Genomic DNA, 57,671 nt, shown 5'->3' on the forward strand with positions numbered 1-57,671 from the left:
CATACGCGGCGCGAATCTGGTCGAGCAACGCGTGATAAAGCGCTTCGGCGTCAATGGAACTCATGATTGTCGGAAAGTCCGTCAAGATATTGCTGGAGGATGATGCTGGCGGCTTCGGCGTCGAGCATATCGGCACGGCCTTTCCCGGCGCGGATTCCCGCCTTCGCCTCGACCGACGAATAGCGCTCGTCGATCCACGTCACCGGCAAATTGAAGCGGCCGTTCAGCTGATTGCCGAAGCGCTTCGCGAGTTGCGTCATTTCGTGCGGCGTGCCATCCGGATGCATCGGCAAGCCTACGACGAGCGCGTCGGGCTTCCACTCGGCAATCAGCTTGCCGACCTCGGCAAAACGATATTCGCGGCTGCGATTCTGCACGATGACGAGCGGCCTGGCGCTCTTCGTGAGCGAATTGCCGACCGCCACGCCGATGCGTTTTTCACCGTAGTCGAACGCAAGCAGCGTCGCCTCACGTCCGGCCGTCAGACTCATGCGTCGCCTCTCATGCGTGTCCGGCCTCGCCCGACAGCACGGACAGCGAAATGCCGAGCAGCGCGAGCGCGGCTTCGAGGCGCTCTTCAGCCGGCACGTCGAAAACGATTTTCGGGTCGGCTTCGACCGTCAGCCAGCCGTTCTTCGAAATTTCTTCTTCGAGCTGGCCCGCACCCCAACCGGCGTGACCGAGCGTGAGCAGGAAACGCTCGGGACCCGTACCGCTCGCGACTGCCTCTAGCACGTCTTTCGAGGTGGTCATCTCAAGACCGCCCGGCACCGACATGGACGACGTGTACGTATTGCCGTCTTTCGGATCGTGCAGCACGAAGCCGCGTTCGGTTTGCACCGGGCCGCCGAAGTACACGGGAACGTGAAGGAGAGGTTCGATCTCGAGCTTGAGGTCGATGCGACTGAAGAGCGCTTCCAGGTCGATATCGGTCGGCCGGTTGATCACGAGGCCGAGCGCACCGCGCTCACTGTGATCGCAAAGGTAGACCACCGTTCCTGAAAACGTCGGATCAGCCATGTTCGGCATGGCGATCAGGAACTGGTTGGTCAGATTGATGCGATCGGTACTCTTGGACATAGTTCGGATTTTAGCAAAGACGATGCAGGATGGCGGGCTTTGAGCGTGGAACGGCGACGTGAGTCATGAAGCTTGCCGCGAGCCATCGACGGCGATTCATGTTGCACTCTATCACGCACGCGGGCCTTGCCAAGATGCAGGTTAGCGGTGTCGTGCGGCATGACTGCGGCGTGCCGCCGGGTTGCATCGATGCTGCCTGAATGACCGGGCGATTGGCGGCGAATTGTGCCGCCTGATTGGCTACATGCCTTGTTGTGAGCTGACTGCGCGTTTCGTGCGGGCTGTGGCTGCATTTTTGCGTGCTCGCGCCGGCTATTGGGGCCGCCGGAACGGCTTTGCTCCTCCGGCTCTCTCTACGCTCTTTACGCTCTTTACGCGCCGCCCTGCTCGATCGCACGCGTCAGCGTCGCCAGTGCGGCACCGCCGGCCGGGGGCGCCACGCCCGCCGCTACTTTATGCAGCGTCGCGCGCAACGCCTCCGCAGCACCTTCGAGCGCACTCGCCGCCGGGGCGTCGACGATCACATGGGCGCGCACCGCAGGCGTCGAAACACCTGCATGAGCGCGACGGCGCCAGGCGAGCCCCAAGGCATCGGCCAGCAGCGCGACATGGCCGAGGCCGAGCGCGCAAGCCGCGGAGCCGAGCCGGTACGCGGCGTCGCCCGCTTGCAGCGCTTCGCTCGGGTCGGCCTTCTCGGGCTGGTCGGCCGCACGCGCATGGTCGGCCAGCGCGGAAATGGCCGCGTCGGCCGTCTGCAGAAAATCTTCATACGCGTGCGCGTTGACGCTCAACACGCCGAGTTCGCGCGTCAGTGAAGTGCGGGCGCTGAACAACTGTGCCTGCACCGCGCCCGCTTCCCATAGCATTTCCGATGCCTGGGTGCCCGCAACGTGCCAATCGACGGTCAAGCCATAGTCGTGAAGCACCTCGACCTGATCGGCGTCTTCGGCGGCGGCGCCGAATAGTGCGTAGTCGCGCCACAGCAGTGCCAGCGTGGCCCGGACCAGTGAGCGCTGCGCGCGCTCGATGCCGCGAGCGTGATCGGCCAGCGCCAGATTGCAACGTGCGTAAAAACGCCGCGCGTCAGTCTCTCCGGCTGCGCGTCCGCCGACCCGCAATGCGCGCGCGCAAGCCTTCGCGAGACGCCAGAAATCGTAGGGATCGGGGCCGGCGAGTTCGGTAAATACAGCGTCGAGTTCGTCGAGTGCGGCGTTGGTGGCCGCGCGCGCCGCTGCGCTGCCTGTATCGGGTTGTGAGCGCAGCACCGGCAGCAGCGCACGCTCATAGCGCGCACGCAGATGTGCCAGTTGCTCCGCCGATTGCACGTGAAACGACACCGGCGGCACCGGGCGCGCGGTTAGCGCGAGATCTTCGAAAGCAACGGGCGAGCCCGGCGTGTGCTCGCCCAGATCGGCGCACAGCGCCTGGTAATGATTAAAGAGCGTGGGCGAGCAGGCCAGTTCGCGCAGATTGTGACGCTCGAGTGCCGCACGGAAATCGCGCAGTGCGGCGCCGAACACTGGCCGCACACTCTCGGCCTCCGCCGGATCGCCTGCGGCTAGCGGCGAGACGCGCACGAGCGCGTCGGCAAAACGGGTCGCACTCAGCCAGCCGGCGCTGCGCAGCGCGTGCGAAGCGCGAACCAGCGCCGTCGTGCACCCGGTGTGCTGTTCGAACGCCAATAGCGCCTCGGCCAGCGCAAGCTCCGCGGGACGAACAGCGCCGCCGCGCGGATTCGGCAATGCGTCAAAGGAAACGGGTGCTGCGGATCGAAGAGTCATGAGTTGGCGACAGAGAGTCGGCGGCCCGCCGTTTCGCGCGGCACGCGCACTGAGCACCTAACGCGCGAACCGGCGACTAAACGGTGACAAATGCGCGATGACAAACACGCAATGACGAACACGCAATGACAAACTATTCAACGACAACCTGGAGTTGCGACACGGCTCGATCGACGACCTTTGCAAGCGACCCCACATCTCGGCCGGACACCGTCAGCCGCCCCCGGACATCAGATCTGAACCATCTCGAAGTCTTCCTTGCGCGCTCCGCACTCGGGACACGTCCAGTTAATGGGGACGTCCTCCCAGCGGGTTCCCGGCGCAATGCCTTCGTCCGGCAAACCGGCTTCTTCGTCGTAAATCCAGCCGCAAATCAGGCACATCCAGCTTTGGTATTCCATTCTTGTGTCGCGTCGTAAAGTCCGTGGAAACGGGAGCCATGATGGTACCGTGTTGCCGCCCCAATGCCTAGCAATCGCGAGCGCGCAATCCGACGACGCGACGGCCTTCGGCAATGCTGCGTGGGTCAGGCGACGCTCAGTGCGGCGTCGCGCCACACGGTGGCCGCCGGTCTGCAGCATGAAGCCGGGGAAGATGCGAAAAAACGCCCTCGCGCCGGTTTAGGCCGCATAATTGAGCCGATTGCGCACTCACCGCGCCCCAAATTCAGCTCTCTTTGTAGATCTTCATGCCCAGCGATACGCCTCCGATCGTCCTCACCTTCGGCCTCTCCGATCCCACCGGCGGCTCCGGCCTGCAAGCCGACCTGATGACCCTTGCCAGCATGGGTTGTCATGGCGTCTCCGTGCTCACGGGCTATACCGTGCGCGACTCGGCGAGCTGCGACGAAGTCAACGGGCTCGATCCAGAAGTCGTGGCGACCCAGGCGCGCATGCTGCTCGAAGACATGCCGATCGCGGCCTTCAAGGTCGGCGCCTGCACGCGTGCCGAAGTAGTGAGCGCGATTGCCGAAGTGGTGGCCGATTACGACGACATTCCGCTGATTCTCGCCCCCGACTTCACGCTCGACGACGAACACGTGCTCGCAGCCGACGAACTGCGCGAAGCAATTGCCGATCTGCTGGCACCGCAAACCACCTTGCTGGTCGCCGACTCCGCCACGCTGCTCGCCCTCGCGCAGCCTGACGGCGACGCCGAGGCGCCGAGCCTCGACGCGGCGATCTCGCATCTGCTGTCGCAGGGCTGCGAATACATTCTGTCGACGGAAACCGGCACGCACCGGCTCGTCAATACGCTTTTCAGCGAAGACGGCCAGTTGCGTCAGGACATGTGGGACCGCGGCAGCCATCGGATCATGGGTTTGACGGATACGCTCGGTTCCGCAATCGCGGCGCTCCTCGCCAATGGCCAGGACCCGGCGGAAGCTGTGCGCGAAGCGCAGGAGTATCTGTACCAGGCGATGCGCAGCGCATTCCGGCCGGGCATGGGCGCGTATATGCCGGACCGGTTCTTCTGGGCACGCAGCAGCGACGACGAAACACCGCCTACAACCGGCAAGGACGCGGCGCCCGGCGAAGCGCGGCACTGACACCCCGGCGCCTCACCGCGTATTTCACGTTTTGCGCGTTGCCGGCAAGGCGTGCGAATCCCATAGACGCAAACGAGCGAATGACACGTCTCGGAAGGCCCGCCGCAATGGCGGCCACCTAACCATCCGGGTCAGGTAGGCGTGTCTTCCGGGTGTGTAATCAAACGTTACAACGACGCGAAAGGACGCGCGTTACACTTACAAACCGTAAATTGTCATATCGTTATATGCTCGCGCCTACGTTTTTCATTCACCCTCCCAAAAGCGGAGGGTCGACGGTGATCTCTTTCTTCGATCTGAACAAAGGCAAAGATCAATTCGTCAACTTCGAATGGGACAGAGAAGGCTGGGACAGGTGTCGCGCCAGATTGTTGGAAACGCATATCGGCGGCGGTCATCAATCGTACGGCATTCATAGAAGTCTCAAAGCTCCGCTCGCCTATTGCACCATTCTGCGCGATCCGCTCGCGCGGCAAATATCGCATTACCGTTACGCGTTGAACGGCAAAAACGGCGAGGTGGCACGCGGCGCGAGCGTGTCCGCGACCGAGGCACTCGTGCTGCGCGGCACGCTTTCGCTCGACGAGTGGGTGAGCGAGTCTCTGGGCGGCAAGAACATCTTCGCGCAGATGCTGAGCGGCCATTCGGCGCCCCAGGCGCTTAGCCTCGAAGTTGCGCAAGCCAATCTTCGGCATCATTTCAGCGCGGTCGGCGTTTGTGAAAACATGAGCGAATTTCTACTGCGTCTTTGCGGAAAGACCGGGTTGAAATTACCGTTCTACTTTGAGACGAACATCACAAGCGGCTCATCGAAAGACATCGGTCAGTTAAGCGAAACGGCAAGACAGAAATTCGTCGAAGACAATCGTCTCGATTACCGGATTTTCGAGCACGCCAAGCGCCAGATTGAAAGCGATGCGCAGGAGTCGGGCAGCGTTTTCACAAAGGCCCTCGAACTGGTCAAGGTCATTCAGGCAGAAATAAACCAGCTCGAGAATCCGTACATCCACCGTTCGGTGGTGTTCGGGTTCGACGAGGCGTTTCTCGCGAAAGTGCTTGGCGTAATCGGCCGATTCGACCTCGCGCCGATCGACGAGTATCTGCAGTCCGCCGAAAACGAAACCCAATCGCTCGCCGACATGTACGACGGATTTGTCGACTCGGTCCGCGACGGCGTCGTGTCGGGGTGGGCCGTCAACCTCAGTCATCCGGAAGAAAAGGTACTACTCGACGTGCGCATCGGCAGGGAAGTGATCGCGAGCGGCTTGAGCGGCGAGCATCGCCCGGACGTGGCAAACGCGGGCTATCCGAGCGCCCACGCCGGCTTTTCGATAGCGTTGCCGCCGGGCGCGCCGGACGGATTCCATGTCGCTGTCGCCAATTCCGCCGAGCGCCTGCATAACGCGGGCGTCTGGCGGCAAGGTTGGCACTGCGTTTAAGTCCTCGAGGAAACATCACAATGCAACAACAGGCCCGCGGTCCAGTGCAACGCTTCCACGGCGCGATCACGCTCAAGGACAGAATGCGGATGCTCCGTCAGAAGCCGGTCACGATCTGGCTCACGGGACTGTCGGCAGCGGGAAAATCGACCATTGCGTTCGAACTCGAGCGGCAACTCGTGTCGCTGGGTCAGGCCTGCTATGTACTCGATGGCGACAACGTTCGCCACGGCTTGGGCCGCGACCTTGGCTTTAACCAGCAGGACCGTCATGAAAATATCCGCAGAGTCGCGCATGTCGCTCAGCTGATGAACGACGCCGGCCTCATCGTCATCACGGCGCTCATCTCGCCGATGCGGGCGGACCGCGCCATGGCGCGCCACATCATTGGCGCCGGCAATTTCATCGAGACGTATCTGTCGGCATCGGTCGACACATGTGCGCGGCGCGACCCCAAAGGTCTTTACGCGAAAGCGCTGGCCGGAAAGATCCCTTCGTTCACCGGCATTTCGGCGCCCTATGAAGCGCCGCTCGATCCGGAACTGGAGATCGACACCGCAAGCTTGACGCTGAGCGAAAGCGTAGCGGGTATCTTCGCGCACTTGCGCGAGAACTGTCTGGCACTGCCGGCATAGGCATAGGCAACAAACACGAAATTCGAGCGCTTCTTTCCGCTGCCACAAACGAGAACCGAACGAGAACCGAACGAGAACCGAACGAGAACCGAACGAGAACCGAACGAGAACCGAACGAGAACCGAACGAGAAACAAAACGAAAAAACCTGCATTTCTGCAGGTTTTTTCTTTGCGAAGCACGCCTCGCGGCGCGCTTCTTCATGGGCTCCCGGCTGAACCTCTGGACGAGGTCCGACTGGGGCAGACATGAATTACATGTCCATACCCATGCCGCCCATGCCGCCCGGCATACCGCCGCCCATCGGTGCATCTTCCTTCGGCAGTTCGCAAACAGCTGCGTCGGTCGTGAGCAGGAGACCTGCTACCGATGCTGCGTTTTGCAGTGCCGTGCGCGTGACCTTCGTCGGGTCCACGACACCTGCGTCAACCAGGTCGACGTATTCGCCGGTTGCTGCGTTGTAGCCGTAGTTGCCCTGGCCTGCAGCAACTGCCGCCACGACGACGCTGGCTTCTTCGCCACCGTTCGTGACGATCTGGCGCAGCGGCTCTTCCATTGCGCGCAGAACGATCTTGATACCTGCGTCCTGATCGGCGTTAGCGCCCTTCAGGCCGGCGATCGCCGTACGTGCGCGGATCAGCGCAACGCCCCCGCCAGCAACGATGCCTTCTTCCACAGCTGCGCGCGTTGCGTGCAGTGCGTCTTCGACACGTGCCTTCTTTTCCTTCATTTCGACTTCGGTCGCAGCACCGACCTTGATCACTGCAACGCCGCCTGCCAGCTTGGCAACGCGTTCTTGCAGCTTTTCACGGTCGTAGTCCGACGTAGCTTCTTCGATTTGCGTGCGGACCTGCTTCACACGCGCTTCGATGTTTGCAGCTTCGCCAGCGCCGTCGATGATCGTCGTGTTTTCCTTGCCCACTTCGATGCGCTTCGCCTGGCCCAGTTCTGCCAGCGTTGCCTTTTCGAGCGTCAGGCCGGTTTCTTCAGCGATGACCTGGCCGCCGGTCAGGATCGCGATATCTTCCAGCATGGCCTTACGGCGATCGCCAAAGCCCGGAGCCTTCACGGCAACCGTCTTCAGGATGCCGCGGATGTTGTTCACCACCAGCGTTGCCAGTGCTTCGCCTTCGACGTCTTCTGCGATGATCAGCAGCGGACGGCCAGCCTTGGCGACTTGTTCCAGTACCGGCAGCAGATCGCGGATGTTCGAAACCTTCTTGTCGTGCAGCAGCACGAACGGGTTTTCGAGCACGGCAACCTGCTTGTCCGGGTTGTTGATGAAGTACGGCGACAGGTAGCCGCGGTCGAATTGCATACCTTCGACGACGTCCAGCTCGTCTTGCAGCGACTTGCCGTCTTCGACGGTGATGACGCCTTCCTTGCCGACCTTGTCCATGGCTTCAGCGATACGATCGCCGATCGACGAGTCGCTGTTTGCCGAAATCGCGCCGACTTGTGCGATTTCCTTGTTGGTCGTGCACGGCTTGCTGATCTTGCGCAGTTCTTCGATAGCGGCCGTCACTGCCTTGTCGATACCGCGCTTCAGGTCCATCGGGTTCATGCCCGATGCAACGTACTTCATGCCTTCGCGGACGATCGACTGAGCCAGGACCGTTGCGGTCGTGGTGCCGTCACCTGCGTTGTCGCTGGTCTTGGAAGCCACTTCCTTGACCATTTGCGCGCCCATGTTCTGGAGCTTGTCTTTCAGTTCGATCTCTTTTGCGACCGACACACCGTCCTTGGTGACCGTCGGGCCGCCGAAGCTGCGTTCCAGGACAACGTTGCGGCCCTTCGGACCGAGCGTGACCTTCACAGCGTTCGCGAGGATGTTCACGCCTTCAACCATCTTGGCACGGGCGGAATCACCGAATACGACGTCTTTAGCTGCCATCTTCTAACTCCTTGAATTCTTTGGATATAACCGGGGAAGTAGCGACCAGCGCTTACTTCTGCACCACGGCCATGATGTCTTCTTCGCGCATCACGAGCAGTTCGTTGCCGTCGACCTTGACGGTCTGGCCTGCATACTTGCCGAACAGCACGCGGTCACCCACTTTCACGTCGAGCGCGATTTGTGCGCCCTTGTCGTCACGCTTGCCCGGGCCAATCGCCAGGATTTCGCCCTGATCCGGCTTCTCTGCTGCGGCTTCGGGGATCACGATGCCCGACGCGGTCTTGGTTTCTTGATCCAGACGCTTGACGATCACGCGATCATGCAAAGGACGAAGGTTCATACATACTCCTCTCTTGATTGAGACTGAAGAACGCTTGGAAAACCCGGCTGACCGAGCCAACCGGCGAAGTTGTTAGCACTCTCGTGCAGCGAGTGCTAATTATATGGACGCGTGGTGACAAATTCAAGAAGGGATGCGACGGGTGTTGTCGAGATTCACTCAACTTTGAACTTTGTTCGCTTAAGTTTGAACTTCGCGAGGCCGGCCAGGCGCATCGAGTGTTGCGGCGAGCGGCGGGGGGCGCCGGAAGCGCCCTTTGGCGTGAAGAGGGAACTGTGGACTGAACGGCGGGGCCTGCAGCCGGCTCAATCCGGCCACAAACTGCCGGTCACATGCGCCGCCGGAAGGCCGCTCAGGCGTCGGCTCTGCTTCACAACCGGCCATCTGATTGTCGCAAGGCGAGCGCTCGTTCAGCGGCCAGAAGGGACATCAATCTGGCCGGCCAAAGACGCCCTGTTCCACCGAGCGGAGGCATATCCCCTGTTGATCCCTGTCAGCTTGCCGGATTTCGTGCCATGACGACCCATGCCGCGCCGTTGATCATCACCGACCCCTCGCCGGGGAGGCTCGCGAAGGCGGCACGAACTGCGCCGGAGGCACGGGCGCGGATGTCGTCGGGCTGACCAGCGAGCGCACGCGACAGCGGGCCGACCTCAAGCGTCATCCTCACTGCGTCGTCGATCGCCGCGTCCCGCGTTTCGCCCTCGCCGAATGGGACGGCCGCGTCGAAGGGCGAGATAACGATTTCGGTGAAACCGGCCGCCGTCAGGATGCGCGCCACGTGCTCCCGGTCGCCGAACGAAAACGGGCCGGGCGCTTCGGGATTGGGGAGCGCGCTCGGTGGGACGATGTCCTTGAGCACGCCCACCGGCAGTCGCATCCAATCGTTCTCGGCCGCACCGCGCCAGCAGACGAAAGCGACCCGGCCGCCCGGCCGGAGCGCGCGTCGCATATGGGCGAACGCCGCTGTCGGATCGGGGAAAAACATCACGCCGAAACGCGAGAACAGAATGTCGAACGCGCCTTCGGGCAGCTCTGCGCTGCTGGCGTCGGCCACCTGAAACAGGGCCGGCGTATCGTGGCGCGCAAGCGCGCGCGCTCGATTGATCAGCGGTTCGGATATGTCCACGCCCAGCACTTGGCCCCCCGCGCCGACGCGAGCGGCCAGAGCCAGACTTGACGCACCCGCGCCGCAGCCGATGTCCAGCACGCGCTCACCCGTCGCGGGCGCGGCGGCTTCGATCGCGGCCTGGCCGAACACCGCCACCAGAGCGTCGAGCCGGGCCTGGTTGGCGACCCAGCGCTCCCCGCTTTGACCATTCCAGTCACCCACCTGATCAGCACTTTGCTTTGCCATGTCATCTCCTTGACTCGACGATCCGCCTTTCGCCGCGTCGATTTACGCCAACCTTTTCGAAGGCGGCGACGCAACAAGAGCAGGGATCTGTGCTCTCAAACCACCATCGACTGCTGGGCGAAGATACCCGCCATCGCGCCCTGCGATGAAGCCTGGGTGACCGAGGGCAAGAAGGGCGTGGCGAGGTCGCCAGCGGCGTAGATGCCGGGCATGCTGGTTTGGCGGCGCTCGTCGACTTTGAGGACGATGCCGGTGGGCGTATCGACCGTGGCGAGGCCCAGTGATTCATGCAGGCGTGCGGACGGCTTGTTGCGCGGATGGGCGAACAGGACGTCGACCGCGACATTGCGGCGGGTATCGAGATTGACGGTGTTGATATGGCCCTTGTGATGGGCGATCTCGACGATCCGGCCATCGACGACAGGTATGTTGCGACGCGCCAGATCGACTTGGATGTCGGGCGCAATGTCATGACCATCGGCGAAGACAGTCAGCTTGTCCGTCCAATCGCGGAACAGCCTGACAGACTGGTGCGACTGCGGGCTGGACCAGACGAGGCCCCAATGCTGGCCGGCGACTTCAAAGCCGTCGCAATAGGGGCAGGGCACGATGGACGTGCCCCAGCTTTCGGCAAAGCCCGGAACATCAGGCATCTGGTCGGCGACGCCATAGCTCAGGATCAGGCGGTGCGCCCTCAGGCTTTCGTTATCGTCAGTGACGACGCAGAAATCGTCGATGGCGCCAGACACGCTCTCGGCCCGGGCATTGACCAGCCTGATCGTTGGATAGCGCGTCAACTGCTGCCGCGCCTCGACCAGGATGTCCAGCGGTGACTTGTGATCGTGGCCGAGCAAGCCATGCGAGTGGCCTGCAAAGCGGTTGCGCGGCCGGCCGGTATCGAGAACCGTGACCTTGCGGCGGGCACGGCCGAGCTGCAGGGCGGCGGCGAGGCCGGCAAAGCTGCCGCCGATGATGATGACGTCATCCATGGTGATGGGCTCCGTGTTGTGATTGGCGGGGTGGGCTGGGCGTGGTGTGCAATATCGTCCAGCGATACGCGCTTGAGACGGTCAGCGAGTAGGGCTTCGGCATTGGGGAGAAAGTTGCTGATGGCTGTATTGATCGGCCCCACAATCCCGCATTCGATATCGCCAGGCGCTCCGGGGAAACCTGATTCGGGCAACTGGTTGAAAACCTGTCCTTGGCTTGCATATTTAAAATACTGCGTGGTATCGTAGTGCAAGAATTTGAATACTGTCAAGTACTGGAATTGTCGTGACCGAAAACAGCCAGAGCCGGCGCGGCCGGCCCGCCAACGAGGCGCTTCGCCAAACGATCGTCGACGCCGCCTGCGAACTCTTTGTGGAATTGGGTTTTCAAGCGACGACCATGGACAAGGTCGCGCAGCGGGCGAAGATATCCAAGCTCAGCATCTATCGGCACTTCGAGAACAAGGAGGCGCTGTTCAGCGCGGCCATGGTGGCCCACTGCCATCAATTTGCACCCCAGGCCCTTTCTGAAAGCGTCGTCGGTTCAGCCGAAGATCAGCTCATGGCGGTGGGATCATCCCTGCTTCGCACGCTGTTGAGCCCGGACGTCCGCAGTGTCGAAGCCATGGTTTTGGCCGACAAGACGAATCAAAAGTCGTTAAGCAAGCTCCATTACGAAGCCGGGCCGGCCCATGTCATCGCCCAAATCGAGGCCGTGTTGCGTCAGTTGCACGCGAAAGCGATTCTGAACGTACCCGATGCTCTCCGATCCGCCCGCTTGTTTGCCGCGCTTTTCAAAGGATCCGATCTTCTGCTTGTCGCACGCTTCGATGAGGCGAGAGCAGAGGATGACAACGAAATCGAATCCTATTGCCGGTCGGCCGTCGCCATGTTCATCGCCGCGCACGGTGGCATCTAAAGGTGCGCTATCGCGGCTTGATGAAGAAGCCGCAGAGTTGCACACGCTGTTCGCTCCAAGCAATCTGTGGATGACGCGCGAACGACTGATGCGCGAGGCCGCTGCACGAGCGCAAAAGCCGCCCGCGCGGGCAGGCAATCGGCGCCTTCCTTATGCCGAACGTCCGTGGTGTGCCGCTATCTCAGCGTACTTCCACCAACGCCTCTTCAACATTGCCGGCCTGTTGAAGACTGCACGGTCGGCGATAACTACCTGGCCCAAATCCGCCAGTTGTTGGCCCAGCGAAACCAAGTGCTGTTGATGCATCAAATTTAATGCTCCGAGTTACCGCGAGTTTCAGGAAGATAACTATATGAATAGCGATGCTGATTTTGATACGGATGTCCACGACATCAATCCTGTCGCCCTCGAACGCGCACTCCGCAGCGCGTCGCTCGACCTCCAGCAGATCATTGCTACGGTCGCGGGTCGTTATCTCGACAGTGGCCGTCACCGTTACTCAAGTGGTGCGCAATTGCCGACTTGGCGCACGCTGCTGACAATCGATGAACAGGTCTTTGACAATCGAGGCTTCCGGTCGAGGCACAACGAGACCGTACGCTCGACATTCGTCCGGTTTGAGGACAGTCGTTTGTCGGGGATGGATCTCGATGAAACCGTCGACTGGCAACGCGACGACGACGACTTACCTGCTGTGTACCTGCTCGTGCGCGCACTGGTACAGGCCGACGCTACCGATGTGGCCCTTCACGATTAATGCGCTGATACCGGCCGCTGGCCGTCATAGTTTTGGACGCGCTTAAGAAAGTTCAAAGTTAAGCGAATCAAACTCCAGATAGTTCAAACTTAAGTGAACCGCGGGTTCAGAGTTGGCTGAGCAGCACGCTCCGAAAGCCTTATATACGCGACATGATCAGTTCAAAGTTAAGTGAATCTCGACAATCGGCGCACCGAAATTGGCTGCGCGATCGTCCTGGCAGGGAAAACCCTAGCGAGCGGTAAGGCGGAAGTGTTGGTTGGCTTTCATGCTTTCAGAAGGTGCCGGACTGTTCGCCGCTACCGCTACATATCGAGCACGATATCCGACGTAGGCTTGCTGCAGCACATCAATCGAAGACCCCTGTCGATCTCACGCGGGCGAATCCCTCCGTTGTGCTTCATCTCAACGGTTCCCTCGAGCAGCGTGGTTTTGCAGGTCCCGCATATGCCCTGGCTGCAGGATGAAGGCAACGGCACGCCCGCCTTGCGCGCGGCAGCTAGCACGGTCTGCGATGCGTCCACCGTGAATGTCTTGCCGGAACGTGCCAGACGCACAGTGAAACAGGGTTGAGCGCTAGCCGTTTCCTCTGGCGCTGCTTCCACAACTTCGACGGTCTCTGCGAAATTGAAGCTTTCCTGGTGATACCGCGAGGGGTTGTGATTTCCGTCGAGGAGTGTTTTTCTGACAGCTTCCATGTAACCCGCCGGACCGCAAGTAAAGACCTCCCGTTCCTGATAGTCGGGCACACACTCCTTCAACAGATCGAGGCTGAGTCGTCCCAAGGGACCTTGCCAGTCGCCTTTTTCGCTCTGCGCTTCGCAGATGTGGATCACGCGGAGCGTCCTCGACACCTGTTCGAGCGCGGCAAGCTCTTTGGCAAAGATAATGTCCTCGGGCGTCCTGGCACTATGAACAAAGACGATATCGCGATCCTGTCCGAGATCGAACGCGGCACGCGTCATCGACATCAGCGGCGTGACGCCGGAGCCAGCCGACAGATACAGCGCTTTTTCCGATGGCCCGGCCGAAGGCGTGAAGATGCCAGACGGCCCGTAAGCCGACAGCGTGCTGCCTTCGGTCATGTTGTCATGCAGCCAGTTCGACATGACGCCACCCGGCGCCCGTTTGACAGTTATCGAGAGCGTGTAAGGACGGGTTGGCGGCGACGATATGGTGTAGCAGCGACTGACCGGCTTTCCTTCGATCTCCGCGGTGACCGTCACGAACTGCCCCGGTTCAAAAGTGAACGGTTTTCCCTGTTCGGCTGCGAATACGAATGTGCGGACGTCGTGCGTCTCGGCGAGCACGCGGCAGCAAACGAGCGTTCGTTGCTCGTGGCTTGGCCACTGCGCATCCGCACGTTCCCATGTCGAGGCACGAGTGAAGCGGTCTGCCAGTTCCGATCCCTGTTCAAGGACGCAAGTATCGACGGCGATGTCCATATCGTTCTCAGACCCCGCTCTGTTTCAGGCGTGCGTCGTACCAGCGCGAGAACTCGTCCAGCGGCGCTTCAGTGAACTGCGAGAACGGCCCAGGCCGGTAAGCCGGATCCTGCGTTCCGCTATGAGCGTTCGCAACAAGTTCGGCATCCTGATTAGTCGTGGCATTCCAGACTTCGGTCAACTTTTGCAGGTCGTAATCGACACCCTCAACCGCGTCTTCGTGAACGAGCCATACGGTGCGAACCAGCGTCTTATCAGGCGCAAGGGGCACGACGTAGGCGATCACAGCATGATCGCTCATCACATGCGTCCACGAGTGGTGACCCCACATGTGCACGTCGCCGAGGTCCCGACGGGAAACGTTGCCCAGCAACTTCGTGCAGGCCACTTGCGTGTCCATTGTTTGCGACTCGTTCGCTCCGGCAATCACCAGCCGCTGCGTACGGAAGTTCGTATGAACGCTTTCATCCACCGACTCGAACCGCTCGCAGATCCAACCGTCTTTTTCCCAGGCTTCCTGAGTGGCCGCGTTGCGCTTCACGTAGTCGTTGTAAGCATTCAGCGCGTCCTCGCCCTGCCCGTCAGGACAGAAACCGAAATCTTCCGCCTGGAAGGAATTGACGAGTTCGGGATGCGTGCCCGCGCAGTGATAGCACTCGCGGTTGTTTTCCATCACGAGCTTCCAATTGCCGTTTTCGACGATCTCCAGTTCATGCGCGACCTTTGTGCGCGTGAGATCGTATGGAGCGAAGCGCGGCGCCATGACCGTTTCCAGCTTCGAGAAATCCTCCGGCGGTTCATCGGCGAGGCAAACGAAGACGTGCGCTCCAACGGTCTTCAGATGAACCGGAATAAGGCTGTGACAACCCGGATCGAAATCTTTACCCATGTGCGAACTGTGGCGCAGGCTTCCGTCGAGATCGTACGTCCATTGGTGATACGGACACACGAGCATGCCGACGGTTGCCTTGCCCGCTTTCTTCATGATGCGCGAGCCACGATGGCGGCACACGTTCCGATAGGCGCGAATGTTCTCGTCGTCGTCGCGAACGATAATGATCGATGCCTTGCCAATGTCGACCGTATGAACGTCGCCCGGCTCGGGCACATCGGCCGTCACGCCGACAAGAATCCAGAGCTTGTGAAAGAAGACCTCGACATCGGTCTCGAACACGTCCTGGCGGCCGAACAACTCCCCTGGCATGCCGTGTCCCGGTTGCCGGCTGTCGAGCAGTTCGCGATGAGTTTTGATCTTGATTGCGGATGACATGGTCGGTCTCTTCGTGGGTATGCGCCGCAGCGTTTCGTGCAGCATGGCATTGAGTATTGGATCGCCAATATGCACCGTCAATGCGCTTTATTTGTCTCCTCGCATTCCTTTAAGTCATGCGAAAATCAAGCTCGGCGACGTGCTCGGTGAAGCCCGGGAACACCTGTAAACCCTGGCTTCGCTGCACGGGAGTACCTGTCACTTGGGGCCTGTCTAAACCTTGCAGATGCCCACCTTCTAACGACTACAGCATCGAGCAGAGACATAGGATGAAAAGTTCCAGAGGAACGAAGGGCTACCGCAGAATTGTTCCGTCGCTTACGGCTTTGGTGGAGTTCGAGGCGGTGGCTCGGCTGGGCAGTTTCACGCTTGCCGCGGCTGAACTTGGCGTTACCCAATCGGCTGTCAGTCGTCAGATCAGGTTCCTGGAAGAAACGCTGGACGTGCGTCTGTTCCATCGTGGGCATCGTTCCATTGAGCTGACCGCCGAGGGCGAGGCCTTGTATCTTGTCGTTGCGGAATCCATGCAGAAGATCGCCGGCGTATTCGATCGCCTCGCAACAGGCGAGCAGCGCGAACTGGTGCTGGCATCAACCGCAGCTTTTTCGCAGTTCCGGCTTCTTCCACGACTGGCCAATCTAAAAAAGCTGAAGCCGCCACTTCAACTGCGCCTGACAACGCAGATGTTCACTGCGGACTTGCGCCATGTCGAAGTCGACGTTGCCGTACGTTATGGAGACGGGCAATGGTCGGACGGGACCTCGACACTGCTCTTCGACGTCGAGATCTTTCCGGTTTGCTCCCCCGCATTCCTTAACGAGAACGATGCGCCGGAGTCACTCGAGCAGCTTGCCAGCATGGCGCTCGTCGAGTCTGACTCGACAACAGAGGGCTGGATGGACTGGACAGAGTGGTTCCGTGCGGTCGGCCACCGTCCTTCGCGCCTCAACAAGGTTCTTCGCTGCAGCCTTTACACCGACGCCGTGCAAGCGGCCAGGTATGGACAAGGTATTGCACTTGGATGGAGCCGACTAGTAGAAGACCTGTTGGCATCGGGGGAGCTTGTTCGACTCGACGTTGCCACCTTCAAGCCAGCCGATTCTTACTTTGTGGTTGTGCCACACGGCCGGACCATCTCGCCCGTGATCACGCAGCTGATCGACTGGCTCCGCGGAGACCTGGCCGTTCGCTAACGGAGCGCTGAATTCCCAAGGCGTGCACGCGGCACTCCTTGGATAACTTAAAGTCATGCGAGAAGGAAAATAAAGGCCGTTGACCGACTTTTTCGTCGTTCCGATACTGCCTTGGACAAGCATGCCGGCGCCGGTCCAACCGGTTCATTCAAAACCAGAGCCGCAACGCAGCTGATCGCCCCGCCCTCGCACATTCAATGAGTTTCCGGCTCGCTGCGCCATGACTCGATCGCCCCACGGATCACAACAGGAGAACAATTTATGCCGGGGATTTCCTCGCTTCACGCCGCGATGCCCGAGTCCGCTGTTCCAGGCTGCCTGCCACCAGGGCTGCTTGATCGGGTCCGTCACTATCGGTTGGAGCGCGTGCGTCGCCAGCTCAGAAAGAGTCGCGTACCGGCAATCGTCATGTACGACCCTGTGAATATCCGGTACGCGACAGACACGTCCAACATGCAAATCTGGACGGGCCGCAATCCCACGCGTTACATTCTCGTGTTTGCTGATGGACCAGTGATCGGATTCGAATTTCACAACTGCGAGCATGTCTGGAACGACGTGCCGGTCGATGCGGAAATCCGCAGCGCGGTGTGCTGGAACTATTTCAATGCTGGACCCGAAGCCGCAGAGAAGGCAAAGCAGTGGGCGCGCGAAATTGCAGATCTGCTGCGTCAACACGCTCCATCGGAACGGCGGATCGCAGTCGATCGACTTGATCCAGTAGGTTTGCATGCGCTCGGCGAGGAAGGTATCAGCGTTGTGGATGGTCAGGCTCGGACCATCAAGTCCGACGACGAACTCGTGGTGATGAAAGCGGCGATCGACGTTTGCGAACAAGGCATCCAGCGAATGCACGAAGCTTTGCGGCCAGGCATGAGTGAACAGGAACTGTGGGCGCATCTGCACTTCGAAAACATCAAACTCGGCGGCGAGTGGATCGAGACTCGGCTGCTGGCGTCGGGCAGCCGTACGAATCCGTGGATGCAGGAGTGCGGCCCGAGGTTAATGCAGAAAGGCGAACTGATTGCGTTCGACACAGATCTGGTTGGCCCCTTTGGATACTGTGCGGACATCTCGCGAACCTGGACGGTCGGCCACGTCCGACCGACCGATGATCAGCGGCGGCTTTACGCGGCAGCCTACGAGCAGTTGCATACCAACATGGCACTCATCAAGCCCGGCATGACGTTCAATAAATTCGCCGAACGAAGCTGGGCAATGCCGGACACGTTCTTCAAAAACCGGTACAGCTGCCTCGCACACGGCATCGGCATGGTCGACGAGTATCCGTCCATCTCGTACTTCCAGGACCGGGGCTATGACGGCATGTTCGAAGCCGGAATGACTCTCTGTATCGAAAGTTATATCGGCGATGAAAGCGGGAAGGAAGGAGTGAAGCTCGAGCAGCAGGTGCTACTCACCGACCATGGCTGCACGCCGCTATCGACGTTCCAGTTTGAGACCGACTGGCTTTGACCGTTGGAATGTGCAGGCACACGGCAATGGCCGCCTGCGCCTATTTGATGTACGCCCGCACGCGATCCATCACGTTCGCAGGTACGTCTACCTCATGAACCTTGATATGGCTGCCAGGACGCGCACGCCGGACTCCGCAAGCCGCCCCTTTGCAAAGCCGTCCAGATCATCTTCAAAGCGCGCTGGACCGTACTCACGCGCCACAGGCGCACGTGGTCTACGTATGGTCACAGCGGGGTGACGCGCAGCAGCCCCAAAAACACCCGGGCATTTCCCTCCGCTTACTCTGTTTTAGACGCCTCCCGGCGCCATGAGCCCATCAGCACGTTGACTGCCTTTACCATTAGCTGTCCTTATTTTTGACTTCGCATGATTTTGGGCTGGAGCGCCTACCCTCTCGCCTGCTGCAATGCCTGGCCGCTGGGCTGTGCCGTCCGTCGCCGGTTCGCTGAACAGTTGATCAGTTCGAGTTGGCTCCGCTTCGTTGAGACAGCATGTTAATCTGAACAGACGTTCAACTCATTCGGCGTTTTCCCTACCATCACGAAGCCTGAAACGCCTTACAAATAATTTTTTATCGCAACGGCGCCAAGGGATTTCCCTCGTTCCGCGCATGAATTGCTTTTTTTAGGAGTTGCGCTCTCATTGAATGAGTGAACAGGTGTTCAGCACCCTTCGTCTGCGTTGTCGAGCCGCGTAAACGTTTGTTCAATCTCACCGCTCCGAGTAACATGGTCCGCAGAACAGATCGGTTGGCTCTTTCAAGCCACGCTCCGGAACGCTCGTGGACAGAAATTCAGGATCTTTAAATGCAAATCGCGTCTGAGGTCGCAGCAGCCAACTCCCGGAAGGAAGCCGGAGGGCAATATGAGGGAATGCGAGCGAGACTGCTCGACGCCACGCTGGCGGTGGTCGGGGATGTCGGGCTGGAAAACCTCACGATTCGCAAGGTCAGCGACTATGCGGGCGTGTCGGTCGGCCTCGTGCACCACCACTTCGAAAATAAAAGCAATCTCGTGTACAAGACGTTCATGTATCTCATCCGACGCATGCGCGAACAGTTGACGAGCGGCCGCCGGGGCATCGCCGATCCTGTCGAGCGCATGAAATTCACGGCCGACATGTGCTTTAACCATGAAGTCATGAGTCCGGGCGCCGCGAACGTGTGGCCGCATATGTGGAGTTCGTCCGCGCACGAAGCGGAAGTGCAGAGGTTGTGCGCTGCATTTTCGCGCCGGCTGCGGTCCAACTTCCTGTTCGATCTGAAGCAGGCCGGGTGTGATCCGGCTATGGCCCGGATACACGCAATCCAGGCCATGGCGCTTGTGCACGGTTTATGGATCGAGCACAAAGTCGCTGCCAGCATCTCGATGGATGAAGTCATTGGAATTTTTCATGGCATGATCGACAACGCAACTCATTGGGTCTGGAAGTCGAACATGAGGCGATCGGCTTCGGCGCATTAGTGAGCGCCGTTTTGTCGAGCGTGGCACCCTCCCCGCTCTGCGCGCAGTTCTGCGTTGATAATGAGGCGTTCGCCACCGTCGTCGCTCTCATTGCGCGTGCGCTTGATGCCGGATCTCCAAGGGAAGCCAAACCGACCGCTTGTCGCGCGACCAACGCTGCGCACGTTAGAGAAACCGATGAAAAAAGGAAAGACGAAACTTACGCGCCATGATGCTGAGCGCCTTTTCGAGGGGCTGCCTGCCGGGAAGGTGAGCGCATCAAGCCGGCCCGAGAACCCATTCGAAGCAGGGGTGTTCGACGTGGTCAAGCGCGTCGACGACGAAACCAGACTCTGGAAAGACAACCTCATTTCCCTTCCGATGGCGATCGAGCTGCCTGCTGGCTACGAGTCGGTATCTCGCATGCGCGAGTCGATGGCCAGGGCATGGCGCCTGAAGTGGGTGAGAGAAGAGAAAAGAGAGATTGTCACGGAGTTTCCTGAAGGATGGACAGCCGTTCGGCCGGAAAGCGGACCCATAGAGTTGCGAGATCCCTCCGGCGTGGTCCGCGCCTTATACGGCTGGGCCGAGGATGCTGAACTCAGGATCCTGCCGCGCTATCTGATTGAGTCACAGGCGAACAGCTCGAGCGGACTGGGCAGCTTGCTTGTCCGTGATCGCGCGAACGGTCAGATTCTGGAGAGATCGTCCACCTGGTCCGCCCAAACGGGTACCAACCATCCAGATTGGAGCAAGCTGTCGGCATGGCTCAATTCGCACTATCCGCAACATCGCGACCCGCTTCGGTACTGGGAGGATTGCGAGGACAACATCGGAAAGTGAGTTGTTTTTTGGGGCTGTTGCCGCGTCTAAGGCAGCGGGTTTAACGGACGTGAAAATTGGCTAAGGAAAGCACTATGCATGAAGGCTATAAACCGATGTGCAGTTTGCGAGCCCTTACGCCAGCCTGCATTTGCGTCGAAGCCCACGCTCTCGCGTTTCCGGCGAACGACGAACGGCGCGCTCGACTTCGATGAACAAAGCGCCGGCATCCGATGTTCGGGGAGGAGATCGAAATCTCCGGCGTTTTGGGGAACCGTTCACTGATCCCGGCCAATCCTCATTCCGCGTCGCATAAAGAAGTGTGTCCCACTCACTTGGTTCTCGCTCTATTGACTTGCCTTTAACTGCTTGATCACGTCCCAAGCATTTGCGCAAAAGGTCGGGTTTTTTATGCACTCAGCGGGGAAGTCCCCGCCGTCTTTTGGCGCCGTTCATCGCGTGCCTCGCGTAGTTTCACTGACGAAATCAGCGTGAGACGACAGCATTCTTTTTTATCAGTAGAATGCTGCAATCGCAAAGGCGAATTTCGCTAAGATGGTGGTGCCATTAGCCCGCGTGCTGCCGCGAGGTCACGCAGATGAGTCGAGTGCATAACTTGTCTTGCCGATCCAGCTCGATAGGAAGTGGGACGCCGCCAGCAAAGAACGGGTTGCCGCGGCGACAACGGAAATACCGATAGCGACACTTCGTCAGCAGGACCCAGGAAGCCAGCGACGCTAAACTGGCCGACCTGCTGCCCTGGGTGTCGCACAGATTTCAAACCAACCTGCCGTGGTACTTACCTAGCCGCAATACTGTGTATTCCAAAACGCAAATCGATCCGGTAGTGAGCTTCCGCAACTCGCAGGGCGAGCAGGTGCGAGGCACGATCATCAATCTCCAGCGAAATTCCCTGGTGATGGAGGTCTATAACCCCTACTCGATTGTCCAGGTCAGTGAGGTGCTGAGCGACCTGTCGGTCAAGATGGGCGTGGAACACGCCTATTCGGGCAAGGCGGTCGTAATCAGTATGGTCAATACCGGTCTGACAGCCATTGTCTCGGTGACGCTGATCGCCGAGTGGCTGGAACTGAGTGGCGGCGGGCTCGAAGCGCGCGCGGTGGGGGAAGAAGCCCGCCGCTTCGTGCAGGACTGGGCCGGGCGTTTCCAGATCCGCCGTGACTACCAGATCGCGGTCAACCAGATCCGGGCTTTTCTCTCAGACATGTCGCGCTGGGTCGAGCAGGCAGATTTGGCCGACACCATGCCGAAGGAAGGCAAAAGCCTGCGCGAGGACTTCTTCCTTGAGCTGGCATCGCCTCTGATGGAAAAGACCAAGCTCTACTTCGACGAGTTCGAAGGCGAAGCGCGGTTGGTCGATGAAGAACTGGCGCCGGCACACCGTGCCTTTGCGCAGGCCGCGCTACATCCACTGCTGCTGCGCTCGCCGTTCGTGTTCCGCACCTTCACGAAGCCGCTGGGCTATGCCGGCGACTATCAGATGGTCAACCAGATGCTCGACGATCCTCGCCAGGGCCCGAGCACGTATTTCCAGATCGTCAACGCGGCCTTCCTGCAGACGGCCGTCGCACGCGCGCACCGCAATCGCGTCGATCTGCTGGTGGACTACCTGACCCGGCTCGCCAATGAAGCGCGCGCCGCCAAGCGGCCGTTCCGGGTGCTGAACGTGGGTTGCGGCCCCGCTCAGGAGATCCAGCGTTTCATTCACGAATACGACGAACCGGAGTGGCTGACATTCGAACTGCTCGACTTCAGCCAGGAGACACTGGACTGGACGCGCGAGCGCCTCGCGTCCATCGCGCAGCAAATGGCGAAGCGCATGACCATTAGCTATACGCATGATTCGGTCCACCACCTGCTCAAGCGCCGGATAGATGCGCACGCATCGGACGTGCGCGAGTTCGACGCGGTCTATTGCGCTGGCCTGTTCGACTATCTGTCAGATAAGGTCTGTGCCCGGCTGAACCAGCATTTCGCCAGCCGTACCAGACCGGGCGGCCGCCTGCTGGTAACCAATGTCCACGCCGACAACCCGGAGCGCTTCAGCATGGAGCACGTGCTGGAGTGGTACCTGATCTATCGCAACGAGGCACAGATGGCCGAAATCATGCCGGAGAACTGCGGCGAGCCCCGTCTGTACACGGACTCGACCGGGGTTAATGTGTTTGCCGAGGTGATGATCGGCCAGCAACAAGTCGCCTGAGATGACAACATCCCTGGCTGGACTACAGTCGAACTATCGTGAAGAGTTGCGCGACTACCGGTTGCTGTGCAGCAAGGCCGGCGGCCTGACCGTGATCGTGCTGGTGCTGATGGGCGTGGCACTGGACTATGTCGTGTATCCCGCCGAGCAGGCGCGCTTTGCCATCGTTCGGCTGCTGACGAGCGCAATTATCGGCCTGGCATTGCTCTCGTTTTACACGGAAACCGGCAAACGCCACGTGCAGGTCATCACCTTCGTCTGGCTGCTGTTGCCGCAGGCAATGATCTCCTGGATGATTTATGCCACGCAGGGCGAGCAGTCGCTGTTCTATGCCGGGCTGATGCTGACAATTTTTGCGGTCGGCATCCTGTTCCCGGCCGGCTATTGGCAGACGCTGGCATTCGGCCTGGCCACGGTGGGGTTCTACTACATCGCCTGCGTGGTCCATCCGGGCGGCATACAGAACTCAAGCAAGTTTCTGTTCCAGCTGATCCTGATCTTCTTCTGCGCGTTGGCCAGCTCCATTTACACGTACTTCAACGAGAAGGGCCGTTTCCAGCTGTTCCGGTTAAAGGATGAGGTGGCGCACAAAAACGACCAGCTCGCCCGTACCAATGAAAGCCTGGCGCAGATCAAGGGCCAGTTGCTGCAGCAGGAGAAGATGGCGGCAATCGGTACGTTGTCCGCGGGGCTGCTTCACGAGGTCAACAACCCGGTGAACTTTTGCCTGATGGCCATCGAAATAGCCATGGAGGAACCGCAGGCCAAAGACAGCCCGTCGCTGATGGAGTGCCTGATGGATGTCAAGCAAGGCATGCAACGCATCCAGCATATCGTGTCGGACCTGAAGACCTTCGCCTACCGCAAGCCCGGCGCGGCGGCAGACGACGTGCCGTTCCTGTTCGAGAAGGCCCTCGACTCGTCGATACGGCTGAGCGCACATGAGCTGCGCGGCGTGAGCGTCACGCGCGAGCTGCCCGGCGACACCCTTGTGCTGGGCGACGAAGCCGCCATCATCGGCGTGCTCATCAACCTGTTCTCGAATGCCGCTCTGGCCATGCACAAGGCCGGCACCGTATCGCCGCGGGTCCATGTCACGGCGCAATGGCACGACGACCGGTTGCACGTGAATGTGCGCGACAACGGCCCGGGGATCGCCGCGGAGAATCTGGCGCGAGTGTTCGAACCGTTCTTCACTACCCGCGAAGTCGGCCAGGGCTTGGGCCTTGGCCTCTCGATCAGCTATGCGGTGGTGGAGCGGCACGGCGGCACACTGTTCGCGGAAAGCCAGTTGGGCGAGTGGACCGCGTTCAACTTCGATCTGCCGCGTGCGGAGTGACGTCGAGATGAGAGATACGCAGCAAGCGCGGCAGACGATCCTCTATGTCGACGATGAGGAGTTGGCCCGCAAATACTTTGCGCGCGCGGCCGGCAGTGACTATGAGGTGCTGCTCGCCAGCGGCGCGGACGAGGCCATGTCGATTCTGCGCCGCGACGCACGGGTGGCGGTCCTCGTGACCGACTTCCGCATGCCGGGCCGGCACGGCGACGACCTGCTGCGGCAGGTTGCTCAGGAGTATCCGCATCTCGTGCGAATCCTGGTGACAGCCTACACGGATAACAACGCGCTGCTGGGAGCGGCCAATTTTGGCGAGGTGTTCCGAATCCTGGAGAAACCGCTAGGCGTGGGCACGGTCCGCGAGGTGCTGGCATCAGCGACGACAGCCGCGGTATCGCGCCCGAGGTGATGCACCGCTTGCTGGTGGAGCCAGCTATCGCGAACGCCGGCGTAAGCGGCTTCGGCATGATTTTCTGCTACCGCGTCATGCAGTCCTTCGGGGGTATCCGGATCGCATCCCCGTGCGGCGCCGGCACGACGGTGACGCTGGAATTTCCAAATTTGAAGGGTCGAATGCACAGGAGTTACCAATGAGCAACACGATTGCCAACCAGACACCGCCCCCGGCGATTCTGTTCGTTGATGACGAAGCCACCGCGGTCAAATACTTCGAGCGCGCCATCGGCGCGATCGCGCCGGTGGTGACGGGCGCCTCCGTGGAGGACGGCAAGGCAATGCTGGATGCCCACGCTTCCAGCCTGGCCGTGCTGGTGTCCGACCAGCGCATGCCGGGCGAACATGGCAACGAACTTCTGCGCTATGCGCGAGATCGCTATCCCCATATCGTCCGGATTCTGACGACGGCCTATTCGGAGCTGGACCAGACCGTCGAGGCCGTCAATCAAGGCCAGATCCATCGCTACATCAAGAAGCCGTGGGACATCACCGCGCTACGCATGGAGATGAAGCAGGCGCTGGAGCTGTCGGGACTGCGCAAGGAACGCGACCAACTCGTGCGCGAGAAGCTTGGCGTGCTGCAGACGCAGACGGTGGCCACCCGCATCGGGACGGTTCACACGCTCTGCGCCAGCCTGGTCGGCCCGGGCCGTTTTCAGCCGGTGGAAACCTATCTTGCCGGCACCGAACTGGCGGGTACGCGCAATGCGGAGCCGGACTGGCAGCGGATGGACTACGCCGACGTGGTGCTTGCCGAGAGTGAATGCAGCGGCAGCTTCGGCCACGCGGTCAGCACGCGCTTGATGGAGCTGCGTGCGCACAATGCAGGGCGCAGCGTTGCCGACGCGGTGCAGGTCTTCAGTGAAGCCCTCGGCGCCATGGTACGCGGCGGTGGCGATGCGCTGATCTGGACTTCGCCGACCACGCTGAGCGAGTTCCTCACCCGCCCGGTGGGTCAGGCCGTATCGGCCGAGCACGCTGCCTGGCTGGCCTGCCTACTGTGGCTGGAAGAAGCCGGCGGCGCCCTGCAGTTTGTGCGTGAAGGCGACACCATCGTCTGCCGACCCGGTACACGGGCTGCCAGTTTTGCGGCCGACCGCCTGGCAGTGTGGATCGAGCGTTTCCTGGAGCCGGTGTTCGACCAGGCGAATGGAACAATCCGCGCTTGAAAGGACGCAACAGGCGGTGATCGGGTCGTAAGGCCACAGGGCGAATGACCGCTGCACGTGGAGAAAAACGTCGGGCTAGGCGAGTGTTGAGCGGCCGGGAGGGGGTCGACTCATCCTAAACTGTCCGCTAACACGGCCATTGCGGCAGCGTCGCGTTGCTGGTGCGGTCGGGCAACCTCGCCGTGCCCGGGGACCGACTCATACTGGTAGATCAGGTCACGAAGTTGTGGGTAGATCTGCTTGCGCCAACTGGTGCCCGAGAAGATACCGTAGTGGCCGCATCCCGCGACGGTGATCCGATGCTTGCGCGACGTGTCGATAGCCGCGCAGAGATCGTGTGCGGCGTGGGTCTGGCCGGGCCCGCAAATATCGTCCCGCTCCCCTTCGATCGTGATCAAGGCCGTGCTATGGATGGTATGCGGACGCACCTGTTCGCCGCGCACTGACCACGTGCCGCGGGCCAGGCAATATTCCTGGAAAACTACGCGCACGGTCTCGAGATAATAGTCGGCGGCCATGTCGAGCACGGCGTTGTACTCGTCGTAGAAACGCCGATGGGTGGCCGCCGCCGCGGCGTTGCCCGCGGACACGTCGAAATAGTAGTTCAGGTGCGCTTCCAGATGGCGATCGGGATTCATAGCCACGAACGCGGTGTGCTGGCGGAAGCCCGGATACACGCGGCGACCAGCGCCGGCGTGCGGGTGCGGCACCGTGTCGATCAGGGTGCGCGTGAACCAGTCGAGCGGTTTGCTCACAGCCAGATCATTGACTGCGGTCGGACTGCGGCGCGCGTCGATCGGGCCGCCCATCAGGGTCATGCTCCTCGGCGTATGCTGGCCCTGGTCCGCCATTAGTGCGACGGCTCCGAGCACCGGGACGGTCGACTGGCACACCGACACGACATGAACTTCCGGACCCAGAAAGTCGATGAACTCGCGGACATAGGCGACGTAGTCGTCAAGACCGAAGGTTCCCTCAGCGAGCGGCACCTGCCGGGCATCGAGCCAGTCAGTGATATAGACGTTGAAATCCGGCAGCATCGTCCGGACCGTGTCGCGCAACAGGGTGGCGTGATGCCCCGATAGTGGCGCGACGATCAGGACGACCGGCTGCGCGCACTGTATCGCGCGTTCGAAGCGAAGCAGGCGGCAGAACGCCTTCTCCAGGGCCACGGTTTCCGTCACCGCGACCTGCTCGCCATCGATCGCGGTTTCCGTCAGACCGAACTGAGGCTTGGGGTAGCGCTTGCATAGCCGTACCAGCAGTTCGCAGCCGGCGGCGAACATGTTCGAGGGTGTGGTGTGCCGGGCGTTCTCGCCCGGCTTAAGGAGGTGGGCGGTGGTTTGAAGCCAGGGAAGCAACGGTGCCCAGACCGCGTTTTGCCATTCGTGCAACTCGTAGAACATGCATAGCCCAGAGGATTGAATCATGTCGTCACGTGGATTTGATGCCCTTGTCTGGGGTCAGCTGGCCAACGTGTTCAGCAGTTGCGCCGCGTTCATCGGAGTCCGAGTGGTCGCCCGCACGACGTGCTGCGCTCGAGCGCGGCGAACGCTAATCGTAGTCGAGCTTGCCAATAGTTTTGACGGGGAAGCGCTGATATTGGTGTACGGAAAGAATGATTACTCTGTAAGGAATTCCCCAGTGCAGCAATTGAAACACTGCCCTTGATCTGGGTGACGAAACCGGGCAAGGCGAACGCGGCGGCAGCGAGCGCAGCGGCGCATTGAGCGGGTGATCTCCTCCGTCCTCCTGTCGACGCTGAATACCCATGCCTGAGGCGCTTTCAATGGCGTCGCCTCAGGTCGCACTCAACTTCCGGATTCGTCTGCCGATATAACGATGGGCGCCGCAGCCTGGCTTGCTGCCCACATATACAACAGCAAAACGACCAGAACGACATGACCTATCCGAGAAGACTTATATTCTTCGCGCCACTGACCATGCTTGCTGCATGTTCGGTGGTGGCGACGCCCTACTCCCCTTCCGTCGAAAACATCCAGACGCTCAAAAACGCCTCGCCTGTGCACGCGCGCATTGGCGACTTTCAGAGCCAGGACGGCGGCAGCAATCGCTACCCCGTACCGGTGCGCGCCAACGTAATGCGCTCGCCCGTTGGCAAGTCGTTCGCCGATTACCTCTCGAACGCCGTTACGCAGGAGCTGACGCTCGCCGGCACGCTTTCACCGTCGGCATCGGTCGAACTCGACGGGATACTCCTTGAAAACAGCGTTGACGTCGGTATTGGCACGGGCGTGGGAACCATGTCGGCGCGTTTCGTCGTCAAGCGCAACGATGCAGTGCGTTACGACCAGGTGAAAACCGTGCGCGGCGAATGGGATTCGTCATTCGCGGCAGCGATCGCCGTACCCAGAGCCACCCAGCAATACCCGCTCATCGTACAGAAGCTGCTTGGCGCCCTGTATTCGGATCCGGCGTTTATCAGCGCCATCCGCTAAGACCACTCGACACAAGGACCCATTCCCATGAAATTCAGCAATGTACTGCGCGCCGCATGCGCCGCCGGCATTATCGCGTTCCTGTCTGGCTGCGCACACGACATTACAATCTCCGGCGACAATGCCTCGCTCGTTTCGAAGACGGCCTCGCCGATCAACAAGACCGTCGGTCTCGTGATTACTGATGAACAGCGCAGCAAGGAAGTCGTCTCGCCCGGCGGCGGCGGTGACAAGGTCGCCTACAAGCCGTATCACGACCTCGAATTGCCGATCTACCTCGAACTGAGCAATGTTTTCAAGGACGTCGTAAAGCTGAATTCGGCGCCCGATGCCACGACTTCGCAGTCGAAGAACCTGAGCTATATCGTCACGCCGACGATTACCACCACTTCATCTTCGGGAAGCCTGCTCACGTGGCCGCCCACCGACTTTACAGTGACGCTCGAGTGCACGGTGACCGACCCGACCGGCAAGCTGGTAACGAAGAAAGCGGTAACGGGCTCCGGCCATGCTGAGTTCAGTGAGTTCAAGCGCAACTTTGGGCTGGCCGCCCAACGCGCAACGCTCGACGCAGTTCAAAAGATGCAGTCGGCGATGCAGGAAACGGCTGAACTTCGTCAGTAATCAACTGGTAGCAGATGCCGGCGAGGCGCTGAAGGCACTCGACAATCGAATCGGCGAAGCGATGCTCCAGCGCGCGGCGCAAAAGCAATAGCGCAGACAGAGCGCAACCGATGCGGGCCGATTCCGCAGCGGTTGAAAATGGATCGACGCGCCGCCACGGTTAAATGGCGGCGCGTCGATAGTCGCCAGCGCGGTGCGCTGTCGCTTGATGCGCGCTTACTGACCGGTGTAGCCGAGCGGAACAGTCGAATTGTTCTGGGCGACCGTCGCGTTATTCGACACGATGTACTGCGGCACTTCGGTAAGCGTCAACGTGACCGAACCATTGCTATACGGAACGGTGCTGACATTGCCGTATCCGTCGATCTTCGTCACATTGCCCGACGTGCCTGCGCCGTCGACCTGCAGCGAGTAGCTGGTCGAGTACGTCTGGCTGTAGACGCCGTTGCTCGTGGGCCATTGCGCATTGCTGTGCGCCCATGCCGCCGTCACGACCTTGCCGTTGCCGAGTTGCTGGAACGAATACGCAAACGTGCCGGACGGCGTACCCTTGACGCGACCCAAGGTATTGGTGCCGTCGAGAACGCGCGTCATCGTAGCGAAGGCCATTGCCTCGGGCTTCGGCGACAGATTGGTAGCACCGAACGCACCCTGTGCGTTGTTCAGGTCGAAGAACGCGCCGTAGCCGACTTCGCCCGGATAGTCCGGACCGTAGAAGAACGTCGTGACCTGCGCCCCGCCGCCGAGCACGATGATGTGCGCACGCACGCCCACTGCCGCATGGGCAAACAACTGGTTCTGCGACGGTACCGTCGGACCATAGTTGAGGCCAGGATCGTAGCTCACGCCCGCTTCCGTGAAGAAGAGCTTCATGTTCGGCTTGCCCGCCTGCATGACCGAACGCAACTGGGTCATCTGGTTGTCGAGCGCATTGGCCTGGTTCGCCGGATCCGGATCGGCGTCCTGCAATTCCGGCGGATGCGCCGGATAGGTGCCGGCATTCCAGTAGCCATGCGTTGAAACCGCGTCGATGTAATTCCACAAGCCGAGCGCGCCGAACTTCTTCAGATAGCCGGTCGTGCAGGTGTCGCAATTCGACGCAAACGGGTTGCCCGTGCCCATCACGATAGCGTTGGGATCGGTCGAGTGAATGCCCTGGTAAGCGGCCTTATACATGGCGACGAAGTTCGCGTCGCTATCCGCCCAGCCGAGGCTCGGCTCCCACGTCACCTGATAATAGTTCTTCTGCTGATTCGGATAGTTCGCAGCACGAATCGAACTCGTGTCGGTGCCGACTTTCGCCATGAAGTTCTGGAACTCTGGCATGTTCGACGGCGCATAGTAGCTGTCGTTGTACTGACCGGTCTTCGAATCCCAGGCGGGTAAGCCGTCAAGACGCACAATGCGCATCTGGTCGGGATTAGCCTTGTAGAAAGGATCGAGGTCGTTCACGCTAGGCGTATAAGTGTTGGGGCCGTTGGGTTCCATCGCCGATACCTGACGGTCGTCGATCGTCCACGAGATGCCGAGCGCGTGCAGCGCCGCGATATTGCCGTTGAAGCCCTGCATGCCGAAGCGATGCTGGTCCTGATGCGCATAGGTAACCGTGCCGATCGCCGAACTCAGGTCGGGCAGCACACCGAAGGTCGCAATGCCCGTGGGTCGCGTGCCGCTTCGAGGCAGTGTGCCGCCGTTGGAGCGCAACGTCGCAGTGAGTGCGCCGTAGCCGGCCCACGTCGACTTGCACGACAGCGTGTTGGTTTGCACGCCGGAGTTGACCGCGAAACTGCCCTGCGTCTTGATCGCTCCATTCGAGTCGGCCACGGACCAGACGACGGTATCGGCGTTCGCCGCGTTCGTCGTAATGGCGATCTTGAACGCTGCGTTGTTCGGGAAGACGCGCAGACCGTCGGTGGTCGGCGTATCGGCGCTGATCACGCCGTTTGCGGTTCCGCCGGCGGTTTGCGTCGGCGTGCCACACGAGATCGTCGCGTTTGGAGTTGCGGACGGGGATGGCGTGGGCGTCGGAGTCGGAGTCGGAGTCGGAGTTGGTGTCGGTGCAGGCGCAGGCGCAGGTGCAGGTGCAGGTGCAGGTGCAGGTGCAGGTGCAGGCGAAGGTGCAGGCGCAGGCGCCGGCGCAGGTGCAGGTGCAGGTGCAGGCGCAGGTGCCGGTGCAGGCGTCGCTGCGGCTGCCTTCATCCAGCACGACTTATCGTAGCCGAATGCCGGGTCGGTTTGCGAAACCGCACCGAGATAACAGCCCACGCCATTGCTGAATGTGCGCGGACTCGTCAACATCGTCGAAGGTGCATCGGGCGGGACCGCGCCGAACACCACTGAGGCTGTGCCAAGAAATGAGCACTTGCCATTCTCCTGTGCGCACAGCTTGTATTGCTGACCCGCAACCGTGATCGTGCTGGCCTGAGCGTGCGCGCTTTCTGCCCCGAACGATGCCAGCATCGTTGTGGCTGCAATCCCGACAAACTTCGAATATCTAACCATTGTCCCTGTCTTCGCTAAGAGGAGTTGTCCCCGAAAATTGAGCAGGATCGATCGAGCCGTCCTGCCTTGGCGTTATTGGATGTGAGAGAAAGAGGTGAAGCCTGGAACGCATTGATAACGGTCATCGCGAACGAAGATGAGACGCCATGCGCCGTATTTTTCAACGGCGCCATTATTACGTATTCCTTACTATCTAATTGAAAAACCCATGCGGCGGCGCTTGCCTGTTCTTCTGGACGGGCAATCGCGGCGCAATCGAAGACGGCTGCGCTTTTTGCGCTCGCTGCGAACTCCAATAGCGCAAAGCGCCTTCTGTTCAACGGGCATTGACAGACGTTAGTTCACCTAACGTCTAACCAAAGCCATTTTCACTTCCGGTCATCGACAAGGTATTTGCTTCGGAAACACCGTCTGTCACGCACGATCCAAACTGGCGACAGACATCAGGCAAGCGGTGCGGATGAGCGCTAACTCGCCTGTTAGCGTTACCCGAACCACCACTGTGCGGCGCCTGAAGACGCCGTCAATGGAAATCTTGCTGAGGCCCACTGCGGATCGAGGCGTCCCCGGTATTACTTACAGGGCGTCTCGGCGTAAGAATTATAAACGTTTCAAAACTGCAACGAAGCGGTGATGCGAGGCGATAAGTGGCAATCCGACCTGTACTGCGGATGACGAGTCCACGCTTTCGCAAATTGCGCGCTGCGGGAAAAGGCCGCCTCTCGATCGCGCGGAAAACGTAACGCCTGTATTCGTCAGCCGAAAATGCAATTGGGGACGGCGCTCTAGCGCATTCTGACGTGCCTTTCCGCCACAACCGCGCCGACAATTCCCGCTCGACGTCGCCGGTTGTTTCCCTAACAGACATCCCATAGCATTCCAGCTGGAGCGGCCTTCCTATGGCATGTCCTGATTCGACTGCACGATGGCGTTTTCGCGCGTTATGCAACGCACTGAGCCGGCGCACCACAGTGGTACGCTCACGAAAGCAGCCTTTGCGGGCAGTGGGCCGCCGTTTTGCGGCGAAGTCAAAGCGATCAGAACGTACCGCGAAGCGCAATTGCCGGCGAACGGCTCAACATCGCTGCGGGAGCGACTGCGATGGGATACAAGACCTATACCCTGATGACGTTAATGGCGGTTAGCAGCGCGGCCTTCGCGTGGCAGCCGGTCATCTATCCGATTCGAAGCCAAAGCGCTTATCAGCGCAGCATCGACAGTGCGATGTGTTACGCGACTGCTAACAAGCAAACCAAGATCAACATCGCACGCGAACCGCAATCTCCACCGCGCAAACCGGCTGGCACCAAAACATCGTCGACCGGCGCGCCCTCACGTCCGCCGTTGCCTCCGAGCACGTTCTCTTCGGCCCCGCCTGGCGCCAGCATGCCGGCCGACGCAGCGCCAGCAGCGCCCGGCGCGGCACCGGCCGCGAAGCCGGGCACCGCAACCGCAAGCAACGCGGCGTCGGCCACACCCGCGAGTGGGACACCAGGCACGAGTGCGAATGCCGGGCACGCGGCCTCGGCAACCCAGCCGGCGTCCGCAGCGATCGCGGACAAGAGCGCCTCACAGCCGGCGACGACGGCAAACGCGACCGACGCCTCACAGCCGGGCACCGCGGCGCCTACCGCAACCTTACCGCCACTGCCGGCGCCAGAACCGCCAATGACACAGTATTGGGCTGCATACGGCGCATGCATGCAGGCACGGGGTTATGTCGTCGCACAGTAAGCCGCGGTTACGAGACTTGTTGCTGCGTCTGTACTTTGAGTCCGGCGACGGCATGTGATGCCGTCGGCAGCATCGCAATACATAACGACATGAACTCAGACCAGAACGATTCTTCGGAATGCGAACAATGTGGCGCAACACTCGCTAGCCGCTCGGCGCGCTGCTGTTCATGTGATGCGCGTTCCGCCGATCCCGATGCCGCACCATTGCCAATCCTGACCGTTCGACTCGACTACGACCGCCCGGCGCCCGCAAGCCGTCTGCCGACGCGTGGCGTCTGGAGTCCGTCGCGCGCGCTGGTCAATCCGTATGCCGTGGTCAAAGAACCCGTGGTTGTTCTCACCACCTATCGACGCTTGCGCGAGCCGCTCGTGCTTGCCGCTTCGGCGCTGCTCGTGGTGTCGGCGGTATATCTGGGGTTCATACACCGCGGGAGCAGCGAGTCGCACGGCGAACCTGTCGCCGTATCGGGCGCGGTCAAGACGCAGGACATGAAGCCGCCCGTCATCGCCGCGCAGCGTCCCGTGACTGCTTCTGCTGTCCGATCGACAACAGTCGCTAGCGCGCCGCCTCAACCCGAAGCGCTATCCAAGCCGCCGCCGGTTGCATCGACCGCGGCGTTGCCCGCTTCTTCGCCGTTAGCTGCCCGTCGCGCGGTGACGCCCGCTGTCACAACGGCATCCGTTGCGGCCGTCGCATCGCGTACATCAGGTACGTCAGGTACGTCAGGTACGTCAGGTACGTCCGCCGCAGCGAAGCGCAATCCAGGCACAGCGCCGGTCACCGCGCCAGTCACAGCAGTCGTCACCGCCGAAGACAAAGCACGTGCCGACTTGTCGCGGCATCTGCGTGCCGCGCGCGCCAGTCTTCGGGACAACAATCTATCGGCGACGAAGGCACGCATTGCTGCGGCTATCGCTGTGCAACCGCAAAGCCGCGACGCGCATAACCTGCGTTCGGCAGTCAACATAAGAGAACAGCAGCGCGACGCACTGCTGAGTCTCGCGCGAGGCTGTGGCCACGTCGCGCGTTGGGATTGCGTATCGCGTAACGCCGGGAGCGCGCTCGAGGTCGATTCCAGCAGCAAGGAAGCGCGGCGTCTCGTGACGCTCGCCATGCAGGAGTCCGCGCTCCAAAGCGCTCGAACGACCGAGCCTCTATCCGAACCGGCGTCCGATACGCGCGACGTCAACGCTCATCATTGAACTGGTGCACGTGCAGGCGACACGCGCGAATCAAAGGCCTAACGCGCCGACACTGCGGGGCATACCTGCCGGGCAATCGCGCGATACCGCTCTGCGGTATCTCTTAGTGTGAGGCCCGCAAGCGAGCGTTGTGCCCTCTTTTCAGCTAACGCAGCGACAATCGCATCGGCGTAACAATGCGCATTGTCGGTGTCGACCAACTGCACGCCGGGAAATCCATTCGCGAATGCAAACGCCGGTATCTTGCTCGCGACGATCGGCACGCCCGATGCCAGCGCCTCGAGAAACGCCACACTATGCGCCTCGGAGCGCGAGGGCATGACGAATACGCTCGACTCGGACAACACCGTCGCTACATCGCTGCGAGGACCGGCCACCACAACGCAATCCGCAACGCCGAGTTCCGTTGCAAGCACAACGACGGCGCGCTGGTACTCCGGGTCTTCGACGACTCCGTACAACACGAGGCGTGCGTCCTCGACCCGCTTGAGTACTTCGCTAAAAGCGCGCACCGTGAGCAATTGATTTTTAACCGACGCGTATCGGCCGATCTGCACGATCTGCCTAACATTCATGTCGCGTTGCCCGCCATCGGTATACGCAAAGCGCGCGAGGTCGACGCCGTTCGGCACGACCGTCATCGAAGGATGGACGCCTATTGCCTGTATGTAGTCCGTCAGGCCTTGCTGCGATACGCCGATCACCACGCTCGCGCGTCCCGACAGCAGATGTTCGACGCGCCGGAAGAGCGGCCGCTCGAAGTCATTGGTCGCGGAATGCATCACATAGACGACCGGCACGCGCAGCGGCAACGCGCGCGCATAAAACGACGGAATGGTGGCATGCGCGAAGATCACATCCGGACGAAAATGCCTGACCGCCATGAACAGATCCCACAGCTTGCGCGGCGTGCGGTACCGTCTTTGCGGAAACCAGCACTGCACGCCGTGCGCGTGCAATTCGGCCGCCAGCGGCGCGAAGTCCGCATGCGCGGGCAACAGCGAGCCCACGCATACCGCCATGCCCTCGGCGCATTGATCGAGTGCGAGATCTTTCGCGAGGACTTCGGCGCCCGACAAACGCGGCGCCAGGACCAGATGGAAGACACGCATCATGCCGCCCTCGTCGTCAGCGTTCTATATAACATCCACGCAGCCGCGCAGCCGAGACCGAGCGTCATCGACCAGGCGATGCCCGTCACGCGCCACCAGTGAACCGCGAGCGGCGCGCTGATGAGCAGCACCACGACCTGAATCGCCGACGCATGCACGGTCGCCTTGGCATCCCCAACCGCGCGCAAATAGGCAACCAGCACTGCGATCAACGCCCCGATCGCCATGTTGATCACGAGTATTCTGAAGAGCGGCACTGCTGGCAGCCAGGCCGCACCGAGAATCAGCGAGAACATCGGCTCGGCGATCAACCGCAGCACTTCGACAAAGGCGGCCAGCCCGACCGCGACCACGAGCAGATAAATCCTGATGAGCCGCGAAGCCGCTCGAGCATCGCGGCGATGATGCGCCGCGAACGTTGGAAACAGGTATTGCGACATGGCGATGGCGGCATCGGCGAGCAGCATCTGCGCGAGACGCGACGACATCTGATAGCTGCCGAGTTGCGCAGGGCCGAGCAGCTTGCCGACCACCACCTTGTCGAACTGGTTAAGCAGCAGATTGATGACACTGCTGGCCCAGATCCATCGACTGAAACCGACATACTGACCAATGCCTGACCACACCGCGCGCACTGGCGGCCGAGGTTTCATCGTCGCCCACGTCAGCGTGCTTTTGAGCGTTTCACCGACGACGAGGCCGATCAGCACGGAAGCCGCGCCGGCCCCGAGATAAGCGAGCGCAAGCCCAACTGAGCAATCGACGAAGGCCGCGGCCACTTCGACGCCCGCAATATGCTGAAAACGCCGCTCCCGCTGCACCACGTAGTAAGTCGGCGACGCGAGCCCGCGCAACAGCGGCAGCAACGCGGCGAGCTGGATCAGCACGAGCGATCCATCGAGATGAAATTGACTGCTCAGCAACGGCGCCAGCGCGACGAGCAGCAGAGAGATCAGCACGCCGCGCGCGGTCAGCGTCGTCCATACCGCACCGAGTTGAGAGCGCGTCGGCGCATGTTCGCCCTGAATCACCGCCTGCGCGAGTCCCGTGTCGGACAACGCCTCGGCGATCGCGACCGCGAGCAAAGCCACGCTCACGCTGCCGATTGCCGCCGGTCCGAGCATGCGGCCAATCGCAAGAAACTTGATGGCCACCAGTCCACGCACCGCGAACTGTTGCAATAACACCCACGTTGCTGCGCTCGCGCCGAAGCTGCTCGCTATCGTGAGCGCGGGAAGCCTGATCGCCCGCAAGCTGGTTCTCCGTCGAATTGCAGCGCCGTTCAGCGGTTTGATCCAGCGTGTCGTAACTCGCTGTGAATGCCGCAGCGCTTGATGAATCAGGTCGTTGCCAGAAAGCTGGCGATGGTTAATCTGGAACCGTAAGCACGACCTTACCGCGAGAGAATCGGCGACAACCGCCATCAACCAGGCCGCTTCAGCCGGAGCCCTTGCGTGGTAGTACGTTTAGCCACACAACGCGAGAAATAGGCAGTTTTGCCGCTTCGCCCAGTGCTAACGTTGTTCATCTGCCGCCGCGGCAGAGCCGGCGGCGCGGGCCACTCCGTTCGTGCTGGCAGTGCCGCCGACGCAATTCACCAACCATGCAGGCAGATCTCCCCCTATGCGTACCGACGTGATCGAACCCGACTTCGTCCTGATTATCGAACCTAATCTCACCGGCCATCGCTGGCGCTATGTCGAGTGGACCATGCAGGCCTGCGCGGAAGCCGGCTATCCATGTATTCTCGTCACCGAATGCGGGAACGAAGATCACCGGCTCGCGCGGCAGATCACCGCCGCGAACGGGGCGGATCAGCAGATCGCCTTCGTCGATCCTGAAGAGAGTCCGACTCACCGTCTGCGCGAGCGCAATCAGTACTGGCGCTTTCATCACTATTTCGAGCGCGCCTATCGGATTCTCAGCCGCAAGCAGTCGATCCGGCTCGTCGTCGTGCCTTACGCCGATTACTTCTTCTATGGACTGCCGTTTCTCGGTTCGCCTTTCGGTATGACACCGTGGATTGGCATTACGATGCGCTCCACGTTTCATCATCACAAGGTCGGCATCAAGGCGCCCGATCGCCCACTCGTCAACGCGATCAAGGCGCAGCTCTTCAAGCGCGCGATTCGCACGCCGGGTCTGCGCACGTTGCTGAGTATCGATCCGACGTTGCCCGAATGGTCGGCGCTCAATGCGTCGAAGCGCAGTGCAGCGGTGGCTTATGTGGCCGACCCCTTTCCCGATGAGCACGCGGAAGATCCGGCGCTCGCCCGCGAACGTCTTGGCCTCGATCCCGCGCAACGCTACCTGCTGGTGTATGGCGCGATCACGGAACGCAAGGGAATCTACGAACTCGTCCATGCAATGACGCGCCTCGAGCATGCGCCCACGCTGATCGTGGCCGGCGAACAGGATGCGGGCACGCGCCACTTCATGCGCAATCATGTGCGTAGTCTCAAGCCCGCGCCGCTGGTGGTCGATTCATTCATTTCGAATGATATGGAACGCGATCTGTTCTCCGCATGTGACGCGGTATGGCTCGGCTACAAAGGCCATTACGGCATGAGCGGCGTGCTCGTGCAGGCGTATCGCTTCGGCAAGCCGGTGATCGCAACGGAAGACGGTTTGATTGGCTGGTTCAGCAAGCGCTGTGAATTGGGACCGATTCTGAGCGATCTCAGTTCGGTGTCGATCGGCAAAGCCATTACCGAAACGATGACTTCGTGGCCACATGAACACCCAACGGCTTCCGCTCGCGACGATCTTCTGTCGCGACACACGCTAGGCGAATTCAAGCACACCTTGCTGCAGCAGATGGCGTGATTCAAGGACCTTCACCAGGAGGAACGCCGGTGATTCGCCGGCGCTCTTGTCGTACGCCTTCTCAGGACAACTGCCCGCCCGCGACCGGCACTTCCTCGCGCACCGAACTGCTGCGCTTTTCCGGGAACAGCGTGTTGCGCATCCATAGGAACGGGTATTCGATCGCGCGCGTGGTGACGTAGCCGATTCCGATTGCGATGGCGAACTGCGCGGCGAGCGCGACAATCCAGATCACGCTCGGCGCGAGACCGAGCGCTGTCGCCTTGCGAATCAGCATGTCGCCGGGAGCAAGCGCGAGCGAGTGCCATAAGTAAATACCGTAGGAGTAGAGCCCGATCCAGGCGACGCCGCGATACGCCCATGTCGAGCGGAGCGATCCGGAGTACTCGAGCACGAGCACGATAAGCGCGGCAAAGCCGAGTGCCTGAATCGTATAGCCGATGCTTTCGTCGAGCGCGACGTTCCTGGTCGCGAATGCAAGCCATCCGCAGAGCAGCGCGACGCTGCCGACCAGCAGCCATTTGCGCTTCGCGATCTGATGATAGATGCCAGGCTTCATCCAGTAGATTGCCGAGAGGATCACGCCGATCAGCAAGCTGTCGATGCGATATTGCGTGTACGCGAATGCGCCTTGCAGATCGCCGCCCGCTACCGCGAAACAACGCGCTGTGAGCGTTACCGCACAGATAGCGGAAAGCACGCCGACAATCGTCCATGCGCTGAGACGCCAGCGCGAGAACACCAATAAAAGGGCAGGCAGCACGAGATAGAAATGTTCTTCGACTGCGAGACTCCATGTCTGCGTGATCGACGTGCCGAGATAGTTCTGCAAGTGCGTGAGGTTCTGGAATAGAAACGTATTCCATGGATGCCGGCCAGCCAGTAGATGAAACACGATCAACACGTAATACGCAGGCCAGATGCGGAACATCCGCCGGACGATAAAGCGGCGCGCGTCGACGTGGCCCGTTTCGGCGTATTGCCGAAGCAGCAGGCCGCCGACCAGAAAACCGCTTAACGTAAAGAACAGATTGACACCCTCTCGCCCGAAGTTCTTCAACGGGTACTCGATAATCTGAATCAGAACGTTGCCGGTATGAACAGCATGGAAGTGAAAGCCCATCACCGCGATAATTGCAATGCCGCGGACGAAGTCCAGCTCGATCGCCCGTCTCCCGTTCGCGGGTCCCGTCCCGCCAAATAATTTCATCGTTGTTCTCCCCTTTTTACATTTTCGCGGGCGCATCTTCCTGTTTGCATCTTCGGTGTCGGCAAGCATACGCGCGCGCCAACATCAAGGCATTCACCGACAACATCTGAAAGCTTGCGTGCGTCTTGCGGGCATAGCCCTTTCCACTGTCGCCAGAATCCAGGCAGCCAGAGACGGATCCGGTTTAGCGATATCCGCGAGCCTGAAGATGCGCTCACAATGACCCGACGCGAGACCGTCCGCTTAGACGACGGCAAAACGACGGCGACGGGGAGGAATCAGAATGCGCCATCAATATGCAACGCCCTGGATATGGATTTTTCTATTACCGCTTGCGCTGGACTTTAAGGCGACCAACGCGACCACGGGCCACTTCGTCCAGTTTGTCTTTGTCATTCCCGCCGCCGCGGCGGGACTCGCCCTTCTGTTGATCGCGCCGCGATTTCATGACCGCTCCCGGCTTCGCTCCATCGTCACCGCGAGCTTGTTGTTGTGCGTGTTTGGCAGCGTGGTCGCCCAACTGACCCAGGACAACGATAGCGGCAACTATTTACGCGTGCTGCTGCCGTTCGTGCTGTTCATGCTCGGCTATCTCGTCGCTTGCCGGCCGTGGAGCGAGCAGAGAATTGCTCACTTCGAAAAGGCGCTGTTCGCGGCCAACGTGATCAGCCTCGTGTTCACTTTCGTCTACGGCATTGCGACGGGCGGCGGTCTCGACGACTTGCGCTTTCGCATCATCTCGGTGACATTGCTTGCACTGCAAGGTGTATTGCTGCACGAATTCGTCGTTGCCAAGCGCTATTCGTTCTTCACGATCACGGTGTTCGCAGGCACCGTGATCGTTGAATTGCTGAGCGTGACCCGCAGTCTGCTGGTCGGCACGGTGCTGCTATTTCTGATCGCAATGGCGCTCAGCGCGCCGTCGGTGCGGCAGATCTCCCGCGCAATCGCTCGCGGCCTTCTCGTCGGCGCGGTTCTAGCGGGCGTGGCTGGCCTCGCCATGCTGGCCGTGCCGAACGTCGGGGAGCACTGGACACAACGCATTTTCGCGTCCGAGGAAACCGTCTCCGGCAAGGACCCGACCACCATCACGCGGCTCGCCGAAATGCGCGATCAGTACGATCAGGTCACGGCGTCGCCGGAAACGCTGCTGTTCGGCGCTGGCTACGGGCACTACTATCGCTACTCACCGGCTTATCTGCCGGATCTTGCAGGCCAGTTCAGCAAGAAGGATTTCTACGCGATCAACGAATGGGCCGCGGGCCACAACTTCTGGGTCTATCAGTTCTTCGCAGGCGGACTCGTGTTCGGTATCGCGATGCCGCTCGCCACGCTCGGCGCGCTCGGTGTGTGTTTCTTCTCATATCGCTACTGGCGTTCGGTCGTACCCGATGCGCCGATGCTGCCGGTACTCGGGCGCGCGATCATGCTATTTGCCGCTTTGCCGGCCACGTCGATTGGCGGCAATCCTCTCGGGCCGCGTTTTTCCGGCCTTGTATTCGGTATCGGCCTCGGTTTGATGATCGCCACCTATGTACGTTTGCAGCGCGCACTACCCGCTCGTGCGAGACGTATGCGCGCGGCCCGTCGCATGCGGCCCGCCGTCATGCCTGACTTGCCTGGGCGCATTCAACCGGGCATGGGCCGCGCCGATCTGGCGAGCACGCTCGGCATGTCGCACACGGCAAGACTGCCGGGCACCAACCGACCGGACATCGCGCAATGAAAATCCTCCACGTGCTCTCAAGCGTCGATCCGCGCGCCGGTGGCCCCGTTGAAGGCGTTCGCCGCAGCGGCGTCGCCATGCAGGATGCCGGGCACGAGATCGAAGTCGCCACCTGCGATGCCCCGGACGACGCGTACCTCGCGACCTTCCCGTTTCCCGTTCACGCATTCGGCCCAACGTCGAATCGCTATAGCTACAGCGCGTATCTCGCGCCGTGGCTCGCGAGTCACGCGAAACGCTTCGACGCCGTCATCGTGCACGGCCTGTGGCAATACCATGGTTGGGCGACGTGGAAGGCCCTGCACGGCAGCGACGTGCCGTATTACGTGTACGCACACGGCATGCTCGATCCGTGGTTCAAAGAGGCATATCCGCTCAAGCATCTGAAGAAGTGGCTTTACTGGCCCTGGGCGGAGTACCGTGTGCTGCGCGACGCGCGCGCCGTAATCTTCACGACCGAGGAAGAGCGTACGCGGGCGCGTCAATCGTTCTGGCTCTATCGCGCTCGGGAGCAGATCGTGCCGTTCGGCACCACGGTGCCCCAGTTCGACGCAGCGTCCGTACGCGAAGCATTTTTGCAGGCGGTGCCCGGCGCACGCGGCAAACGCATTGTGCTGTTTCTCGGCAGAGTGCATGCAAAGAAGGGTTGCGATCTGCTGATCGACGCATTCGCACGCGTGGCGAAGCATGACGGCGCGTTGCACCTCGTAATCGCCGGTCCCGATGAAACCGGTTGGGCCGCGAGTCTGCGCGCTCGGGCGCAAGCGGCCGGCATCGGGCATCGCGTGAGTCTGCCGGGCATGCTGCAGGGCGATCTCAAGTGGGGTGCGTTTCATGCAAGCGACGTGTTCGCGCTGCCGTCGCATCAGGAAAATTTCGGCGTTGCGGTGGCCGAGGCACTCGGCTGCGGACTGCCCGCGCTGATCTCCGATAAGGTCAACGTGTGGCGCGAAATCGAAGAGGACGGCGCGGGGCTGGTGGCAGCGGACACCGTCGAAGGCACCGAAAAGAGTCTCCTTCGCTGGCTGGAACTCGACGATGCCGCGCGCGACGCGATGCGCATGCAAGCCGCACACACATTCAATGCTCGTTTCAGAATCGAGACAATGGTGAGCGCGCTGACTGCATTGCTGGAAACGAGAGGCAGCCACGACGACGACGCACGCGAAAACCCGCTCGCCACCTTCCGCGAAGTCGGTCAGCAGAGCCGCTGAATTCCATCACGGCTGAAACAGCCTTCGCGTGAACACGACACAAGCGCCGGCGGCGGCGCACGCTCTGCGCCGCCGCCTTCATCATTCACTCCACTGCACGCTCACTGCTCCTTCATCAACGGCGTCAACGTCGACGCCGCGATTGGCAGCGTCTCGACCGGAGACTGCGCCGGCGCTGACGTAGCCGCGCTATTCGCCGCTTCAGTGCGCGTATTGCTGACGACGTGCGGAACGTCGAGTTGCCGCGCCAGATGTCCGGCAAGCCGCAGTGCCAGCGCAGCGATAGTGATCGTCGGAAAATTGGCGCCGACGGTCGGAAACACCGAACTACCGCCGATATACAGATTGCTGATGCCATGCACCTTGCAATCGCGATCGACCACGCCTTCGCGCGGCGAATCGTGCATGCGTGTGGTGCCCATGTGATGCCACGTGCCTTCCAGTTTGGCCGGCCACGGTTTGCCTTCAAGCGGCGCATCGAGCTCGACGTCTGCGATGCGCGCCATCTGCAACTCCTTCGCGAGCAGCCCGAACGTTTTATCGAACGTGCGTTGCACCTGTTCGCCGAGGCGCCATTCCACCTGTACGCGCGGCATGCCGAAACGGTCGCGCTTATCGGCGCAGAGCGTGACGCGGCTATCGGGATTGGGCACCGCTTCGACAATTGCCTGGAGCGTGACGTCGGTGATGAGCGCCGGCCACTGCAACAGGCGCGTCAACCCGTATCCCACCGTATGCAGCGGATGCGCGGCCATCGTCGCGAGGTCCGCCTTCAGGCTGCGTCCCGGCTGGTCCTTGTGCAGCAGCGCTTCCTTGCAGCGGATCAGCGCCTCGGATCCCTCGCTGCCCTCGCCGTACCAGCGCGAATAGAGCCACACGCGGGAATTGAGCAGCTTTTCGCGCTCCATCATTTCCTGCTTCGGCGCGAACTGCGAGGAGATCTTCGTACCATGCGCCGAGACCGCGGCGTTCTGGTAGTGATACTTGATGTCGTACAGCTTGTTGCGCGCAACGCCAGGGCGAAAACGCACTTTCCCCGACATCATGCGCGGATGATCCATGAAGTAGCGGCCGACCAGATCGTTAGCATTGCCAAGTCCCGTCGCCTGCACATTGTTCGAAGCGAGCAACAGCCGTGCGTTTTCGATTCCACCTGTGGCCAGCACGAAGATGCGCGCCTGCACCGACATTCTGCGGCCGCTGAGCGTGCCTACCCGCACGCGTGTAATCGTCGTGCCTTGCGCATCCGCATCGATATTAAGTACGTTCGCGTGCAGGAAGACACGCACCCGCGTGGAGCGCGCCAGTTCTTCGCGATACACCTTGCCAAACCGCACGGGCGGGCTGAACTGCGCAACCGTGTCGCGCATATCGCCCGTGCCCAGGGGTATGCGGCGCACGTCGTGGCGGCCGATCTCGCGCTCCCAATACGCCGGATCGAAAGTTTGCGGACCGAGCTTCAGCAACTCGTGCGTTCGCGCGTAATACGGCGCGAGTTCTTCGAGACCGAATGGCCAGCCGCTGTGGGGGATCCAGTCGCGCTTCTCGAAGTCCCACGGATCGAGCGGGCGGCACCATCCGCCCCAGCAATTGCTGCTGCCGCCAAAATAGCGGCTGCGCGAGCCGTCCGCGAATCTATAGGGCAGCCCGATGTTTTCACCGCGATACAGGTCGCGGGTTTCATCGTCGGGCACAAGGCCGCCGCTTTCCAGCATGCAGGTATCCACGCCTGTGCGAGACATTTCGCGCGCGAGTGTAATGCCGGCGACCCCTCCGCCGATAATGCATACCGTCGTCTCGATGATCGTGTTTTGTTCGACATTGCGAGTATCGATGAACATCCGCAGCTCCCCTATTTCTATTCAATTTCTGGGCACGTTTTTCACTGGCTGGCCGGTGGCCGGCGAGCAATCCGCCCACACGTCGCGACCGGACGCTTTATCAGTTCCGGCTATCACGACCTCGGTCTCCTCAGCGTATAAACGCTGCGGTTTTATTTCTGTGCTTCAGGTCACGGAAGAAAACGCTTCCGTAAGAAACGACACGGATTCCCGCCATACACACCCTCGGCTTCGAGCGAGCGATGCACGACAGATTGCGGGGTGACGACCGCCGAGCGCCCGATCGTCACACCCATTTGCACGACGCATCTGGAGGTGATCCAGACGCCGTCCTCTATTACGATAGGCGCCACCCGCAAATCCATCGTGGTGCTCATGTCATGCGAGCCGGCAGTGAGGAATGCGCCTTGAGAGATGCACACGTTCGAACCGATGCGAATCGGCGCCTGGTTATAGATCCAGACGTCGATGCCGAACCAGCACTTGTCGCCGACCTCGAGATTCCATGGCGCCTTCACACGCAGCGGATGCACGAAACGGCACCCTGTACCGATCTTCGCGCCGAACAGGCGCAGCAACGCAACGCGCACGAATGAGAACGGCAGCAGCTTGTTGTTGATCACACAGGCCTCGATGACAAACCATATGAGTTCGACCAACGCACCGCGCCCGGCGCGGTAATTTCCCTTGCCGGCAAGACTCAGGTCGATCACGCGACGCTCAGCGTCGGCGCTCTCTGCTTGCGGCGCACACGCGATCCGCGGGTCATCGGCTATGTTGCCCATCAGCGTTCTCCACACCGTGCGCCGCTCTGTCTATGCGCAGGGATGCTAATCAATCGTTCGATATTATCTTGTCGTGCCTTACACGGCTTCATAGACTGGCCGCGCGGGCAAGCGTTTTGGCGGCTGCGCGCATGGATATTGGCGCACGATAACTTCACCGCGACTGCATCAACCTGGGGAACACAATGACCACTCCGCTTCGGCGCACCGCTACCTGCATGCTTCTCACCGCCGCCACCTATGCTCTGCCGGCGCTCGCCCAAAATGCCGCGCCAGCTCGCGCCCCGGCCATGACCGCCACGGCTCCGACTGGCTATGGCGCGCCGGTCCAGGCTCCTGTCGATCGCCGCGCCGTGCAGCGCAAGCACGAGCAGGCACTGCTCGGCGCGCCGAGCGAATACAGTCTCGACAACCCGCAGAACGGCAATATCGACGACGCACGTCGCGCGGCTTTGCTCAACGAGCAACGCATGACCATCACCGGCGCGGCGCAAGGCGGCCAACAAGCCGCTCCCGGTCAACGCAAGGCGCCGGCAGCGGCCAACGGTCAGGTGCGAGTCGCGGATAAGGCGGCCCGCCCGCGCACGACCGATACGCTGCTGCCCGAGGGCGCCGCTAAAGCCGCTTACGCCGATCCTTACGCAAAGGGCAAGCGCTCCGTCTACCGGTCGCCGTGGTAAGCGTGCATTCATGAGATGGCCGCGTTCCGGATCAATCCGGCGCGGCTTCCTCCGTCGTGGCCGGCTTCGCGTTCGGCACCGCCACCGCTGAAGGTCTTGCATCGAAGTACGGCGTGCTCGTCTTCACACGCCTTCTTCCTGCCGCGCGGCACAACACCCCAATGCGTTCTTCAAAAGTACTAATCGTCGAGTCCGGCGAAAGGGCGCTTTCCGCATAGTCGCGCGCAGCGCGGCCGAGCGCTGCGCGGCGCGCTGAATCGTTCGCGAGCGCGGTGATGGCCCCAACCAGCGCCCTCACGTTATCCGGCGGCACGACCACGCCGCGCGAATGCACCGCCTCCTGGAGCGCGGTACCGCGCCGTGCCATGGCAATCGTCGCGCGGCCGCTCGCGAGCATGCCTGTGAGTTTCGAAGGCATGACGAGATCGGCGGCATCGGCGCGCTGCGGCAGCACGTGAATGTCGGCGAGATTGAGCAACTCGTTGAGCCGATCCACCGGTTGCAGCGGAAGGAAAATACAGTTCGGCAACGCCGCGCAACGCTTGAGGAGGCTCTCTCTCGCCGCGCCGCCGCCGCAGAATACGAACGTGATGTCGGAGCGAAAAGCGAGCGACGCCGCCGCTTCCGCGAGCGTTTCGATGCCCTGCTTCGCCCCCATGTTGCCCGAGTACAGAACGACCTTCTGGTCATCGGGTATGTCGAGCAGACTCCGGTATTCGCTCAGGCGCGGCAGAGGAAAAACAGCCGACACGTCGACCCAGTTAGGCAGGCACACCACCTTCGAAAGCTCTACGCCTTTCGCCGATGCGCGCGCGCTCATTTGCCGTGTGATCGACGACACCGCATCGAAGCGCCGCAGCAACAGGCTTTCGATTCCGCGGGCGAATCGCGCGGCACGTGAGCCTTTGAGCAGGCCGAGCTCGAACGCGGCATCGACTTCGTAATCCTGGATGTGCAGCCATGCACTTGCGCCAGTCACGCGAGCCAGTGCGAGCGTCGCGGGAGCGCACATCAATGTCGGCGCGATCATCACCACCGCATCGGGGCGCCACAATGCCTGCCATGCGAGCAAGGGCAGCGAGGTGGCCGCGAAACTTGCCAGATGGATCATCCGCTTGAGCCCGCTCGGATGCGACGGCACCCACAGCGGCGCGCGCCAGATAGTCACACCGTCGCGCTCTTCCCGTCGATAGCGCCACGATGCATAACCCGCTGAAACACGCCATTCCGGGTAGTATGGCGGTGCGCATACCACCCGTACCTCGTGCCCGCGACCCGCAAGCAGCACGCCCATTTCCGCCGTATATTTGCCGGTCCCCGTGAGCTCGGGCGCGTAATTGAGGCCGTAGATCAGGATCTTCATTGTGCGTGTCTGAACGTGTTAAGGCTTGCATGCCCGACCCCCGCGGCGACGCCGCGACGCCCGTCAATCGCTCAGCATCAGCGCACAGCCCCGGGCAATGTTGGCGGCTGCAGAAGGTGGATCGAAGCGGCGAATCACATCCATGCAACGGTGAGCGGTTCCGTTCGCATCGCCGAAGGCTTCCATCGCTTTCAACAGGGTTCGCTGCAATCCCGCAGCGTCGCCTGCGGTGAACGAATAGCCGCTCACGCCGTCGATGACGAGCTCGGGCACACAGCCGCAGCTTTCACTGACCACCGCGGGACAACCATGCGCGAGCGCCTCGTTCACGACGAGCCCCCACGGCTCGCTATGACTCGGCAGCACCATGCAGGTCGCGCGGTAGTACTCCTGCGTGAGCGGCTCGTCCTGCAAACTACCGGCGAACGTCACTGCGTCGCCCAGTTGCAGGTCGGCGGCTTTCGCTTTCAACGCATCGGCCATCGGCCCCGTGCCGACAATGCGCAACTTCGCCGCCGGAACACGCCTTTGCAGTCCGGCGAACGCGTCGATCAGCGTGCCGATGCCTTTCTCTTCCGAGAGGCGCCCTACGTAGAGAAATACCGGCGGATTGCCCGCGCGCGCGGCGACCCGCTCCACCAACGCGCGCTCGGGAGAAAACGAGCCGGGCATAGCGGCCGCCTGACACGGCACGAAAATCTTCTCGCGCTTCGCCCCGAGAGACAGCAGATAGTCGCGGCTGCGTTCGCCGAAGCCGAAGTAACCGTCGCAAAGCGAAAAGAACACGCGCTTTGGAATCGACGTGATCAGCTTCTTCGGACGGTCGCGCCCGGTCGAATCGCAAAACACCGCGCGCCGCTTGCCAGTCACGATGCATGCCGCCAGCATCGCCCAATACTCCGGACGGTGATAGCCAGGCAACACGATCAGGTCGGACTTGGTCTTCAGCACTTCCCACGTGAGCCGCGCGATCATCTTGATGGTCGGCACGTCTTCGTAGCAGCCGTCGAACAGCTTCTGCATCGGATACCGGTGGTACGAATAGTCGACTTCGGAAAAGCCGATGCGGTCGTGTTCGGTGTCCGCGATCTGCACCATCGAGTAGCGAATTGATCCGGATGCCGAAATATTATGCAGCGCAGAAAACACGACTCCCTTGTGACGCGACCATACGACGTTGTGGAAGATGGTGACTGATGAAGTCATTTTTATCGCGCTCCTCGAAAAGACGTCATTGCATGGCGGCCGCGGTCGCCGGCCCGGCATATGATTCGACGAATTCCCGATACGTCGAAGCGATCCCGTCTTCCAGTCCGATCGTCGCGCGCCAGCCCATTTGCGCAAGACGCGACACGTCGAGCAGTTTGCGCGGCGTGCCGTCCGGTTTCGACGCGTCGAATACCAGCTCGCCCTCGAAGCCCACCACCCTGCAAATGCATTCGGCCAGTTCGCGAATCGACAGATCTTCGCCGACTCCCACGTTGAAGAGCCCTTCCGTCACGTGGTTCTCGAGCACGAACATCGTGGCGGCGGCGAGATCGTCGACATGCAGGAACTCGCGGCGAGGCGTGCCCGAGCCCCACACCGTCAGCGTGTCGGCGCCGTTCAGCTTCGCCTCATGCGCCTTGCGCAGCAGCGCGGGCAACACATGGCTGCTGTTCAGATCGTAGTTGTCGTTCGGGCCGTACAGATTGGTCGGCATCAACGCCACGTATTGCGTGTTGTATTCGCGGTTGTACGCGTCGCACAACTTCACGCCGGCGATCTTCGCGATCGCATACGCGTCGTTGGTCGGCTCCAGCGCCGAGGTCAGCAGATATTCTTCGCGAATCGGCTGCGGACATTGCTTCGGATAGATGCACGACGAGCCGAAGAAAACCAGCCGCTCGACCTGGGCGCGATACGCTGCGTGAATCACGTTGGTTTCGATCACCAGGTTTTCATAGATGAATTCGCCGGGCCGCGACGCGTTGGCGAGAATACCGCCCACGCGTGCGGCCGCCAGCAACACGATGTCGATCTTCTCCGTTTCGAAGAAGCGGTTTACCGCCGCCTGGTCGGTGAGATCGAGTTCGACCCGTGATCGCGTGATCATGTTCGTGTAGCCTGCGGCAGCGAGCCGTCTGACCAGCGCGGAGCCAACCATGCCGCGGTGACCCGCGACAAAAATGCGTGCTTGTTTGTCCATCGCAGTCACTCGTGATGTTCTAGCGCCGTGAAACCGGCGAGCGTGACGAGCGCGTCACGACGTGCAATCTGAAAGTCCGAGCGCACCATTTCCTTCACCAGCGAGGTGAACGGCGTGGTCGGCTGCCAGCCCAGATTCGCGTGCGCCTTGGACGGATCGCCCAGCAGCGTCTCGACCTCGGCTGGGCGGAAGTAGCGCGGATCGACACGCACGATCACATCGCCCGGCGACATCCGTGTCTCACGCCCTTCCACCTTTTCGACGATGCCGACTTCGTCCACACCCGTGCCTTCAAAGCGCACGGTGACGCCCAACTCGGCGGCGGCGTGCTGAACGAACTGACGCACGCTGTACTGCACGCCGGTGGCGATCACGTAATCTTCCGGGCGCTCCTGTTGCAGCATGCGCCACTGCATCTCCACGTAATCGCGTGCATGGCCCCAGTCGCGCAACGCCGACAGATTGCCGAGATACAGCGTCTTCTGCATACCCACAGCGATACGCGCAATAGCACGCGTGATCTTGCGAGTCACGAAAGTCTCGCCACGTACCGGGGATTCGTGATTGAACAGAATCCCGTTGCATGCAAAGAGGCCATACGCCTCGCGATAGTTGACCGTGGTCCAGTACGCGAACATCTTCGCCACCGCATAGGGGCTGCGCGGATAGAACGGCGTGGTCTCAGATTGCGGCACCTGTTGCACGAGACCGTACAGCTCCGAAGTCGACGCCTGATAGAAGCGCGTTTTCTCCTGAAGCCCCAGAATGCGGATCGCCTCGAGAATCCGCAACGCGCCGAGACCGTCCGCATTAGCCGTATATTCCGGCTCCTCGAACGACACGGCGACGTGGCTCTGCGCCGCCAGGTTATATATCTCGTCTGGCTCCACGCGTTGAATCACGCGCAGAATGCTGGTGGAATCCGTCAGATCCGCGTGATGGAGAAAGAGCCGTTGCTCCGGATCGTGTGGATCGCGATAGAGGTGATCGATCCGGTCCGTGTTAAACAGCGAAGACCTGCGTTTGATGCCGTGCACGTCGTAGTCCTTCGCGAGCAACAGCTCTGCGAGGTACGACCCGTCCTGCCCCGTGATCCCCGTGATCAGCGCGACCTTGCGTTTCATGAAGGCTTCTCCTCGTTAACTTTTCCATACTTGTGGCGAGAAACTCGGTCGCGATTTCAGCCCGCGATGCTGTCGTACCCGTAATAGCCGCCTTGGTAACCCGAGCCGAGGAACGCCCCTTCCTGCGGCACATCGGTGAGCAATACGCCTCTGAGTCCGACGCCGCCATTACGAAGACGCTTGGCGGTCTCTGCAATTTCATTCAACGGATGACGGCCGTGGCGCACTACGAGCAGCGTCGTACCCGCATGTTTGCCGATCAGCGTCGAATCGGTGACCGCAAGCACGGGCGGCGTATCGACGATGACCAGGTCGTAGCGGGACTTCAGTTCTTCGAGCATCGTTTCGAAGCGCTTGCTCATCAGCAATTCCGACGGATGCGAGGGCAGCGTGCCCTTTGCCAGCACGTCGAGACCCGGCAGTACGTCGCGCTGGATCATCGACGTCAGGTCGCCACCGCTCAGCACATCCGACAAGCCCGGTTGATGCGCGATGCCGAAATGCGAGTGGACGTCGCCGCGCCGCATGTCGCCGTCGATAATCAGCACGCGCTTGTTCGCCGATGCCACCAGCGCCGAGAGATTCACCGACAGGAACGACTTGCCTGCGTCTGGCCGCGAACCCGTAATCATCACGATGTTGTTCGCCGCGTGATCGAGCGAAAGTTGCAGCGAGGTGCGCAGATTGCGCACGCCTTCCACGGCGATATCTTCCGGCGCCTGCTGCGCGAGCACATGCAAGCCGCGACGGCGCAGCATCACGTCTTCCTGCAGCCGCAACTGCGTCTGGCTGCGCGGCACGACCGCGAAGACCGGCACGCCAAGCACGGCTTCGAGTTCGTCCGGACGTTCCACGCCGCCGTACATCGCGCGCTTGAAGAAGGTCAGCATGATGCCGAGCACGAGGCCGCCGCCGAGGGCGATCAGGATCGCGATCACACGCTTCGGCCGCACCGGTTCATCGGGCGCCTCGGCGAAGTCGACCACACGCACGTTACCGACCTGGCCGGCTTTCGCCACGCGCAGTTGCTGCGCGCTGTTGAGCAGGTTCGTATAGAGCTCGGTGTCGACATGCACGTCGCGCAACAGACGCAGCGCGGTCTGCTCGGTATCCGGCATCACCGACACGCTGCGGTTCATGTTGGTCTGCGCGCCTTGCAGCGCTGCGATCTGCGCATCGAGCGCCGCCACTGCCGGATGGTTGGCGGTGAAGCGTTGCGACATCTCCGCCCGTTGCGTTTGCAGGTCGAGCAGCTTGGTCTTGTTATCGACGATCTGCTGAAGCAGCAGGCGGCTCTCTTCACCGAGATCCACAGTGCCATGCATGTTGCGGAATTTGTTGTAGCGCTGTTCGGCTTCGTCGAGTTCCTTGCGCAAGCCCGGCAGTTGCTGATCGAGGAATGCGAGCATGTGCTCGGCTTCCGTCGAACGGCTCGCCACATCCTGGCGCACGAATTCACGCGCCATGCTGTTGACGATCGCCGCGGTCAACGCACTGTCGCCGCCTTCGAGACTGGCGCGAATCACGCCGGATTGCAGCGTGGTTTCCTGCACCACCAGCGCCTTTTGCAAACGGTCCACAGTGCTCAGGGTCGATGCGCGCGACAGTTCGAAACGCGAACCGGGCGCGCCGGTCAGCGCGTCGACATGCAACGCGATCGGGCCATCGGCCGTGTCGGTTTCCACGGTCTCGCCGACGTGGCCGGAGAGAATCGCGATGCCGTTCCTGTCGCGCAGCACATACGAGCGGTCATTGCCCGCGATCAGCGTGAACGTCGTGTCGTACATCTCCTTCGACGTATCGAAGCGCGACACCGAAATGCTCTCGTTACCCCACGCATAGCCGGACAGATTGATGAACTGCGGCAGGGTGAAGCCCCATTGCCCGTTCACGAGTCCCGCAATCATGCCGCCGATAATCGGCATATAACGCGGTGCGGCCGTAATGTCGAGATGCAGCTTCTTGACGGTTTCCTCTGTCACGAGCCGCGACTTCAGCAGCTCGATCTCGGCCGCCGTCGACGGCTTCGTATCGAACATACCGGTGAGCGGCGGCAAGGAATCCTTACCGTTCGCATTGGCATTCGCCGTCTTGTCCTCGACATGGAACAACACGTCCGCGCGATACGTCGGCGGAGCAAGGAAAGCGTACGCGCACCCCAGCGCGAGCGCGATCAGCGTCACCATTGCAATGGTGCGCCAGCCCCGCACGATCGTGCGGAGATAGTCCGACAGATGCAACTCGTCCGGTCCGGACACGTCGGTATAGCGGTTCTCGAAGTTGATTGCCATTTTTGGTCACCCAGCAAAACCCGGCGGTTCTGATTTACGTTATAGGGTCGTTATTTCGCCACCACCACACCAGTCACAGCCGCGTTGATGGCCGGCAGCAGCAGATTCAAAATACGGTTGAAGCGGACCAGTCCGCCCTGGCCTACGTACACGACGTCCTTGGGCTGCAACTCGAACTGATTGGCGAGGATCATCGAAACCGGCGAGGTCGCGTCGAGGTGATAGACCTGCGGCGATTCGCTCGTCGAATTGCGGATCACGAACAGTTGGCGCGTCGAGGCGGTGTTCTGGTCGAAACTGCCACTGTCGGAGATGGCCTGCGAAAGCGTCAGCGAACCGTTGCGCAATGGCGTGATGGTCGCCGGCTTGTTCACTTCGCCCATCACGTACACGCCGCTGTCTTCACGCGAGGCCACGCGCACGACGTCACCCGGTTGCAGGTAGATGTCCGACGGGTTGTGGCCGCGCTTAAGCAGGTCGTCCATATTGAGCTGATACGTGACGCCTTTACGGATCAGTTCGACGCGGCTGCGATCGGCGTTCGGGCTGAAACCTCCGCCCTGGTTGATCGCGCTGGTGAGCGACGTCGAAATGTCGTTGATCGACTGGGCGCCAGGCGTGCGCACTTCGCCGTCTATGTAGATCTGCGCCGCGCGGAAAGACGCGACACGCACGGTCACTTCCGGCTTCTGGTACACCTTGCTCAGGCGGTTATACAGTTCCTTCTGGATTGCGCCGACGTCCTTGCCCGCCACGTGCACCGTGCCCGCATACGGGAACTGCACATCGCCTTTTTCGTCGATGAGAAAGCCCGGCGCCGCATCCGTCGTCTTGCCGTTCTGCGCCGGCTGGCCTACCGCCGCCGCGAGTTCGGGGTGATCCCATACGACGATCTGCAGCACGTCGCCGGGGCCGACTCTGTAGGCCGTCGGTTTGCCGAACAGCGCAAGCGTCGCCGGCGGCAGCGTAGCAGCGGTCTGCTCCATGCGCATCTTGCGCAGCAGCGACAGATTGATATCCGTGATTGGTATCGTCTGCTGCTGCGACGGTTCGGTGCTGAAATCGCCGCCGGTTTCCTGAACCGCAGCCGGTGTGATCATCCGCTGACCAGGTGCCGCAGCGCAGCCCGCAAGCAATGCCGCGATAGCGAAAACCGTGAGACTTCCCGTGCGTGTACCAAGCGAGCTCATAACATTTCCTCCTTGCGCGAGAGCGACTGTCCTCAGATGAGGCAACGCCCCGCGTGCTTTGTTAACAACTAGTAAGCGTTTCGATGCACCAGTCCGGCAACAATCGTCGCGCCGATAATCCGCATGTCGAGCGCGAACGACCAATGCCCCAGGTAATACAGGTCATGTTCCACCCGACGTTCCATCTTTTCGATGCGGTCGGTCTCGCCACGAAAGCCGTTGATCTGTGCCCAACCCGTGATGCCCGGCTTGATTCGATAGCGATTGATGTAGCCCGCGACCACTTTCTGATAGAGGTCGTCGTGCTCGAGCGCATGAGGACGCGGTCCCACGACCGACATGTCGCCACGCAATACGTTGAAAAACTGCGGCAGTTCATCGAGGCTCGTACGGCGCAGGAACGCACCGACTCTCGTCACACGCGGATCGTTTCGCGTGGCCTGCTTGACGGTGCCCTTTTCCTCGGTATGCAAGCGCATCGAACGGAATTTGTAGATGGTGAATACGCGCCCGTCCGCCCCCTTGCGCTTCTGTTTGAAGAGCACCGGACCACGCGACGAGCACTTCACGGCGAGCGCAACCGCAATCAGGACCGGTGCGAGACAGAGCAACGCCGCAGCCGCGAAGAGGCGATCGAAAATCTCCTTCTTCAGCATCGAGTTCGCCGACAGCGGCGATGCGACGAGGTTGATCGCCGGCACACCCAGCACATCGGTCACGCCGCTGCCTTCGAACAACGCGAGGCTGCGCACGTCCGGCATGAAGCGGATGTTCACGAGATCGTCGCGGAACTCGCTAACGAGCGAACAGATCAGCGGCTCTTCCGAAAGCGACAGCATCAGCCATAGTTCGTGGACGTCGTTGGTGCGGATGTATTCAGCGAGCGCATCCACGCTATCGAAAACCGGTACGCGTGTACTCGTCACGGGCGACTTGTCCGGACTCGTGTTGTAAACCGCCGTCGCGCGAAAGCCCGTGGTGGGCGCGGATTCGATACGGCGAATGATCGCGTCGCATTGCGAACCGCTGCCCACAATGGCCACCTGATGCAGATTCATGCCCGCACTGCGTGCGCGCGCCAGCACGGCATGCGTGATGAGCCGGTAGGAGATCAGCAAGCCGCCGCTGACGGCAGTCCAGTACGAGAACCACAAACGCGAAACCGAGTCACTGCGATGCAGCGAATACATCAGCACCAGCGCGCTGCCTTGCACGATGAGCCATGCGAGCGACACCTGGCCCGCGAGCCCGAGCTTCGAGCGGCCGCGCCACGATTCATAGACGCCGAACGCGGGAAAGATCGCCAACGCGAACGCAGCCGAAAACATCACCAGCGCCCAATAGAAGCCGGATTGAGCGAGATAGTCGAAGCGGACTTGCGACGCCACCGCCGCACCTGCGAGCACTAGCGCGACGTCGAAAACTCGCGCGAGTAAATCCTGAAACCTGCCCATTTTGCTTACCTCGTACTGGCCGTTCCTGTCCGCAACCCGCAAGGCACGCTGTCTACGAGCAGCGGCCGTAGTTGTCGGTGAATCGCACGATGTCGTCTTCGCCCAGATAAGTGCCTGACTGGACCTCAATGATTTCGAGCGGCACCTTCCCCGGGTTTTCGAGCCGGTGCCGGACGCCGAGCGGGATGTAAGTCGATTCGTTCTCGCTCAGCAGGAATTGCTCTTCGCCACGTGTGACGAGCGCCGTGCCGCGCACCACGACCCAATGCTCGGCGCGATGGTGATGCAGTTGCAGCGACAACTGTGCGCCCGGCGTGACGACGATGCGCTTGACCTGGAAGCGCTCCCCATGGTCGATGGAATCGTAAAAACCCCACGGACGGCGCACCTTGCGATGCGCGTCGGCCTCGGGTGCGTGTTGCGCCTTGATGCGCGACACGAGACCCTTCACGTCCTGCACATGCGAGCGGTCGACCACCAGCACGGCGTCGGCGGTTTCGACGACCACGACATTCGTCGTGCCGACACACGCGACGAGGCGCCCTTCCGAATGTGCGTAGCTCGACACCGCGCCCTCGAAAGTCACGCGGCCGCGCCCTGCGTTGCCATTGGCGTCTTTTTCCATCGCGGCCCAGACGGCGTCCCAGGAACCGAGATCGGACCAGCCGGCTTCAAGTCTGATGACCACGCCCGCGGGCGAGGCGACGTTCGCGTCGGTCGTCGCATTAGCGGCATCGGCCGCACCGGAGGTATCCGTCTCCGGCGCTTCGGTCAGCCGTTCCATCACCGCATAGTCGATCGAATCGGCGGGCGCGCTGAGGAACGCCTCGCCGAGCGGACGGAAATACGCGCCTTCGCTGCGGCCGTCGTTGAACGCGCGCTCGCAGGCAGCATGCATCTCCGGTTGCAGACGCTTCAAGGTATCGAGCCACACGCTCGCACGCACGATAAAGATGCCGCTATTCCACCAATACGTCCCTGCTGCAACGTATTTCGCGGCGAGTTCTTCCGCGGGCTTTTCGACGAAGCCGTCAATCGCATATCCGCCCTTCGGCAACTCAGTACCGATGCGGATATAGCCGAAGCCCGTATCCGGACGCGTGGGCGGCACGCCAAGCGTCGCGATTGCGCCTTGTTCCGCGTAACGTGCCGCGCTTTCCAGCGCGTCTTGCAACGCCTTCACGTCCGCGATCGAATGATCGGCCGGCATCACGACGAGAATGCCGTCTTCGCCGCCCGCGCAAGCGAGCGATGCCGCGAGCGTAAGTGCAGGCGCCGTATCGCGGCGAGCGGGCTCGACAATCAGACGCGCCTCCACGCCGTTTTCCTGAAGCTGTTCAGCAATCACGAAGCGGTGCTCTTCACCGCATACGATGATCGGCGACGCATCGACCTTCCAGCTCGCGGAAAAACCGTCCATGCGTCGCGCGGTGGCTTGCAGCAGAGAATCAGAGCCGACCACGTCGATAAGCTGCTTCGGATAGTTCTCGCGCGACACCGGCCACAGGCGCGTACCCGAACCACCGGCCAGAATGACCGGGACAATGCGCGGGCAACGCGCGCCGACTGCCTCGCCACTCGTATCGGACGACGCGTTGTTTCCTGCTCCCTGAGTCGACATATTCGCAATCCTTATGATTCTCAGAACCGACCAAAAACAGATGCTGGAGACCGCATGCAGCGCGCGCCCCTGCCTGCCCCGTCGACTCTACTGACCCACCATGCGGCGGCTTTGTATCCGGAACTCGGTGGGCGAGATCCTCATCCGCTTGCGAAACACTTTGGCGAGCCGGTCACCGTTGCCCATGCCGGTGCGCCGTGCAATCTTGTCCACCGGCAACTCAGACTCGGTCAACAGACTGCACGTCACGGCAAGACGTTCGTGCAGCAGAAAACTCGAAGGCGTGATGCCCATTTCCATCTTGAAGCGGCGCAGGAAGTTGCGCTCGCTCATTGCCGCGAACTGCGCGGCATCCGCGATCGAGATGGACTGCTGGCAGTTCTCCTGCAGCCACCGCGCCGCGGCGCGGACTTTGTCGCCAGGCGTGAGCGCGCCATCTTCGCTGAGCAGCGGCGCGAGATTCGAGCACGAATCAGCCAGCAGACGCTCGGCAACGGAACGCGCGGCGCCGGCGCCGAGATCACGCTTGATCATCGCGAGCGCGCTTCTCATCGACTCGAGACGATCGCCCGCGTCGCCACTCTGCTCCGACTGGCGCGACGGCATCGACGGATCGCGCGATTCATTCGGCTCGATTGCATCGGGCACGTAGGCCGCATCGAGCAGCGCACGCCCCTCGGCGATCGGCCGGATCATGCCCGTGTTGCGGCGAACCCGGCGCAGCCACGCAATCAGGCGCTCGTCCTTCACCGCGGCGAGCGCGCCTTTGCCGCCCGCGACATACAGCGCGTCGAAGCCTCCGTAATGTCGGGCGTCAAGTCCATCGGTCCACACACGCAAGGACGAGGAGGACGTGACCATGCCGCCATCGGCCGACAGGAAACACACGTCGTACGAACAACCCCCAGAGGCCGACGAAGCCAGTTCATTTGCTGCCTGGA

The 57,671-nt window shown here is 61.2% G+C and carries 48 protein-coding genes and 2 pseudogenes (2 of these 50 only partly in view); 23 read left to right on the top strand and 27 right to left on the bottom strand.

Going from position 1 to position 57,671, the window contains the following annotated elements; translation table 11 throughout:
* From pyrR to C0Z16_RS01310, 5 genes are all read right to left on the bottom strand, one after another.
* A protein-coding gene (gene pyrR, locus C0Z16_RS01290) for a bifunctional pyr operon transcriptional regulator/uracil phosphoribosyltransferase PyrR (RefSeq protein ID WP_102630426.1) crosses the window boundary here: on the bottom strand, nucleotides 1–64 show its 5' end (the start). It extends 488 nt beyond the left edge of the window; 64 of the gene's 552 nt are visible here — the first part of the coding sequence; its start codon is at nucleotides 62–64; the stop codon falls past the left edge of the window.
* On the bottom strand, nucleotides 51–491 hold the full coding sequence (gene ruvX / locus C0Z16_RS01295; RefSeq protein WP_102630427.1) for a Holliday junction resolvase RuvX: 441 nt from the start codon (nucleotides 489–491) through the stop codon (nucleotides 51–53). Before ruvX ends, pyrR begins: the two co-directional genes overlap by 14 nt.
* 10 nt (nucleotides 492–501) lie before the next feature.
* On the bottom strand, nucleotides 502–1,080 hold the full coding sequence (locus C0Z16_RS01300) for a YqgE/AlgH family protein (RefSeq protein ID WP_102630428.1): 579 nt from the start codon (nucleotides 1,078–1,080) through the stop codon (nucleotides 502–504).
* Between the two features lie 371 nt (nucleotides 1,081–1,451).
* Nucleotides 1,452–2,861 (bottom strand): hypothetical protein, encoded by a 1,410-nt coding sequence (locus C0Z16_RS01305; protein ID WP_102630429.1) that lies wholly within the window; start codon nucleotides 2,859–2,861, stop codon nucleotides 1,452–1,454.
* A gap of 230 nt (nucleotides 2,862–3,091) precedes the next feature.
* Nucleotides 3,092–3,262 carry a rubredoxin gene (locus C0Z16_RS01310; RefSeq protein ID WP_006047743.1) on the bottom strand — a complete coding sequence of 57 codons (171 nt, stop codon included), beginning with the start codon at nucleotides 3,260–3,262 and terminating at the stop codon, nucleotides 3,092–3,094.
* Between the two features lie 287 nt (nucleotides 3,263–3,549).
* Here C0Z16_RS01310 and C0Z16_RS01315 point away from each other — a divergent pair, with 287 nt between their 5' ends.
* The 3 genes from C0Z16_RS01315 to cysC all read left to right on the top strand — a co-directional run bounded on the left by C0Z16_RS01315 (nucleotide 3,550) and on the right by cysC (nucleotide 6,484).
* Nucleotides 3,550–4,410: a hydroxymethylpyrimidine/phosphomethylpyrimidine kinase gene (locus C0Z16_RS01315; RefSeq protein WP_102630430.1), complete on the top strand. Its 861-nt coding sequence runs from the start codon at nucleotides 3,550–3,552 to the stop codon at nucleotides 4,408–4,410.
* 227 nt (nucleotides 4,411–4,637) lie between these two features.
* Nucleotides 4,638–5,849 (top strand): sulfotransferase family 2 domain-containing protein, encoded by a 1,212-nt coding sequence (locus tag C0Z16_RS01320; RefSeq protein WP_102630626.1) that lies wholly within the window; start codon nucleotides 4,638–4,640, stop codon nucleotides 5,847–5,849.
* A 20-nt stretch (nucleotides 5,850–5,869) separates the two neighbouring features.
* Nucleotides 5,870–6,484, top strand: a complete 615-nt coding sequence (cysC, locus tag C0Z16_RS01325) for an adenylyl-sulfate kinase (protein WP_102630431.1) — start codon at nucleotides 5,870–5,872, stop codon at nucleotides 6,482–6,484.
* Nucleotides 6,485–6,736: 252 nt separating this feature from the next.
* Here the strand turns inward: cysC and groL are convergent, their stop codons facing one another.
* The 4 genes from groL to C0Z16_RS01345 form a co-directional block, all read right to left on the bottom strand.
* Nucleotides 6,737–8,377, bottom strand: coding sequence for a chaperonin GroEL (gene groL, locus C0Z16_RS01330; protein ID WP_102630432.1), 1,641 nt, complete (start codon nucleotides 8,375–8,377; stop codon nucleotides 6,737–6,739).
* 52 nt (nucleotides 8,378–8,429) lie between these two features.
* Entirely contained in the window at nucleotides 8,430–8,720 is a 291-nt protein-coding gene (locus C0Z16_RS01335) for a co-chaperone GroES (RefSeq protein WP_102630433.1), read from the bottom strand.
* 493 nt (nucleotides 8,721–9,213) lie between these two features.
* Nucleotides 9,214–10,077 carry a class I SAM-dependent methyltransferase gene (locus tag C0Z16_RS01340; protein WP_102630434.1) on the bottom strand — a complete coding sequence of 288 codons (864 nt, stop codon included), beginning with the start codon at nucleotides 10,075–10,077 and terminating at the stop codon, nucleotides 9,214–9,216.
* A 95-nt stretch (nucleotides 10,078–10,172) separates the two neighbouring features.
* Nucleotides 10,173–11,066 (bottom strand): NAD(P)/FAD-dependent oxidoreductase, encoded by an 894-nt coding sequence (locus tag C0Z16_RS01345; protein ID WP_102630435.1) that lies wholly within the window; start codon nucleotides 11,064–11,066, stop codon nucleotides 10,173–10,175.
* A 286-nt stretch (nucleotides 11,067–11,352) separates the two neighbouring features.
* Between C0Z16_RS01345 and C0Z16_RS01350 the strand changes: the two genes are divergently transcribed.
* The 3 genes and pseudogenes from C0Z16_RS01350 to C0Z16_RS01360 all read left to right on the top strand — a co-directional run bounded on the left by C0Z16_RS01350 (nucleotide 11,353) and on the right by C0Z16_RS01360 (nucleotide 12,742).
* Complete coding sequence (locus C0Z16_RS01350; RefSeq protein ID WP_102630436.1) at nucleotides 11,353–11,985, top strand: TetR/AcrR family transcriptional regulator; 633 nt, start codon at nucleotides 11,353–11,355, stop codon at nucleotides 11,983–11,985.
* Nucleotides 11,973–12,091, top strand: a pseudogene (locus tag C0Z16_RS01355) (IS5/IS1182 family transposase); the annotation flags it as partial. The gene C0Z16_RS01350 and the pseudogene C0Z16_RS01355, both read left to right, overlap by 13 nt.
* A gap of 246 nt (nucleotides 12,092–12,337) precedes the next feature.
* Entirely contained in the window at nucleotides 12,338–12,742 is a 405-nt protein-coding gene (locus C0Z16_RS01360; protein ID WP_102630437.1) for a DUF2471 domain-containing protein, read from the top strand.
* Nucleotides 12,743–13,047: 305 nt separating this feature from the next.
* Here the strand turns inward: C0Z16_RS01360 and C0Z16_RS01365 are convergent, their stop codons facing one another.
* Nucleotides 13,048–14,187: a hybrid-cluster NAD(P)-dependent oxidoreductase gene (locus C0Z16_RS01365; protein WP_102630438.1), complete on the bottom strand. Its 1,140-nt coding sequence runs from the start codon at nucleotides 14,185–14,187 to the stop codon at nucleotides 13,048–13,050.
* 7 nt (nucleotides 14,188–14,194) lie between these two features.
* Complete coding sequence (locus C0Z16_RS01370) at nucleotides 14,195–15,457, bottom strand: aromatic ring-hydroxylating oxygenase subunit alpha (protein ID WP_102630627.1); 1,263 nt, start codon at nucleotides 15,455–15,457, stop codon at nucleotides 14,195–14,197.
* A 269-nt stretch (nucleotides 15,458–15,726) separates the two neighbouring features.
* On the opposite strand from C0Z16_RS01370, the gene C0Z16_RS01375 reads away from it, so the two are divergent.
* The 8 genes and pseudogenes from C0Z16_RS01375 to C0Z16_RS01410 all read left to right on the top strand — a co-directional run bounded on the left by C0Z16_RS01375 (nucleotide 15,727) and on the right by C0Z16_RS01410 (nucleotide 25,581).
* Nucleotides 15,727–16,650 carry a LysR substrate-binding domain-containing protein gene (locus C0Z16_RS01375; RefSeq protein WP_102630439.1) on the top strand — a complete coding sequence of 308 codons (924 nt, stop codon included), beginning with the start codon at nucleotides 15,727–15,729 and terminating at the stop codon, nucleotides 16,648–16,650.
* A gap of 291 nt (nucleotides 16,651–16,941) precedes the next feature.
* Nucleotides 16,942–18,126, top strand: a complete 1,185-nt coding sequence (locus tag C0Z16_RS01380) for a M24 family metallopeptidase (protein ID WP_279635046.1) — start codon at nucleotides 16,942–16,944, stop codon at nucleotides 18,124–18,126.
* Nucleotides 18,127–18,935: 809 nt separating this feature from the next.
* Nucleotides 18,936–19,592, top strand: coding sequence for a transcriptional regulator BetI (gene betI, locus C0Z16_RS01385; protein ID WP_102630441.1), 657 nt, complete (start codon nucleotides 18,936–18,938; stop codon nucleotides 19,590–19,592).
* Nucleotides 19,593–19,769: 177 nt separating this feature from the next.
* The gene (locus tag C0Z16_RS01390; protein WP_102630442.1) at nucleotides 19,770–20,414 is read left to right on the top strand and encodes a hypothetical protein; all 645 of its coding nucleotides are present in this window, start codon (nucleotides 19,770–19,772) and stop codon (nucleotides 20,412–20,414) included.
* A gap of 796 nt (nucleotides 20,415–21,210) precedes the next feature.
* Nucleotides 21,211–22,617 carry a class I SAM-dependent methyltransferase gene (locus tag C0Z16_RS01395; protein ID WP_102630443.1) on the top strand — a complete coding sequence of 469 codons (1,407 nt, stop codon included), beginning with the start codon at nucleotides 21,211–21,213 and terminating at the stop codon, nucleotides 22,615–22,617.
* A 1-nt stretch (nucleotide 22,618) separates the two neighbouring features.
* The gene (locus tag C0Z16_RS01400; protein ID WP_102630444.1) at nucleotides 22,619–23,956 is read left to right on the top strand and encodes a sensor histidine kinase; all 1,338 of its coding nucleotides are present in this window, start codon (nucleotides 22,619–22,621) and stop codon (nucleotides 23,954–23,956) included.
* A 7-nt stretch (nucleotides 23,957–23,963) separates the two neighbouring features.
* Nucleotides 23,964–24,335 (top strand): annotated as a pseudogene (locus tag C0Z16_RS01405) (response regulator); the annotation flags it as partial.
* Nucleotides 24,336–24,546: 211 nt separating this feature from the next.
* Nucleotides 24,547–25,581 carry a response regulator gene (locus C0Z16_RS01410; protein WP_102630445.1) on the top strand — a complete coding sequence of 345 codons (1,035 nt, stop codon included), beginning with the start codon at nucleotides 24,547–24,549 and terminating at the stop codon, nucleotides 25,579–25,581.
* Nucleotides 25,582–25,691: 110 nt separating this feature from the next.
* Here C0Z16_RS01410 and C0Z16_RS01415 read toward each other — a convergent pair whose 3' ends face one another.
* Nucleotides 25,692–26,987: a polyhydroxyalkanoate depolymerase gene (locus C0Z16_RS01415; protein ID WP_102630446.1), complete on the bottom strand. Its 1,296-nt coding sequence runs from the start codon at nucleotides 26,985–26,987 to the stop codon at nucleotides 25,692–25,694.
* A gap of 495 nt (nucleotides 26,988–27,482) precedes the next feature.
* Here C0Z16_RS01415 and C0Z16_RS01420 point away from each other — a divergent pair, with 495 nt between their 5' ends.
* A complete protein-coding gene (locus C0Z16_RS01420) occupies nucleotides 27,483–28,040 on the top strand; it encodes a hypothetical protein (RefSeq protein ID WP_102630447.1) in 558 nt (185 codons plus the stop codon).
* A gap of 27 nt (nucleotides 28,041–28,067) precedes the next feature.
* Nucleotides 28,068–28,664 (top strand): hypothetical protein, encoded by a 597-nt coding sequence (locus tag C0Z16_RS01425; protein ID WP_102630448.1) that lies wholly within the window; start codon nucleotides 28,068–28,070, stop codon nucleotides 28,662–28,664.
* Between the two features lie 216 nt (nucleotides 28,665–28,880).
* Here the strand turns inward: C0Z16_RS01425 and C0Z16_RS01430 are convergent, their stop codons facing one another.
* Nucleotides 28,881–30,602, bottom strand: a complete 1,722-nt coding sequence (locus C0Z16_RS01430) for a hypothetical protein (RefSeq protein ID WP_279635044.1) — start codon at nucleotides 30,600–30,602, stop codon at nucleotides 28,881–28,883.
* Between the two features lie 74 nt (nucleotides 30,603–30,676).
* Between C0Z16_RS01430 and C0Z16_RS39295 the strand changes: the two genes are divergently transcribed.
* From C0Z16_RS39295 to C0Z16_RS01440, 3 genes are all read left to right on the top strand, one after another.
* The gene (locus C0Z16_RS39295; protein WP_279635045.1) at nucleotides 30,677–30,940 is read left to right on the top strand and encodes a hypothetical protein; all 264 of its coding nucleotides are present in this window, start codon (nucleotides 30,677–30,679) and stop codon (nucleotides 30,938–30,940) included.
* Between the two features lie 1,327 nt (nucleotides 30,941–32,267).
* Nucleotides 32,268–32,900, top strand: coding sequence for a hypothetical protein (locus C0Z16_RS38535; RefSeq protein ID WP_102630628.1), 633 nt, complete (start codon nucleotides 32,268–32,270; stop codon nucleotides 32,898–32,900).
* A gap of 206 nt (nucleotides 32,901–33,106) precedes the next feature.
* Complete coding sequence (locus tag C0Z16_RS01440) at nucleotides 33,107–34,105, top strand: hypothetical protein (RefSeq protein ID WP_244201125.1); 999 nt, start codon at nucleotides 33,107–33,109, stop codon at nucleotides 34,103–34,105.
* A 38-nt stretch (nucleotides 34,106–34,143) separates the two neighbouring features.
* On the opposite strand, the gene C0Z16_RS01445 is transcribed toward C0Z16_RS01440, so the two are convergent.
* Nucleotides 34,144–35,217: a glycosyltransferase gene (locus C0Z16_RS01445; RefSeq protein ID WP_102630629.1), complete on the bottom strand. Its 1,074-nt coding sequence runs from the start codon at nucleotides 35,215–35,217 to the stop codon at nucleotides 34,144–34,146.
* Entirely contained in the window at nucleotides 35,217–36,470 is a 1,254-nt protein-coding gene (locus tag C0Z16_RS01450; protein ID WP_102630451.1) for an oligosaccharide flippase family protein, read from the bottom strand. Before C0Z16_RS01450 ends, C0Z16_RS01445 begins: the two co-directional genes overlap by 1 nt.
* A 370-nt stretch (nucleotides 36,471–36,840) precedes the next feature.
* Here C0Z16_RS01450 and C0Z16_RS01455 point away from each other — a divergent pair, with 370 nt between their 5' ends.
* Entirely contained in the window at nucleotides 36,841–38,043 is a 1,203-nt protein-coding gene (locus C0Z16_RS01455; protein WP_102630452.1) for a glycosyltransferase, read from the top strand.
* Nucleotides 38,044–38,104: 61 nt separating this feature from the next.
* Here C0Z16_RS01455 and C0Z16_RS01460 read toward each other — a convergent pair whose 3' ends face one another.
* Nucleotides 38,105–39,253 (bottom strand): acyltransferase family protein, encoded by a 1,149-nt coding sequence (locus C0Z16_RS01460; protein WP_102630453.1) that lies wholly within the window; start codon nucleotides 39,251–39,253, stop codon nucleotides 38,105–38,107.
* 283 nt (nucleotides 39,254–39,536) lie between these two features.
* On the opposite strand from C0Z16_RS01460, the gene C0Z16_RS01465 reads away from it, so the two are divergent.
* Together C0Z16_RS01465 and C0Z16_RS01470 are read left to right on the top strand one after the other, a co-directional pair.
* Complete coding sequence (locus C0Z16_RS01465; RefSeq protein WP_102630454.1) at nucleotides 39,537–40,979, top strand: hypothetical protein; 1,443 nt, start codon at nucleotides 39,537–39,539, stop codon at nucleotides 40,977–40,979.
* The gene (locus C0Z16_RS01470) at nucleotides 40,976–42,193 is read left to right on the top strand and encodes a glycosyltransferase (RefSeq protein WP_102630455.1); all 1,218 of its coding nucleotides are present in this window, start codon (nucleotides 40,976–40,978) and stop codon (nucleotides 42,191–42,193) included. The genes C0Z16_RS01465 and C0Z16_RS01470 overlap by 4 nt, the downstream gene beginning before the upstream one ends.
* A gap of 101 nt (nucleotides 42,194–42,294) precedes the next feature.
* Here C0Z16_RS01470 and C0Z16_RS01475 read toward each other — a convergent pair whose 3' ends face one another.
* Nucleotides 42,295–44,034 carry an FAD-dependent oxidoreductase gene (locus tag C0Z16_RS01475; protein WP_102630456.1) on the bottom strand — a complete coding sequence of 580 codons (1,740 nt, stop codon included), beginning with the start codon at nucleotides 44,032–44,034 and terminating at the stop codon, nucleotides 42,295–42,297.
* A 170-nt stretch (nucleotides 44,035–44,204) separates the two neighbouring features.
* Nucleotides 44,205–44,819: a DapH/DapD/GlmU-related protein gene (locus C0Z16_RS01480; protein WP_102630457.1), complete on the bottom strand. Its 615-nt coding sequence runs from the start codon at nucleotides 44,817–44,819 to the stop codon at nucleotides 44,205–44,207.
* Between the two features lie 185 nt (nucleotides 44,820–45,004).
* On the opposite strand from C0Z16_RS01480, the gene C0Z16_RS01485 reads away from it, so the two are divergent.
* Nucleotides 45,005–45,499, top strand: a complete 495-nt coding sequence (locus tag C0Z16_RS01485; protein ID WP_102630458.1) for a hypothetical protein — start codon at nucleotides 45,005–45,007, stop codon at nucleotides 45,497–45,499.
* A 31-nt stretch (nucleotides 45,500–45,530) separates the two neighbouring features.
* Here the strand turns inward: C0Z16_RS01485 and C0Z16_RS01490 are convergent, their stop codons facing one another.
* The 9 genes from C0Z16_RS01490 to C0Z16_RS01530 all read right to left on the bottom strand — a co-directional run.
* Nucleotides 45,531–46,862, bottom strand: a complete 1,332-nt coding sequence (locus C0Z16_RS01490; RefSeq protein ID WP_102630459.1) for a glycosyltransferase WbuB — start codon at nucleotides 46,860–46,862, stop codon at nucleotides 45,531–45,533.
* Nucleotides 46,863–46,925: 63 nt separating this feature from the next.
* Nucleotides 46,926–48,068, bottom strand: coding sequence for a glycosyltransferase family 4 protein (locus tag C0Z16_RS01495; RefSeq protein ID WP_102630460.1), 1,143 nt, complete (start codon nucleotides 48,066–48,068; stop codon nucleotides 46,926–46,928).
* A 25-nt stretch (nucleotides 48,069–48,093) separates the two neighbouring features.
* Nucleotides 48,094–49,050 (bottom strand): GDP-L-fucose synthase family protein, encoded by a 957-nt coding sequence (locus C0Z16_RS01500; protein WP_102630461.1) that lies wholly within the window; start codon nucleotides 49,048–49,050, stop codon nucleotides 48,094–48,096.
* A 5-nt stretch (nucleotides 49,051–49,055) separates the two neighbouring features.
* On the bottom strand, nucleotides 49,056–50,174 hold the full coding sequence (gene gmd / locus C0Z16_RS01505; RefSeq protein WP_102630462.1) for a GDP-mannose 4,6-dehydratase: 1,119 nt from the start codon (nucleotides 50,172–50,174) through the stop codon (nucleotides 49,056–49,058).
* Between the two features lie 56 nt (nucleotides 50,175–50,230).
* Entirely contained in the window at nucleotides 50,231–52,465 is a 2,235-nt protein-coding gene (locus C0Z16_RS01510) for a polysaccharide biosynthesis tyrosine autokinase (RefSeq protein WP_102630463.1), read from the bottom strand.
* Between the two features lie 50 nt (nucleotides 52,466–52,515).
* Nucleotides 52,516–53,655 carry a polysaccharide biosynthesis/export family protein gene (locus C0Z16_RS01515; protein ID WP_175130608.1) on the bottom strand — a complete coding sequence of 380 codons (1,140 nt, stop codon included), beginning with the start codon at nucleotides 53,653–53,655 and terminating at the stop codon, nucleotides 52,516–52,518.
* 68 nt (nucleotides 53,656–53,723) lie between these two features.
* The gene (locus tag C0Z16_RS01520; protein WP_102630464.1) at nucleotides 53,724–55,109 is read right to left on the bottom strand and encodes an undecaprenyl-phosphate glucose phosphotransferase; all 1,386 of its coding nucleotides are present in this window, start codon (nucleotides 55,107–55,109) and stop codon (nucleotides 53,724–53,726) included.
* A gap of 52 nt (nucleotides 55,110–55,161) precedes the next feature.
* Nucleotides 55,162–56,730, bottom strand: a complete 1,569-nt coding sequence (locus tag C0Z16_RS01525) for a sugar phosphate nucleotidyltransferase (protein WP_102630465.1) — start codon at nucleotides 56,728–56,730, stop codon at nucleotides 55,162–55,164.
* Nucleotides 56,731–56,817: 87 nt separating this feature from the next.
* Nucleotides 56,818–57,671, bottom strand: partial view of a GlxA family transcriptional regulator gene (locus C0Z16_RS01530; protein ID WP_102630466.1) — the 3' portion only. Its footprint extends 130 nt past the window's final position; the window shows 854 of its 984 coding nt (coding positions 131–984); the start codon falls outside the window, past its right edge; the stop codon is at nucleotides 56,818–56,820.

Origin of the sequence: Paraburkholderia rhynchosiae, assembly GCF_002879865.1 — a bacterium.
In the GTDB taxonomy this organism is placed as follows: domain Bacteria; phylum Pseudomonadota; class Gammaproteobacteria; order Burkholderiales; family Burkholderiaceae; genus Paraburkholderia; species Paraburkholderia rhynchosiae.

Bases quoted from the DNA above. Each gene is read 5' to 3' on its own strand.
- C0Z16_RS01490 (WP_102630459.1), bottom strand. From the start codon at position 46,862: ATGAAGATCCTGATCTACGGCCTCAATTACGCGCCCGAGCTCACGGGG.
- C0Z16_RS01400 (WP_102630444.1), top strand. From the start codon at position 22,619: ATGACAACATCCCTGGCTGGACTACAGTCGAACTATCGTGAAGAGTTG.
- C0Z16_RS01420 (WP_102630447.1), top strand. From the start codon at position 27,483: ATGACCTATCCGAGAAGACTTATATTCTTCGCGCCACTGACCATGCTT.
- C0Z16_RS01310 (WP_006047743.1), bottom strand. From the start codon at position 3,262: ATGGAATACCAAAGCTGGATGTGCCTGATTTGCGGCTGGATTTACGAC.
- C0Z16_RS01380 (WP_279635046.1), top strand. From the start codon at position 16,942: ATGCCCGAGTCCGCTGTTCCAGGCTGCCTGCCACCAGGGCTGCTTGAT.
- C0Z16_RS01475 (WP_102630456.1), bottom strand. From the start codon at position 44,034: ATGTTCATCGATACTCGCAATGTCGAACAAAACACGATCATCGAGACG.
- C0Z16_RS39295 (WP_279635045.1), top strand. From the start codon at position 30,677: ATGGCGTGGGCGTCGGAGTCGGAGTCGGAGTCGGAGTTGGTGTCGGTG.
- C0Z16_RS01465 (WP_102630454.1), top strand. From the start codon at position 39,537: ATGCGCCATCAATATGCAACGCCCTGGATATGGATTTTTCTATTACCG.
- C0Z16_RS01305 (WP_102630429.1), bottom strand. From the start codon at position 2,861: ATGACTCTTCGATCCGCAGCACCCGTTTCCTTTGACGCATTGCCGAAT.
- C0Z16_RS01520 (WP_102630464.1), bottom strand. From the start codon at position 55,109: ATGGGCAGGTTTCAGGATTTACTCGCGCGAGTTTTCGACGTCGCGCTA.
- cysC (WP_102630431.1), top strand. From the start codon at position 5,870: ATGCAACAACAGGCCCGCGGTCCAGTGCAACGCTTCCACGGCGCGATC.
- C0Z16_RS01460 (WP_102630453.1), bottom strand. From the start codon at position 39,253: ATGAAATTATTTGGCGGGACGGGACCCGCGAACGGGAGACGGGCGATC.
- C0Z16_RS01425 (WP_102630448.1), top strand. From the start codon at position 28,068: ATGAAATTCAGCAATGTACTGCGCGCCGCATGCGCCGCCGGCATTATC.
- C0Z16_RS01415 (WP_102630446.1), bottom strand. From the start codon at position 26,987: ATGTTCTACGAGTTGCACGAATGGCAAAACGCGGTCTGGGCACCGTTG.
- C0Z16_RS01300 (WP_102630428.1), bottom strand. From the start codon at position 1,080: ATGTCCAAGAGTACCGATCGCATCAATCTGACCAACCAGTTCCTGATC.
- C0Z16_RS01370 (WP_102630627.1), bottom strand. From the start codon at position 15,457: ATGTCATCCGCAATCAAGATCAAAACTCATCGCGAACTGCTCGACAGC.
- C0Z16_RS01360 (WP_102630437.1), top strand. From the start codon at position 12,338: ATGAATAGCGATGCTGATTTTGATACGGATGTCCACGACATCAATCCT.
- betI (WP_102630441.1), top strand. From the start codon at position 18,936: ATGCAAATCGCGTCTGAGGTCGCAGCAGCCAACTCCCGGAAGGAAGCC.
- C0Z16_RS01335 (WP_102630433.1), bottom strand. From the start codon at position 8,720: ATGAACCTTCGTCCTTTGCATGATCGCGTGATCGTCAAGCGTCTGGAT.
- groL (WP_102630432.1), bottom strand. From the start codon at position 8,377: ATGGCAGCTAAAGACGTCGTATTCGGTGATTCCGCCCGTGCCAAGATG.
- C0Z16_RS01455 (WP_102630452.1), top strand. From the start codon at position 36,841: ATGCGTACCGACGTGATCGAACCCGACTTCGTCCTGATTATCGAACCT.
- C0Z16_RS01390 (WP_102630442.1), top strand. From the start codon at position 19,770: ATGAAAAAAGGAAAGACGAAACTTACGCGCCATGATGCTGAGCGCCTT.
- C0Z16_RS01485 (WP_102630458.1), top strand. From the start codon at position 45,005: ATGACCACTCCGCTTCGGCGCACCGCTACCTGCATGCTTCTCACCGCC.
- C0Z16_RS01340 (WP_102630434.1), bottom strand. From the start codon at position 10,077: ATGGCAAAGCAAAGTGCTGATCAGGTGGGTGACTGGAATGGTCAAAGC.
- C0Z16_RS01315 (WP_102630430.1), top strand. From the start codon at position 3,550: ATGCCCAGCGATACGCCTCCGATCGTCCTCACCTTCGGCCTCTCCGAT.
- C0Z16_RS01500 (WP_102630461.1), bottom strand. From the start codon at position 49,050: ATGGACAAACAAGCACGCATTTTTGTCGCGGGTCACCGCGGCATGGTT.
- C0Z16_RS01410 (WP_102630445.1), top strand. From the start codon at position 24,547: ATGAGCAACACGATTGCCAACCAGACACCGCCCCCGGCGATTCTGTTC.
- C0Z16_RS01445 (WP_102630629.1), bottom strand. From the start codon at position 35,217: ATGCGTGTCTTCCATCTGGTCCTGGCGCCGCGTTTGTCGGGCGCCGAA.
- C0Z16_RS01495 (WP_102630460.1), bottom strand. From the start codon at position 48,068: ATGACTTCATCAGTCACCATCTTCCACAACGTCGTATGGTCGCGTCAC.
- C0Z16_RS01320 (WP_102630626.1), top strand. From the start codon at position 4,638: ATGCTCGCGCCTACGTTTTTCATTCACCCTCCCAAAAGCGGAGGGTCG.
- C0Z16_RS01510 (WP_102630463.1), bottom strand. From the start codon at position 52,465: ATGGCAATCAACTTCGAGAACCGCTATACCGACGTGTCCGGACCGGAC.
- C0Z16_RS01365 (WP_102630438.1), bottom strand. From the start codon at position 14,187: ATGGACATCGCCGTCGATACTTGCGTCCTTGAACAGGGATCGGAACTG.
- C0Z16_RS38535 (WP_102630628.1), top strand. From the start codon at position 32,268: ATGGGATACAAGACCTATACCCTGATGACGTTAATGGCGGTTAGCAGC.
- gmd (WP_102630462.1), bottom strand. From the start codon at position 50,174: ATGAAACGCAAGGTCGCGCTGATCACGGGGATCACGGGGCAGGACGGG.
- C0Z16_RS01375 (WP_102630439.1), top strand. From the start codon at position 15,727: ATGAAAAGTTCCAGAGGAACGAAGGGCTACCGCAGAATTGTTCCGTCG.
- C0Z16_RS01480 (WP_102630457.1), bottom strand. From the start codon at position 44,819: ATGGGCAACATAGCCGATGACCCGCGGATCGCGTGTGCGCCGCAAGCA.
- C0Z16_RS01515 (WP_175130608.1), bottom strand. From the start codon at position 53,655: ATGAGCTCGCTTGGTACACGCACGGGAAGTCTCACGGTTTTCGCTATC.
- C0Z16_RS01345 (WP_102630435.1), bottom strand. From the start codon at position 11,066: ATGGATGACGTCATCATCATCGGCGGCAGCTTTGCCGGCCTCGCCGCC.
- C0Z16_RS01470 (WP_102630455.1), top strand. From the start codon at position 40,976: ATGAAAATCCTCCACGTGCTCTCAAGCGTCGATCCGCGCGCCGGTGGC.
- C0Z16_RS01525 (WP_102630465.1), bottom strand. From the start codon at position 56,730: ATGTCGACTCAGGGAGCAGGAAACAACGCGTCGTCCGATACGAGTGGC.
- ruvX (WP_102630427.1), bottom strand. From the start codon at position 491: ATGAGTCTGACGGCCGGACGTGAGGCGACGCTGCTTGCGTTCGACTAC.